Below are 57,671 nucleotides of genomic sequence, written 5' to 3' on the forward strand. Positions count from 1 at the left end.
GGAGCGACACACGAGGTTCGAACTCGTGACCTCAACCTTGGCAAGGTTGCGCTCTACCAACTGAGCTAGTGTCGCATCAACAACGTTTCCGCTGTTTAGGGCTGCGAATTATAAGAGCATTTTTTTGTGATGCAAGTCCTTCCTTCAAAAAAACTTTATTTTTTTACTGAACGACGAAAAAGCAATCAAAAGCGATATAAATTACAACAATTTGGATCGCAACCTTAACAGTTAAATCTTGAAAATAGTACCTCGATAGTACTTAAGTTCTGCGATGGACTCACGAATGTCGTCCAAGGCCAAATGTGTTCCCTGTTTTGTGAACCCATTTAGCACCTCAGGTTGCCAGCGACGTGCTAGTTCTTTAAGAGTACTAACGTCAACATATCGGTAATGGAAGAACTCTTCCAACTCAGGCATATGCTTGTATAAAAAGCGACGATCCTGCCCAATGCTGTTACCACATATTGGCGACGCCCCTTTTGGCACCCATTTTTCTAAAAATTCAATGGTTTGTGCGACTGCGTCTTGTTCTGAGATTTGACTGTTTCGAACGCGCTCCACCAAACCGCTTGCCGTATGCGTATTAGTACACCAGTCGTCCATTTTCGCCAGTTCTTCTTCCGGCTGATGAATCGCTAACACTGGACCTTCAGCCAAAATATTTAGTTCGCTATCCGTGACAATAGAAGCAATTTCGATGATTTTGTGCGTTTCAGGATCAAGCCCTGTCATCTCTAAATCAACCCAAATTAGGTTTTGATCGCTAAAGGACATGGTTACGCCGCCTATTTGTTTATCGATAAAAGAGGTACTATACCTCAAAATACGAGAAACACGATACTCATACACGGAGCCAAGAGTACGGCTCAACCATTTGAGTAAATTCACATAAAGTACAGAATTGTGGCAAAGAAGAAAAAGTTAACCAAAGGTCAGGTGCGACGCGTACGTAGCAACCAACAAAAGCGTTTGAAGAAGCAAGAAGATTCCATCCAGTGGGATGAAAACATGCTAGGCGCCAGCAAGCAAGGTCTCGTGATCACTCGTTTTGGTCAGCACGCGGACATTGAAGACCTTGAAACAGGCGAAATTCAACGCTGTAACCTCCGCCGTGGTATTGAGTCTCTAGTATCTGGCGATCGTGTTTTATGGCGCGAAGGATTGGAGTCTATGGCGGGCATCTCTGGTGTTGTTGAAGCGGTAGAACCTCGCTCTTCAGTGCTCACTCGTCCAGATTATTACGATGGCCTAAAACCCGTTGCAGCCAATATTGATCAAATGGTCATTGTCTCTTCGGTATTACCAGAGCTATCGCTAAATATTATTGACCGCTATCTCGTTGCATCAGAAACACTGAATATTGCGCCATTGTTGGTCTTAAATAAAGTCGACCTTCTAGAAGCCGATGATCGTGCAATGTATGAAGAATGGCTCAAAGAATATGAACGCATTGGCTATAAAGTGCTTCTGGTCAGCAAGAAGTCTGGAGAAGGCATTGCTGAACTAGAAACCCTGCTGCGTGACCGAATTAATATCTTTGTTGGTCAATCAGGCGTAGGGAAATCCAGCTTAGTCAACGCGTTAATGCCGGAACTAGAGAGCGAAGTGGAAGAAGGCGAAGTCTCTGAGAACTCTGGCTTGGGCCAACACACCACGACGGCTGCACGTTTATACCACATTCCAACGGGTGGCGATTTGATCGACTCACCTGGAGTACGTGAATTTGGTCTTTGGCATTTGGAAGCAGAAGAAGTAACAAAAGCATTCGTTGAATTTCGACCATATTTAGGCGGTTGCAAGTTCCGAGATTGTAAACACAATGATGACCCAGGCTGCCTTCTACGCGAAGCTGTCGAGAACGGGGAAATTAACGAAACTCGCTTTGAAAACTATCATCGCATTTTGGAAAGCATGGTTGAAAACAAAGCAAATCGTCAGTATTCACGTAATAAAAAAGCCGATCTGTAATTGAGTTAAGGCTGTAACTGTGTAAAAAGTCTTCACCTAATACTGACAAGCAAATTAAATTTCAGTAACATCACGCGCCCTAAAGCGCGAATCTAACAGAAGTATCGGAATTAAAGATGGACAAGTTTAAAGTTGGACTGCAGTACTGGATCCCACAACACGGCCTCACTCGCCTAATGGGTAAACTGGCTTCAGCAAAAGCTGGCGGTCTAACAACAGCAGTTATTCGTTGGTTTATCAAACAATACAATGTGAATATGGATGAGGCAAAGCACTCAGATCCTAAGCATTTTAAAACGTTCAACGAGTTTTTCGTTCGTGAGCTAAAAGAAGGCGCACGCCCAATTTCTGAAGGCGAAAACGTCATCACTCATCCAGCCGACGCTTGTGTTAGCCAGTTTGGCCCTATTGAAGATGGTCAACTTATCCAAGCAAAAGGTCATCACTTCTCAGCACAAGAATTGCTGGGCGGTGACGCGAATTTAGCTGACGAATTTAAAGATGGTTCTTTTGCGACATTGTACCTATCTCCGCGCGATTACCACCGTGTACACATGCCATGTGACGGCACTCTGCGCCAAATGATTTACGTACCAGGTGACCTGTTCTCAGTAAACCCTCTGACAGCAGAAAACGTACCAAACCTATTTGCACGTAACGAGCGTGTGGTGTGTATCTTCGATACTGAGTTTGGTCCAATGGCACAGGTGCTTGTTGGTGCGACAATTGTTGGTAGCATTGAGCAAGTATGGGCTGGCACGATCACTCCGCCTCGTGGAAACACTGTCTACAAATGGGATTACCCAGCAGAGGGTGACAAGGCCGTGATCTTGAAAAAAGGCGAAGAGATGGGCCGCTTCAAACTGGGTTCTACTGTTATTAACCTGTTTGCCAAAGACGCGATTGAGTTTGACGCAAGCATGGAAAACGGTAAGCCAACCGTTATGGGCACACCTTACGCCTTAAAAAATTAAGTAAAACACCGTTAAGAGCCCTTTATTCAGGGCTCTTTTTATTGATAAAAAGCAAAACTCCGTTCGAAATTTAGCCTCTATTTCTCAAACTCATACCTGCCTCTAAGACCCTCATTCCACAATCAATTATCCTGCGCTTAGAATGAATATTTAGAGGGGCAGCCAATGCCAAAGATGAGTGTAAACACGTTGGCGAAATTGCTGGTGTGCTTTTTAATTCCGCTCGGTGTTTTGATGATGCCGATCGATGCTATTCCTATTGACGATCTCACTTTAATTCAGCATCGCCTGTTAGCTATTTTTCTTCTTGCTGCCCTACTTTGGGTTCTCGAGCCGGTTCCCGTTTTTGCTACGTCCATTCTTATTATCGCTCTTGAACTGATCATGATATCGGATAAAGGTTTGCATCTATTTCGCAATACACCAGCGGGGCATGATTTAGGAGAGTTAATTGCTTACACCGATATTTTCTCGGCCTTCTCTTCACCGATCATTATTCTTTTTATGGGTGGTTTTGCTCTCGCGATTGCGGCTTCCAAATACGAGCTCGACAACAACCTCGCCCGAGTTCTATTAAAACCATTCGGCACCCAACCTAAGTTCATCATGCTGGGCTTGATGTTAATTACCGCCGTTTTTTCAATGTTTATGTCCAATACTGCCACGACCGTGATGATGCTAGCCCTGCTTGGCCCCATCGTCGCTTCAGCACCTAAAGGGGATTTAGGCATTAAAGCACTGGTGTTGTGTATTCCAATTGCCGCGAATACAGGCGGCATTGCGACTCCGATAGGCACGCCACCTAATGCGATAGCGCTTCAATATCTCACTGGAGAAAACGCGATAGACTTCCTATCGTGGATGACAATGGGTCTACCATTTGTGTTGGTACAACTCACTGTAGCTTGGTTCTTGTTGCAAAAGCTGTTTCCGTCTAGCGAACCAGAAATGAAACTAAAGCTAGATGGTACATTCAAAAGGAGCTGGCGTGCGATCGTCGTCTACATCACTTTTGCACTAACCATTTTGCTTTGGATGACAACGAAAGTGCATGGCATGAATACATATGTTGTCGCGATTATCCCACTAGCAGTGTTCACGTTAACGGGCATTATGGGAAAAGAAGAGCTCAAGCTGATTAACTGGGATGTTTTATGGCTAGTTGCCGGTGGTATAGCAATTGGCATTGCCTTAGACAAAACGGGCTTAGCCGAAGCATTAGCGCACGCCATTGATTACAGCCTGCTATCACCATTTGCCGTTGTTTTAGCCCTATCGGTAGTGTGCTGGTTAATGGCGAACTTTATGTCTAATACCGCAACGGCAAACTTATTGATGCCTATTGCTGCCGCTATTGGTACATCCATGCCAAGCCTTATTGCGGTTGGTGGCCTACAAGGTTTACTGGTTGTCGTCGCCTTCTCCGCATCACTTGGCATGATCTTACCGGTTTCCACACCACCAAACTCTTTGGCTTATTCAACAGGCCTCATCGAGAGCAAAGACATGGCGAAAGTAGGCCTGATTCTCGGTTTGATTGGTCTACTTATCGTGTATGGCGCAGTTTTGGTACTGTTTTAATCGAAGAGCTCCATGAAAAAGCGTGTTGTCATGGAGCTGCTCTCCAGCTACTGCCCTCACAGAGCGGCTTTTACATCCCATAAATTTCGTGCATATTAAGACTCCTCTACTCTACAAGGACGTCGACACATCATGGGTTACGAATGGCTTGCTTTATGTGCCGCTTTTCTGTGGGCAGTTTCTAGCCTTATTTCTGTCATTCCTGCACAACACCTAGGCGCTTTTTCTTACAGCCGCTGGCGCATGGGCTGTACGGCCGTGATCTTATCAACAATGGCCTGGATAACTGGCGGCTGGTTAACGGTTTCTTGGGAACATGTAACGCCAATGATGGCCTCAGGACTGATTGGTATTTTTATTGGCGATACCGCTCTATTCGCGTGTTTGAATCGTATGGGGCCAAGACAAGCCGGGTTACTCTTCTCTTGCCACGCCGTGTTCTCTGCCATCTTGGGCTACTTCTTATTTAGCGAAGTCATGACCGCAATAGAACTACTGGGCGCATCATTGGTATTTAGCGGCGTGGTGATGGCGATATTCTTTGGCCGAAGAGGTCAAGTGAATAACGTCTTGGAAGACATTAAAGGTAACATCTGGGTAGGTATTGGACTTGGCTTAACCGCAGCAATGTGCCAAGCATTGGGCGGCATCATCGCCAAGCCAGTAATGCAAACCAGTATTGACCCCGTTGCGGCTTCTGCTATTCGAATGATCAGTGCCTTTTTCGCCCACAGCATGTTGTTAGTTCTAGGGGTCAAAGTCGCTCGCTCGACGCAACACATTACTTGGCGCGTATTTGGTATTACTGCGCTTAATGGTTTCTTGGCGATGGCCGTCGGCATGACGCTAATCTTATACGCACTGCAAGAAGGAAATGTAGGTATGGTTGCCCTTCTATCTTCAACCACGCCAATTATGTTGCTACCACTGCTCTGGATTTACACCAAACGCCGACCAAACCGATTTGCATGGTTGGGCGCAGCCCTAGCTGTGATTGGTGCGGGCATATTGGTTCAGTAACCTTGCAGGCCAGCCCTTACTGCCAGATACAAAAAAGCCCGAGTCGAACTCGGGCTTTTATCATTCTGAATCGTCAGTTAATTACTTAACTAGCACTTCACCAGACATTTCTGCAGGGATTTCTAGACCTGCTAGAGAAAGCATTGTTGGTGCAAGGTCAGACAGTTTACCGCCTTCTTTGAACTCAACCGCTTTGTCACCTACGTAGATTAGAGGTACTGGTAGGTTAGTGTGAGCAGTGTGGATGCCGCCAGTTTCTGGGTCGATCATCATCTCTGCGTTACCGTGGTCCGCAGTGATCAGTAGCTGACCACCCACTTCTTTGATTGCTTCAACCACTTTACCAACGCTTTCGTCTAGTGCTTCGATTGCTTTCTCAGCCGCTTCATAAACGCCAGTGTGACCAACCATATCTGCATTCGGGTAGTTACAGATGATGGTATCGAACTTACCTGATTTGATAGCCGCAACCATCTTCTCTGTTAGTTCTGGAGAGCTCATTTCAGGCTGCATGTCGTACGTTGCAACTTTTGGAGAAGCAACCAATTGACGCTCTTCGCCTTCGAATTCGTTCTCAACACCACCGTTGAAGAAGAAAGTCACGTGTGCGTATTTCTCTGTTTCAGAGATACGTAGCTGAGTTTGACCTTGTTTAGATAGCCACTCACCGTAAGTGTTTTCTAGAGACGCAGGTGGGAATGCGATAGCTAGAGGGATATCAGCCGCGTATTGAGTCAGCATCACAAAGTTAATTGCTGGGAATACTGCACGCTCAAAGCCGTCAAATGCAGGAACGAATGCACGAGTGATTTGACGTGCACGGTCAGCACGGTAGTTCATGAAGATAACCGCATCGCCATCTTGCATGATTGCGTCTTCTTGACCTTCTGCTTTGATAGCTGTTGCTTTAACGAATTCGTCGTTTTCTTCACGAGCGTAAGCCGCTTCTAGACCTGCAACTGCCGTTTCTGCTGTGAACTCAGCTTTAGCTTGAGTTAGAAGATCGTAAGCAACTTGGACGCGATCCCAGTTATTGTCACGGTCCATTGCGTAGTAACGACCTACTAGAGAAGCAACGCGGCCTTTACCTAGTTTCGCAAATAAGTCTTGGAAACGTTGTAGTGAGTTTTCAGCACTACGTGGTGGTGTGTCACGGCCGTCTAGGAAGCAGTGTAGGTAGATTTTCTCTGCGCCACGCGCCGCTGCCATTTCAACTGCTGCGTAAATGTGGTCTTCGTGAGAGTGAACACCGCCTGGAGACATCAGGCCCATGATGTGTACTGCTTTTTCAGCTTTCACAGCAGAGTCGATTGCTTCAACTAGCGCAGGCGTTTGTTCGAACTCACCATCAGCAATTGATTTGGTGATACGAGTCAGGTCTTGGTATACAACGCGGCCTGCACCAATGTTAGTGTGACCAACTTCAGAGTTACCCATTTGACCATCAGGAAGGCCAACATCCATGCCTGAAGCAGAGATTAATGTGTGTGGGTTATTCGCAATCAGAGCATCCATTACTGGTGTTTTCGCATTCGCAATTGCGTTACTTGCTGTGTCTTCACGGTAACCGTAACCGTCAAGGATAACTAGAGCCAATGGCTTCTTAGCTGACATAGTGATGACCTCATCAAATTTAAGTAACTTTTGGCGTAGGGCCTCGCTGCCCTATCTAACCTTGAAACAAAACTAGCGTAATTTTACTACACTTTTTAACCAAAACTGTAGGTTAAGATCAAATAATGTTTGCGATTTATTGTTGCTATCTTACAAGTTAAGCGAACAACGAGTCAGTGCCGACAATCGTGTTCCACAAGCATAGTCATTTCTAATACGCTTTGTACACCCCAGTCTAAGTTCGGTTTTCTTACGCTTCTCATTCTTATTTTTGCACTTGAAACAGCGCTAATTTAAAGCAACATCAAACAAGATGGGTTAATACCTATTGTTCTCTTTTCTCAGTAAAACAGAAGTCACTTAAACCAATAAGTCCAATAGGCAAAAGCAATCAAGCTACCAGAGCAAAATGTACGGATAGTAAGGGCATAAAGGGTTTATAGAGATCTCAATTATTCGTTAGAAAATTTTAACCCTCTCGCCTAAGAGCCGTAACCTCGCTATACTCCTGCTTTATTTTTCCGCCAACAGCGTAAGAGCTCAAGACATGCAAGAGTACATTGAATTTTTCCAACAGAACATGATTCTATCTTTGGTTTGGGTAGGTCTTCTTGTCGCCTTTATCATGAACATCGTGAAATCAGCGACAGCCGCATACAAAGAAATCAACGTAAACCAACTGACTCATCTTATGAACCGTGAAAACGGCGTTGTAGTGGATATCCGTACCAAAGACGAGTTCAAAAAAGGTCATATCACCGACTCACTTCACATTTTACCGTCAGACATCAAAGCGGGTAACTTGGGTAGCCTTGAAAACCACAAATCAGACCCAATCATTGTGGTATGTAAGACAGGACAGACCGCTCAAGAAAGCGCAAACCTACTAGTAAAAGCTGGCTTCGAAAACGTGAGCCTACTAAAAAATGGTTTGATTGCGTGGAACGAAGCGAACCTGCCGTTAGTTCGCGGTAAGAAGTAGGAACGTGGCAAGAACGAAAGTTCGCGTTTAAACGCGCTTTTACCAAGCCTCGCGGACAAAAAACTGAGCAAATTGAAAGCAGTTGGAGCACTAAGTTGTGACGCTTTGCACGTAATACACGCTTCATCTAGTCAAGGTAGATTGGCTCAGTTAGTCTCAGGACATACCAGTTTTCTGAGCTTAGACGTTTCTAGGCTCAACAAATATTGATTTAAGGATTAAAAAATGGCTGAAGCAGCACCTCAAGACGCACAACAAAACTTCGCAATTCAACGCATCTTCCTAAAAGACGTTTCTTTTGAAGCGCCGAACTCTCCAGTAATTTTCCAGAAAGAGTGGAACCCAGACGTTAAACTAGACCTAGACACTCAAAGCCGTGAGCTTGGTGAAGGCGTTTACGAAGTTGTTCTACGCCTAACCGTTACTGTGAAGAACGAAGAAGAGACTGCGTTCCTATGTGAAGTTCAACAAGGTGGTATCTTCACTGCTGAACAAATGGAAGCTGGTCAACTTGCACATTGCCTAGGCGCATTCTGCCCGAACATCCTATTCCCATACGCTCGTGAAACTATCTCAAGCCTAGTCGTTAAAGGTACGTTCCCTCAACTGAACCTAGCGCCAGTAAACTTTGACGCGCTATTCATGAACTACCTACAACAGCAAGCTCAACAAGGCGAAGCTGAAGCGTAATTCACGTTTTATAAGTGACGAATAGCCACAGTGCTGACGTCACCGAATCAAATAAAATGCACAGAGCGTCTACCATCCGATGCAATGTGCATTTTTTATTTCTGACAAAAGTTCCTAGTTCCTAATCGCCAGAAGGCGTAAAATTTGACGATTAGGAACTAGATTCTACTAGTAGCAAGACAATTAGGCGGTAGCATGACACAAGCAAATACAAACAATGCTTACGGTAAAGACATCGCAATGACTGTGATTGGCGCAGGCTCATACGGCACCTCTTTGGCAATCTCACTCGCTCGTAACGGCGCGAACGTTGTCCTTTGGGGACACGAGCCAGAGCACATGGCTCGCCTAGAAGCAGACCGAGCTAACCATGCCTTTTTACCAGGTGTTGATTTCCCTGAAAGCTTGATCATTGAATCGGATTTAGAAAAAGCCGTTCAAGCAAGCCGAGATTTGTTGGTTGTGGTTCCAAGCCATGTCTTTGGCATCGTGCTAAACAGCTGTAAACCATTCTTGCGCGAAGACTCTCGCATCTGTTGGGCAACCAAAGGGCTTGAACCTGAAACGGGGCGCCTACTGAAAGACGTCGCTTATGACATTATCGGTGAAAACTACTCACTAGCAGTATTGTCTGGCCCAACGTTTGCGAAAGAGCTCGCAATGGGTATGCCGACTGCAATCTCTGTTGCGTCTCCAGATTCTGAATTTGTTGCGGATCTACAAGAAAAAATCCACTGTAGCAAAACCTTCCGCGTATATGCCAATAGTGACTTTATTGGTATGCAATTGGGTGGCGCTGTGAAAAACGTTATTGCGATTGGTGCGGGTATGTCTGATGGTATCGGTTTTGGCGCCAATGCCCGTACTGCATTAATTACTCGTGGCTTGGCTGAAATGAGTCGCCTTGGTGCTGCGCTGGGTGCACAGCCAGAAACCTTTATGGGCATGGCGGGTTTAGGCGATCTTGTCCTGACATGTACCGATAACCAATCACGTAACCGACGCTTTGGCTTGGCATTAGGCCAAGGTAAAGACGTTGATACGGCTCAAGAAGAAATTGGTCAAGTGGTTGAAGGTTACCGCAATACAAAAGAAGTATGGCTACTTTCTCAACGTATGGGTGTTGAGATGCCGATAGTTGATCAAATTTATCAAGTATTGTATCAAGGAAAAGATGCGCGCTTAGCAGCGCAAGATTTACTTGCTCGTGACAAAAAAGCCGAAGGAAAGTAGCAATCTACCGCCCTTTGCAGCTCATCTGAGAAAAATTGAAGTTGTCGGGTCACGGAAGAACCACTCTGGATATTGAGAATGAAACACTGCGAAAAACAAAAAGTCTGGAACAAAATTGTCTCAGAAGCCCGTGAAATGTCAGAACAAGAGCCTATGCTGGCAAGCTTCTATCATGCCACCATTATCAAGCATGAAAGTTTGTGTGCCGCTCTGAGTTATATTCTGGCTAACAAATTGAACACCGCTTCCATGCCAGCGATGGCTGTGCGTGAAGTGGTTGAAGAAGCCTTTGCGGCTGATCCAACCATCACTGACGGTGCGGCTTGTGATATTTGTGCCACGGTCAATCGCGACCCTGCTGTTTCAATGTACTCAATGCCATTGCTGTACCTAAAAGGCTATCACGCACTGCAAGGCTACCGAGTAGCAAACTGGCTGTGGAAGCAAGGTCGTCACGCTCTTGCGACTTACCTACAAAATCAGATTTCGGTAGCATGTCAGGTCGATATTCACCCTGCAGCGCGCATTGGTAGTGGTATCATGCTCGACCATGCAACAGGCATCGTGATTGGTGAAACTGCCGTGGTCGAAAACGACGTGTCTATACTGCAAGATGTCACCCTTGGTGGTACTGGTAAAGAATGCGGTGATCGTCACCCGAAAATTCGCGAGGGTGTGATGATCGGAGCTGGTGCAAAGATTCTTGGCAATATCGAAGTCGGTGAAGGCGCGAAAATCGGATCTTGCTCTGTGGTATTGCAAGCCGTGCCTCCTCACACAACGGTGGCTGGCGTGCCTGCAAAAATCGTCGGACGTCCAAAAACGGACAAACCCTCTCTCGATATGGATCAAGGCTTTAACGGCAAGTCGCAAAGCTTTATCCATGGAGATGGTATTTAATCGTCAACAAACCTTTTTGACAACAACGTGGTAGGTAACTCTCAAGTGCGAAAACAAAATCACCCTGTTCTACGCTCGGCTATTTTATTAACTTGTGCTTTATCTGCCACTTATCCCATTACCTCCTCTGCTGTGAGTCAGCAAGAGCTCAAAGGCGTATCCAGTGAGATAAGCCGTCAGCGCAAATCGCTCTCTTCCCAAGAAAAGCAGCTCAATGAGTTACAGAAGTCACTAAAAGATCAAGAGCTTGGTATTTCTAAGCTTGAGCGTGAAATACGACAAACCAAGTCTAACCTCGCACAAGCAGACAAAAACATAGAAAACCTGGAAGAGAAAATTGCCTTGCAAGAAGCACAGCGTCAAGAGCAAGAAGAAGAACTCAAACAGCTGCTGCAAACGTATTACGTAACCGAGCGAGCGAAGGCCAATGGTCACTTGTTAAATCAAGGTGTGGAAGAAGACCGCATGAGCCAATACTTCCAGCATTTAGCTAAAGCACGTGCTGAAGTGATTGATGCGATCACCAAAATAACCCAAGAATTAGCGCACAACAAAAACCAGCTCGAGCTAGAAAAAGAGCAAATCGAGACTCTGCTCAAGCAGCAATCCGAAAAACGTACAGCGCTAGCGAGTACACAATCCAAGCGTAAGCAAACCCTGAATAAAATTCAGAGCAGTATCAAGAATGACAAACGCTACTTAGCCGAGCTGCAACGCAACGAAACCCGTTTAAAAGCAGAGATCGCCAAAGCAGCGAAGCGTAATGCGGTGCCAATGGACGGACTCGGCAAACAGCGCGGTAAGTTGCCCTGGCCACTCAAAGGCAGTGTGTTACACAACTTTGGTACGCGACAAACTGGGCAGGTAAACTGGAAGGGTATGGTGTTGTCTGCCAACTATGGTCAACAAGTGAAAGCCGTTTATCCTGGTACTGTCGTATTTGCTGAGTATCTGCGCGGATACGGTTTAGTGGTACTGCTCGACCACGGAAAAGGTGACATGACCCTCTATGGTTACAACCAAGCGTTAACTAAAAAAGAAGGCGATCGAGTCACCGCCGGCGAAGTGATTGCTCTCGCGGGTGATACGGGTGGTCAAGACAGGCCATCGCTGTACTTTGAAATTCGTCGTAATAGTGAAGCGCAGAATCCGAAATCTTGGTTAAAACGCTGATTATCTGACTCATCGACTTATAATAAAAAAGGAGCCACTCGGCTCCTTTTTTGCATTCATATTTTGGAAAATGCTATGCGTAGTAGGTTTCTACCGCATCAATAAAAGCATGCACATCATCTTTGCTTAACGCGTTGATTCCTGCCGCCGCCTCTCGGCCCCCACCTGTCGGGAACTGACCACACACGGCCACGGCACCTTGTTTATTGTTTAACGGGGCACGAAGTGAAACCGTATAAGTCCCACCTGCATTTTCAGTAAGTACCGCATGCGCAGAGTCAGGGTTTTGGTTTGCCAGCCAGTTGCCATAAACACCACTGATTCGGCGTGATGCCGCCGTGTTTGGTAACTCAAACAACTTTAGCTTACCGCTCTCATGCATGGCAGGCACTGCGAGAGCCGCCTCCATGTCTTGTTGGTAAGCCGATTGCAATTGGTAGTATGGCGAGGCCGTATCTTCAATAGCTTCAAATGGTGACATGTACTTCAGCAAAGCTCGGTACAGCTCCGCAGGATGAAAGTGTAAATCTTCGACTTTCGAGCCGTAGCCGTTGTAGTTAATTAAAGTACCCAGCTCTTTTAGCTGCTCTTTCTGTTGCTGCGACAAGCCCGCGTTATTCGCTAACTCATCGGCTTTAGCAATCATGTTATCGCCATAAGCCGCCGTAATCGCCCAGTCATGAAAACGCCCATCAAGCAACTTATCGACAATCAACGCCGTGCACATGTTGGCATCGAGATCGATGTGCGCATCCAAATTACCATGCTGAGGAATGTCACCCGCTTTGTGATGGTCGGCGTAAAAGACGTGAGCGCCTTGAGCCAAAGCTTGCTCTAGACCTGCCATGTTCTTTTCCATCGAAATGTCTAACACAGTCAGCTCATCACCCACTTGCACGTCTACTTTTTCCACCAGTTTGATGTCGCGCTTTACACCGGTTATTAACTGGGCATCGACAGGATCAGCCAAACGCAATTGTAGAAGAGCAATGATGCCATCAGCATCACCATTAAAAATGTCGTAATTCATGGGGCGATAGTTCCTTTATCGAGAATCTTATCCCTGCAAGGGTTTTTAGCGTATGGGATTATTGTGCGTGGCATATTTGACAAGTCAACTCGAGCCACGACTCGAAAATGAGAGTGACTCTCGAAATATTAAGCAGTTTGACGTTTAACTGTGTAAATTGCTAACCGCATCTTCTAATAACAGTAGCTGCTCTAAGCCCTGCTCAGTTGCTAATGGCTTAACGACATTAAGCATCTGCAACATCCCTTGCTTCACCATTTGCTCGGTAATGTTGGTTTTTGAAGCCATCGCGGATTGATACGCCAACCAACTACACGCAATCAAGTGCAATGTACATACCAATGACTTCAACTGTTGTTGATCGACATTCAACAGCTTCATCGTTACGAACTCTTGCATAATAGCAATGAGGTTCGCTTGCAGCTTCTCTTGCACATCGATGTACTGTTCGTGTAGCTGTTCATCTCGTGACAAGATTTCTGGTAAGTTTGCGTAGAAAAAGCGGTATTTCCACATCAAGGTAAAAATAGAGTCTAGGTAGCTCTTCAGCATAGTCAGGCTCTCTTGCGAACCTTGAATAGGGGTAAATCTTTCTAAAAGTTCTGCTGAATAAAGCGCAAAGATCTCACGAACGATTTCTTGCTTATTGCGGAAGTGGTAATACAGATTACCAGGGCTAATTTCGATGTGATCGGCAATGTGATTGGTGGTGATGTTGCGCTCACCATGTTGGTTGAACAACTCCAGTGCCGCGTAGACGATTTTGTCGCGCGTTTTCATTGTTATCGTGTTCCCTCTTCATTAACGAATCGAGTATAGCGACTTCACCAACCTAGGTCGATAGAGGCTCCAAATACGGTAACATAACAGACCAGTTAAGATGCCAGTTGAGTTGGCGACAAGGTCTAACCAAGAAGTTTGTCGCCCTACATACCCTTGCAACCACTCAATAACGGCGCTGAATAGCAAAATACCAATCGCCACCGCCCAACGTTGACGCCAACGCCACACACAAAAACAACCTAAAAACGCAAAGCCGCTGTACGCCATAGCGTGCTGCATTTTGTCGAGATACACGATATTGCCCCAGTCTTGCAGTTCACCTGAACTCAGAGATAAAAAAGCGATCAATATGGCGTAGCTAAAGATGGCGAAACGTGCAGCCGTCAGGTTCATTGGACGTCCTTATGCAATTGGAAATGGAAAGGCCGTCACTTGATCAATGTGGTCACAGCCTAGCGCCAGCATGATCAAACGATCGATACCCAACGCGACCCCTGCACAATCTGGCAACCCTGCTTCCAGTGCAGAGATCAGATGATAATCGATCGGCTGTGGTTTTAAACCCATTTCGATACGCTTTGCGTTATCTTGTTCAAAGCGCGCTAATTGCTCTTTCGGGTTATCCAGTTCATGAAATCCGTTCGCCAGCTCTATCCCCTTAAAGTACACTTCAAAACGATCCGCGACGCGATGATCTTGAGGATTGATTTTCGCAAGCGCCGCCTGTGATGCAGGGAAGTCGTACACAAAAGCCGGCACGTCCTGACCAATTTTGTTTTCTACTCCCACGCTAAATAGTAGTTGCAGCAGCGTATCGCGATCTTCTTCAGGCTCAGCAATGTCACTCAAACCCAGCTTGCTTGCCGCCGCTTTCAGCTCAGTCATCGAGCCTTCCAGTGGACACACACCCAACACATCAATGAAGGCTTGCTGATACGTCATGCGCTGCGCTGCGCCACACTTCAATACCAGCTGCAACAGGTCATCCATTTCATCCATCAATTTATGATGGTCAAAGCCAACGCGATACCACTCCAACATCGTGAATTCAGGGTTGTGGTAGCGACCATTCTCTTCATTACGAAATGCTTTGTTGATTTGATAAATACAACCGCTGCCCGCAGCCAAAAGGCGCTTCATATGGAACTCTGGGCTGGTCATAAAAAACAGCTTACTGCCATCGGCATAGCCTGGGCCAACAAACTCGGTTTGGAAAGTATGCAAATGAATGTCAGTCACGGTTGCGTGACTCATGGCTGGCGTATCGACTTCCATCACCTGTCGGTCAGCGAAGAATTGTCGAATCGACGCGATTAACGTCGCACGTTGACGAAGTTGGTCAATGGAAGCAGTAGGTTGCCAGTTGGTTTGCATAACAAGTCTCTCAAACTTTAATTCAGCGAGGAAGCCTCATTCTACATGCTTTTTACTCTTCAAGAAGAGAGGAATATCCCTTCTTCTTTTTACTAATGTGCTCGCCAATTTGAGGCAAGCATTACTCGTGCCGCAGAACAAAAAACACTCAGTTAAAATCCTATTATCCATGCGGTTAATGTCGCGCAACACAGGTTTAACATCCCTAATGTTAATGCTTGAGGGCCAAAACCTCGATGCCGTGATAGCAGTCACATAACCTATAAATTCTATGCCCTTAAGTGCATTACCGAAGCAAAAACCCAATTACATCAATTTTTCTGCCATGTGGCTCATCTACACTAACCCTACTACTTTTGGGGAGTTCTTTTTAAAGAGCGCCTCGTAATGACAATAACAAGCGGATTTCCGCAATCACACACTGGAGGATAACTGTGCAAATTATCACCACAGATATCGCAGTCATCGGCGCAGGCGGCGCTGGTCTTCGTACTGCTATTGCAGCGGCTGAAGCAAACCCAGACTTAGAAGTCGCTCTGATTTCTAAAGTTTATCCAATGCGCTCCCACACGGTCGCTGCAGAGGGTGGCTCAGCAGCAGTTATCAAGGATGAAGATAGCTTAGACAACCACTTCAACGACACTATTGGCGGTGGTGACTGGCTATGTGAACAGGATGTTGTTGAATACTTTGTAGAGAACGCGACTCGCGAAATGATCCAAATGGAGCAATGGGGTTGCCCATGGAGTCGTAAAGAGAACGGTGAAGTCAACGTACGCCGCTTTGGTGGTATGAAGGTTGAACGTACTTGGTTCGCTGCAGACAAAACTGGCTTCCACATGCTTCATACGCTATTCCAGACATCAATGAAGTACAGCAACATCAAACGTTTTGATGAGTACTTTGTGGTGGATCTGCTTGTTGATGAAGGCGAAGTTCAAGGTCTGATTGCTATTCACATGTCTGAAGGCGAGCTTGTTACTATCAAAGCAAAATCTGTTGTTCTAGCAACAGGTGGCGCGGGCCGTGTTTACCACTGTAACACCAACGGCGGTATCGTAACGGGCGATGGTATGGCAATGGCTTACCGTCACGGCGTTCCTCTACGTGATATGGAATTCGTTCAATACCACCCAACAGGTCTTCCTGGTACAGGTATCCTGATGACGGAAGGTTGTCGTGGTGAAGGCGGTATCATCGTTAACAAGAATGGCTACCGTTACCTACAAGATTACGGCATGGGCCCTGAAACTCCAGTTGGCCAACCGAAGAACAAATACATGGAACTGGGTCCTCGTGACAAAGTTTCTCAAGCTTTCTGGCACGAACAACAGAAAGGCAACACCATCAAACACCCACTGGGTGACGTGGTGCACCTAGACCTTCGCCACCTTGGTGAAGAGTACCTACAAGAACGTCTACCGTTCATCTGTGAGCTAGCAAAAGCTTATGTAAACGTGGACCCTGCAAAAGAGCCAATTCCAATTCGTCCAACCGTTCACTACACCATGGGTGGTATTGAAACGGACGGCGGTTGTGAAACTCGCATTAAAGGCCTATTCGCGGTGGGTGAATGTGCGTCTGTTGGTCTTCATGGTGCAAACCGTCTAGGTTCTAACTCACTGGCTGAGTTCGTGGTATTTGGCCGCGTAGCAGGTGAAAACGCCGTGAAACGTGCGGCAGAATTCAAAGGCTGGAACGACGCGGCAATTGACGCGCAAGTAAAAGCGGTTGAAGAACGCATCGCTAACCTAATGAACCAAGAAGGCGACGAAAACTGGGCAGAAATCCGCACGGAAATGGGTCACACCATGGAAGCGGGTTGTGGTATCTACCGCCAAGAAGATTTGATGCAAGCGACTATCGACAAGATCACTGAGTTGAAAGAACGCTACAAACGCATCAGCATCAAAGACAAAGGTAAAGTGTTCAACACTGACCTTCTGTACGCCATTGAAGTAGGCTACGGCCTAGAAGTCGCAGAAGCGATGGTTCACTCTGCGATTCTACGTAAAGAATCTCGCGGTGCGCACCAACGTCTAGACGACGGTTGTACAGAACGTGATGACGTGAACTTCCTAAAACACTCACTTGCTTTCTACAAGCCAGAGTCAGCACCAAGTATCGATTACAGCAATGTGACCATCACTAAGTCACAACCAAAAGCTCGTCTATACGGTGAAGCAGCAGAAAAAGCCGCGGCTGAAGAGAAGAACGCAGAGGAGCAAGCATAATGTCAGCAAATCGCATTCAAAAAGTAGACATCCTGCGTTACGACCCAGAAAAAGATGCAGAACCATACAAGCAAACATTCGAAGTACCATTCGATGAAACCATGTCTGTACTTGACGCACTTGGTTACATCAAAGACCACCTAGACAAAGATCTGTCTTACCGTTGGTCTTGCCGTATGGCGATCTGTGGTTCTTGCGGCATCATGGTGAACAACGTACCGAAACTTGCTTGTAAGAGCTTCCTACGTGACTACCCAGACGGTGTGACTATCGAGCCTCTAGCGAACTTCCCAATCGAGAAAGACTTGATTGTTGATATGACGCCATTCATCGAGCGCCTAGAAGCAATCAAACCATACATCATTGGTAACGATCGTAAACCAGAAGACGGTACGAACTTGCAAACGCCAGAACAGATGGCGAAATACAAACAGTTTGCTGGCTGTATCAACTGTGGTCTGTGCTATGCAGCATGTCCTCAGTTTGGTCTTAACCCAGAGTTCATCGGTCCTGCTGCACTAACGCTAGCCCACCGCTACAACCTAGACAGTCGTGACAACGGTAAAGATGAGCGCATGAAGCTTATCAACGGTGAAAACGGTGCTTGGGGTTGTACGTTTGTTGGTTACTGTTCTGAAGTTTGTCCGAAGAACGTTGACCCAGCAGCGGCAGTAAACCAAGGCAAAGTGGAGTCTTCTATGGACTTCGTGATTGCTATGTTGAAACCTGATGGTTCACCAAAGAAAGTGGAGGCATAAGGATGAGCAATCGTAAACCTTACGTTCGTGAAGTAAAACGCACTTGGTGGAAGAACCATCCTTTCTACCGCTTCTACATGCTACGTGAAGCTACGGTGCTTCCGTTAATTCTATTCACTCTGTTCCTAACTTTCGGTTTAGGTTGCTTGGTGAAAGGTCCTGAAGCATGGCAAGGTTGGTTAGCGTTCATGGCGAACCCAATCGTAGTCGCAATCAACATCGTTGCACTACTCGGTAGCCTATTCCACGCTCAAACTTTCTTCAGCATGATGCCACAAGTAATGCCAATTCGTTTGAAAGGCAAACCAGTGGACAAGAAGATCATCGTATTGACTCAGTGGGCCGCGGTTGCGTTCATCTCACTGATCGTTCTCATCGTGGTGTAAGGAGCTGAGCAATGAAACCGAATTATAGTGTAAACACATCACCAAAACGTTCTGATGAGCCAATCTGGTGGGGTCTGTTTGGCGCAGGTGGTACTTGGTTCGCGATGATCACGCCAATCACTGTTCTTGTGCTAGGTATCTTAGTCCCACTAGGCGTGATTGATGCAGAAGCGATGAGCTACGAGCGTGTCTCTGCATTCGCAACCAGCATCATCGGTGCGCTATTCATCATTGGCACGCTAGCATTGCCAATGTGGCATGCAATGCACCGTGTACACCACGGCATGCACGACCTTAAGTTCCACACTGGTGTGATTGGTAAAATTGCATGCTATGCATTTGCAGGCCTCATCACTGCACTAGCAGTTATCTTTATCTTCATGATTTAAGAGACTGACCAAAAAAAGAAAAAGCTGGCTAAATGCCAGCTTTTTATTGCTTTGGGTTACCTATGATCTTTTTGCTTTTTAAGCTTTTGACCACCCATGATCTTATTGCTGTGCGACCTTCTTTGTCTGGTCCATAAGACCCAGAGCACCAAAGCCAGTAATCACATCTAGGTTTGTTTTCAAGCCCGTTTCGTCACTTCCACCAATGTAATTTTGTGGCATCTGAACTTGGAAGTTTTGCAAATTGTTGTACAGCGAGTTCGCTACGTCTCGATTCAATTCTGCCAAGTAAACTTCACGGTTTGCTCCTAACGCCGCATACTTACCTTTTAGGACTTCAGATTCTGCGCGACCTTTCGCTAATATCGCTTTCGCTTCAAACTCAGCAGAAAGTGCGTTCGCTTTTTGAATCGCTAAGTTAGCCTCTGCGATAGCTAGCTCTTTCTCCTTCTCGACCTCAGCAAGTCGTTTGGTTTTTTCCACTTCAACGATTTCACGCTCTGCAATCTGACGCGCCACTTCCACTTCTTTTTGTTGAGCAATAATTGCGAGTTCTTTACCACGCTGGGCGTCTTGCACCTCACGTGTTCGTTGAATCTCTTTGCGTAACTGCTCGGTCTCTGCCTGTGCTTTCGACGTTTCTTGTTCCTGAATCGCGCGAATACGATCCGCCACTAAACGCTTTTTATCTGCCAATAGCTGATCTAATTGCTTTTCGGGCTGTGGGTCACCAATGGTCACCTGCGTCACTTGAATACCGTATTGTTGTAACGGATTGTCTTGACGAATCGGTTGCCCGGTTTTGTCTACGACAGGCACGGTTTTCCAAACCAGTTGATTGGTGCGCTGTAATTGGTTCGGATTGGCTTGATTCGCCCCAACAGGCGCAAGATCCAACTCTTCCACTTCAACCTGACGTCGCTCTGTTAGATAAATCCCCTCTCGTAACTGATCGCCAAGTTTCGATTTGAATTGGTTCAAACCACCTTGGAAAAACTCTTCACCCGTGTATTGGGTTGCGGTAATCACCGTTACGTTACGTGCGTTCTTTACAAGCAGCGCATCGATCAAGTTACTGTTGTTGCGGAACTCTTTGTGCATCTTCTTCACCGCTTCAGGGTCATTACTGAGCTTAAAGCGGAATGTTACGGGGATCTGACCAATATAGGTGTCGGCAAATCGAACCTGAATCGCATCAAGACGTTGATAAAAATCTTCGCCCTTGCTGTTACCGAATGACACGGTGATCACTTGGTCATACTTGGTGATTTTGGACAGAAATGGCATACGAAAATGAATGCCAGGTTCAGTAAACACATCCAACTCACCAGTAATATTATTCTGATGCACGTAGCTGTAACCCGCATCGGTCATCAGCACCGAGCTATTAATCGTTAAGCCTATTGCCAACAGCGGTACGCCAAATATGGCTGCTTTTAATCCTTTATGTAGTAACTGACGTCTTTCTTCCACCTTTAAACCCCTCCCTAAACCTCTGCTTTCCATTTTGTTCTCCTTTTTGGATTGTTACTGAGTTAAATCGATAAAAATCAGATTGCTATGCAACTCAGCGACAAGTACTAATGTATCAAAATGTTACATTAAGGAATAATCGACAGATTCATGGAATAAATAAGATTTTTACGAATAATACAAAATCATCAAAAATTTGCGGAGGATATCGATGTTTTACGCAGAGGGATTAAAAGAGAAGAATCACAGGCAATAAAAAAGGCCGCCGAAGCGACCTTTCTAACAATCATATAAAGTGCTTACTTCACACGACCTACGTATTCAGCAGTACGAGTATCTACGCGAATCACTTCACCAATTGAGATGAACAGAGGAACACGAACAACAGCGCCAGTTGATAGCGTCGCTGGTTTACCGCCAGTACCTTGAGTATCACCTTTCAGGCCTGGGTCTGTGTCTACAACTTCTAGCTCAACGAAGTTTGGTGGAGTAACAGTAATTGGGTTACCGTTCCAAAGAGTGATCATACAAGTGTTGTTTTCTACCAACCACTTAGCGTTTTCACCTACCGCTTTTGCATCCGCTGCGATCTGTTCAAACGTTTCACTGTTCATAAAGTGGTAGAATTCGCCGTCTGAATATAGATAATCTAGGTCGATATCCATTACGTCTGCCACTTCACAAGTGTCACCAGACTTGAATGTTTTCTCTAGCACTTTACCAGAAAGAAGTTTACGAATTTTAACACGGTTGAACGCTTGGCCTTTACCTGGTTTAACGTATTCGTTTTCCAGAATTACACAAGGCTCGTTATCAAGCATTAACTTAAGACCGCCTTTAAATTCATTGGTGCTAACTGTAGCCATTTTTTCCTCTTACATTCTTAGAGCTAAATTCAATGCCGCACATAATAACCCGAAAAGTCGAATCTGTTGAGCAAAACTGGCTCAAACAGTTGGCGAATGGGATCTCTGATCCTGCAAAATTGCTCGAAATACTGGAAATTGATCCTTCACCGTGGCAAGACGGGTTTGCCGCGCGCAAGCTGTTTGCACAGCGTGTACCGCAAAGTTTTGTCGATAGGATGGAGAAAGGCAACCCTAAAGACCCTCTTTTACGTCAGGTTTTACCACTGAGCGACGAATTTGAGGTGCATCCGGGTTACTCCAATGATCCATTGGAAGAGCAAGACAATGAAGTCCCTGGCCTGCTACACAAGTATCGCAACCGCGCCCTGATGATTGTCAAAGGTGGCTGCGCGGTAAATTGCCGTTACTGTTTTCGTCGTCACTTCCCTTATCAAGAGAACAAAAGCGGGAAACAAGCCTGGACCAAGTGCTTAGAGTACATGGCACAACAACCAGAGTTGAACGAAGTCATCTTCTCAGGTGGTGATCCATTAATGGCAAAAGACGATGAGATTCATTGGCTTTTAGAGCACATTGCTCATATTCCTCACATCAAACGTCTGCGTATTCATAGCCGTTTACCTGTGGTGATTCCAGCTCGAGTCACTGATGAACTATGCCAACTGCTGCAAGCATCAAGGTTACAAATCATCCTCGTCACTCACATCAACCATGCCAACGAAATCAATGACGAATTTGCTGAACAGATGTTCAAGCTCAAAAGAGCGGGCGTTACGCTTCTAAACCAAGGCGTTCTGCTGAAAGGCGTGAATGATTCGGTAGAAGCTCAAGTGGCGTTAAGTGAGGCCTTATTTGACGCGGGTATCTTGCCTTATTACCTCCACGTTCTTGATAAGGTGCAAGGCGCAGCGCACTACTTTATTTCGGACGAAGAAGCGAAAGCTATTATGCGCGGACTCATCACGCGTGTATCGGGTTATCTGGTACCAAAACTCACACGAGAAATTGGTGGTAGGCCAAGTAAAACGCCGTTGGATTTGCATTTAGAATAAGCTCTGACACTCAATTAAATTTGTCGTCTAGATTGATTATTTTTGTTCGCTTTGCACGGTAAGTCTATGCATACTCCGCACTTTTGGAGGTCAAGATGCATACAGCATTCGAACAAATTTTCGATCTTGGCCCATTCAGTTGGCCTGCCCTACTATGCTGCGCCATTAATGGGCTCATGATCGGTATAGAGCGCCAAACTCGTGGTAAACCGGTTGGCATTCGCACAGCAATATTAATTATTTCAGGCACCTACCTGTTTATGTCGATGGCAGTGTCGTTATCGCCAAATACACTTGATCAAGCACGAGTGCTTGGTCAGATCATTACTGGCGTCGGCTTCTTAGGCGCTGGCGTTATGATGACACTTGATGGAAAAATCCATGGCGTAACATCCGCGGCTGTAATATGGGTACTAGCAGGTTTAGGTTTGATGATAGGTTTGGGTTATTTAACGCAGTCGGTGGTTATTACTCTCCTGACATTAACCGTGTTGTTAGGTGTGGATAAAGCAGAAAACCACATCAAAGCATTACGCCGCGGTGTTCATCAAAGAATTCAACAACGCAAAACTTCATCACGATTAATTAAATAGTTAACGCTCCGAGAAACTCACTTCATCTCATCAGTAATTAAAGAGCCCTCGACGAACATCGAGGGCTTTCTGTATATAAAGATTCTGACTTTCTCAGGGATTACTTAGCAAAGTTGATGAGTGGGAAACACTTGAAGAAACCGTTATCCGCACAGTTCAAAAGACCAATTTGCACGCCATCGATTTGATCGGTCATGTTGAAGAAACCAAACTGGAAATTAGACTTCTTAGAGATACTCGCTAAGCCCACATCCGCCATGGTGTAGCCTTCAGAATAGTTCACCGCGCTCCAGTTCAAGCCTTTTACGTTGTTCGTAATGTTAACAGCACCCAAGTTAACACCCGTCGTCTGACCTTGGTTCCAGTTAACTAAGCCTAAAGACGCGCCTTTCATTTCTTGATTTACTTTTGCTGCGCCAAAAAACAGACCGAAGTTCACACCTGTCGTACGATCCGTTTCTGACATACCAAGCAGTGAAAAGTCGACACCTTTAACCTCATTTACCTGTCCATGCAACACAGCTAAACGAACACCACCAACTGAAGAATTCGAAGGTGCGTTTGTGTTATCGATAGTAGAGAACATCACAGGTGTACTGTCGGCAAAAGCAACAGGTGATGCGATAGCGGCTGCAACCGCCAATGACGTCATAAGCTTTTTCATTTTCATCTCCATGATGGGAAGCAACAATTTACAACATAGTGTAATGTTCAGATTTTGCTCTGTCCCCGTTCAAAAAGTGTTAGCAATAGGTCAGATTTAACCATCTGACTCAAAAGAAAAAATATTTCTCTTCGATTTTTTGCTTCTGAAATGACGCTTTTTACGCTCAAAAATCTCATGATAAGCCACACCAGAACGTCATGTTTCTCGGGTGACACGCATAAAAAAGTCGAGGCATCTGCCTCGACTTTTAAAGGTTTGGTCGGTTATCTTTCCGCTATAAGGGGTCCCTTAGAGCGATGAGATAAGCTGGCTTACATCATGCCGCCCATACCGCCCATGCCACCCATGCCGCCCATGTCAGGCATCGCTGGCGCGTCTTTTTGCGGTAGGTCAGTAACCATCGCTTCAGTTGTGATCATCAGACCTGCAACCGATGCTGCGAATTGTAGTGCAGAACGAGTAACTTTAGTTGGATCTAGGATACCCATTTCTAGCATGTCGCCGTATTCGCCTGTTGCCGCGTTGTAGCCGTAGCTACCTTCACCCGCTTTCACGTTGTTCGCAACAACTGAGTCTTCCTCACCTGCGTTCTTCGTGATTTGACGGATTGGCGCTTCCATTGCACGTAGTGCAACGCGGATACCAACGTTTTGTTCTTCGTTGTCACCCGTTAGGTGAGCAATCTTAGATGCCGCGCGGATAAGTGCAACACCACCACCAGCAACAACACCTTCTTCAACCGCTGCGCGAGTTGCGGCTAGCGCATCTTCTACACGGTCTTTCTTCTCTTTCATTTCAACTTCAGTCGCTGCACCGACTTTGATTACTGCAACACCGCCAGCCAGTTTAGCTACGCGCTCTTGTAGTTTCTCTTTGTCGTAGTCTGAAGTTGCGTCTTCGATTTGTTGACGAATCTGAGCAACACGGCCTGAGATCATCTCTTCTTCACCGATACCATCGATGATAGTCGTGTTTTCCTTCGTGATAGAAACACGCTTCGCTTGACCTAGATCTTCTAGTGCAACTTTTTCTAGCTCTAGACCGATCTCTTCAGAAATCACAGTACCGCCAGTTAGGATAGCGATGTCTTGTAGCATTGCTTTACGGCGGTCACCGAAGCCAGGTGCTTTCACAGCTGCAACTTTTACGATGCCACGCATGTTGTTCACAACCAATGTTGCTAGCGCTTCGCCTTCTACATCTTCTGCAATGATAAGCAGTGGACGAGATGCTTTCGCGACAGCTTCTAGCGTTGGAAGAAGCTCACGAATGTTTGAGATCTTCTTGTCTACTAGAAGAATGAATGGGTTTTCTAGATCAACACTGCCTGATTCTTGGTTGTTGATGAAGTAAGGAGACAGGTAACCGCGGTCGAACTGCATACCTTCTACTACGTCTAACTCGTCTTGTAGCGCCTGACCTTCTTCAACCGTGATAACGCCATCACGACCCACACGCTCCATTGCTTCTGCAATGATATTACCTACGCTTGCGTCTGAGTTTGCAGAGATAGTACCAACCTGCGCGATCGCTTTTGTGTCGTTACATTCAACAGAAAGCTCTTTTAGTTGCTCAACTGCCGCAGCAACAGCTTTGTCGATACCACGCTTAAGATCCATTGGGTTCATGCCCGCTGCGACTGCTTTTAGACCTTCGTTAACGATAGATTGTGCTAGTACCGTTGCTGTTGTTGTACCGTCACCCGCTGCGTCGTTTGCTTTAGACGCAACTTCTTTAACCATTTGTGCGCCCATGTTCTGGAATTTATCTTCCAGCTCGATTTCACGCGCTACTGATACACCATCTTTAGTGATAGTCGGTGCACCAAAAGATTTGTCTAGAACGACATTACGTCCTTTAGGACCCAGTGTTACTTTTACTGCATCAGCCAGAACGTTTACACCTTCCAGCATTTTAACTCGTGCGTCATTACCAAATTTAACGTCTTTAGCAGCCATCTTTGATTTCCTTTCTAAAATTCTTTGTGTGTAATTTCGTAATTGAATCTGAGCAAAAAATTACTCAATGATTGCTATTATTCAACGATCGCCATGATGTCGTTTTCAGACATGACAAGCACTTCTTTACCGTCGATTTTTTCAGTTTTTGTACCGTAACCTTCAGCGAAGATAACGGTATCACCGACTTTAACGTCTAGTGGCAGTACGGTGCCGTTTTCTAGGATGCGGCCTTTACCCACAGCTAGAACAACACCGCGAGTCGATTTTTCTGCAGCAGAACCAGTCAGAACGATGCCACCAGCAGACTTAGATTCAACTTCTTTACGTTCAACGATAACTCGGTCATGTAATGGACGAATGTTCATCGGTCGTCTCTCCTGAAAATTTCCATGTTTATTTGATAATTGTCCTTAGGGACTGTAGCCCCAGACACGTGATCCCTATATAAGGGGTCGAAGCAGCGATCCCAAGGGGGTGGCACAAAATTTTTGTGACTTAGTTAAAATAACGAACAACTAGGCAACGGTTTGCGTTAGAAATGCTCACTCGCTCGGCATCTCGCTTTCTTGTATCCTTGCAGTTTGCTCACCAGATAGTTGTCACACATGCAGGAAAATAACAAGCTGGAACCCCAAGCGACCGATAAGCATGGTTTGTTGACCGCACCCATTCCTGAAACGCTGCGGAAAATGACCGTACCCATGACCATGGGCATGATCGCAATTTTGATGTTTAACTTGGTGGACACGTTTTTTATCTCGTTGCTTGGCACTCAAGCGCTAGCGGCTATCAGCTATACCTTCCCTGTAACCTTTGCGGTTAACTGCATTACGATGGGGATTGGGATGGGACTATCGACCAATATTGGTCGCTTGCTTGGGCAAGGTCATGCACCACAAGCTGCACGGTTCACCACCCACGGTTTGTTATTAGCCGTGTTACTTGTGGCTATCGCGTCTTCTATTGGCTTTACCACCATTGCGCCATTGTTTCGTTTTCTTGGTGCGTCTGATGATCTCATCCCTCTTATTGAGCAGTATATGCAGGTCTGGTATCTCACCATTCCTCTGCTAGTGATCCCAATGGCGGGCAACAGTGCTATCCGAGCTACTGGCGACACAAAAACACCAGCAAAAGTCATGATGTTGGCTGGTTTGATTAATGGCATGCTCGATCCATTGTTGATTTTCGGTTATGGCCCTTTTCCGGAACTTGGCATTCAAGGCGCAGCCATAGCAAGTGCCTTTAGCTGGTTAGGTGCTTTGTGTGGCTCATTCTATGTGCTAATTAAACGGGAAAAATTGCTTGCTCAACCCCAATGGGCTTTGCTGAAACAAGACTGGCAACAGACACTAAAAATTGGTACCCCTGCAGCGCTATCAAACGCGATGAATCCGTTGTCCGGTGCCATTCTGATGATGCTGTTATCCAACCACGGTACAGCGGCGGTTGCTGCTTACGGGGCAGCGCAGCGTATTGAGTCCATATTGATTTTAGTATTGATGTCGCTGACCTCTGCCCTCACACCGTTTATGGCACAAAATTTAGGAGCCAAACAACCGCAACGAGCCTTTTCCGGTTTATTTATTAGCATGCGTTTTGCAGTGGTATTCCAAGGGTTTATCTTCTTGATGATGGTACCGCTGAGCATTCCTCTGGCTGCGCTGTTTTCTCAGGAAGATGCGGTGAAAAACCTGCTTTGGCATTATTTACTGGTGGTGCCATTTAGTTATGGCTTCCAAGGCATCGTAATGATGTTAGTCAGTGGTTTGAATGCGATGCACAAGCCATTGCGTGCATTCCAGTGGAGCTTTATGCGGCTGTTCATTTTTACCTTGCCTTCGGCGTGGGTCGGGAGCCAAATCTACAGCATTGAAGGCTTGTTTATCGGTATCGCGGTTGGGAATACGTTGGGTGGGCTACTGGGCTACTTGTTTGCGCTGCGCGAGCGCAAATTAACGCTCATAGAGCAGAGCAGCGTGTCTTAACACTCGTCTATCACTAGTTTCTTTTTGTTGATTCTCAAATACAAAAAACCGCGGAAAGCCGCGGTTTTGTTTATCTATTTCAAGCTTACTTAGAACAGTTCTTCAGCAACTTTGTATAGATCGTTGCGTACTGGACGCTTCATGTTTTCGATTGCGTCGATGATATCGTGGTGAACAAGTTGCTCTTTCACGATACCTACACAACGACCACCATGACCTTCAATCAATAGGTGAACAGCGTAGTTACCCATACGAGATGCTAGTACGCGGTCAAATGCAGTTGGACGACCACCACGTTGGATGTGACCAAGTACTGTTGCACGAGTTTCACGACCTGTCGCGGCTTCGATGTCACGTGCTAGTTCATTAGCATCCATCATTAGCTCAGTAAGCGCGATGATCGCGTGTTTCTTACCTTTAGCGATACCATCTTGGATGTTGCTGATCAGCTTGTCTTTGTCTAGACCAGTTTCCGGAGTGATGATGTATTCACAACCGCCCGCAATTGCAGACATCAGAGTCAAATCACCACAGTGACGGCCCATGATTTCTACAATTGAAATGCGTTGGTGAGATGAAGAAGTATCACGTAGACGGTCGATTGCATCGATAACGGTGTTTAGTGCACTTAGGTAGCCCACAGTGTAATCCGTACCTGCGATATCGTTGTCGATTGTGCCCGGAAGACCGATACATGGGTAACCCATTTCAGTCAGTTTCTTCGCACCCATGTACGAACCATCACCACCGATTACCACTAGTGCATCGATACCATGTTTTTTCAGGTTCTCAATCGCTTTTTCACGAACTTCCACTTGTTTAAATTCAGGGAAACGTGCAGAACCTAGGAACGTACCACCTTTGTTGATCACATCTGAAACGCTAGAACGATCTAGCTTCTCGATGCGGCCTTCGTATAGGCCTAGGTAGCCGTCGTACACACCGAATACTTCCAATCCTTCGGATAGTGCTGTACGTACTACGCCGCGTATCGCAGCGTTCATACCAGGTGCGTCACCGCCACTTGTTAAAACACCGATCTTCTTAATCATGCTCACCCTCGATCTTTGGCAATCAATTATTTAATTTTCTTTTAGGCCCCTTGTTACCAAGCAACCTGCATAATCCAGAACTGTGCGTTATGTTACATTTCCTCTACAGGATTACCAATGAAAACGCACTTTTTTATGTAACTTTTCTACTTATGTAAGAGTATTACAGTTTCTCTATGAAACTTTGTTGATTCATATCAGGATCACGAATCTTAATAAGTATTGATGGAAAGATAGTCAATAAGTACCTGTTTGTCGTCGGGCACTGATGGATTTTTCAAGCCTACCAATCTTGCGCTTTCTGCTCTTTCTCTGGTCCGAAAACGACAGACAATGGATCTTGATGGATCAATACATCCGCATCAGGAAACAGAGCCAATAAATTATCTTCCACTTTATCAGCAATGTAATGCGCCTCAATTAATCGTAAGTTATCGTCTAGCTCTAAATGCAACTGTATAAAGCGCGTCGGTCCTGACATTCGCGTGCGTAACTGATGCACGCCCAATACCCCTTTTACGCTCAAACAAGCTTGGTTAATTTGCTCAAGCTCTTCATCGGGCAACTTTCTATCAAGTAAGGTTTGAATCGCTTCGCTGACCATTTTGAAAGCGCTATAAAGAATGAAGACACCAATACCAATCGCAAACACAGCATCCGCTTGAGTCACTCCCAAATAACTGAGCCCCAGAGCCACCATGATCGCAGCATTCATATACAAGTCAGTCTGATAATGCAGAGAATCCGCCGCTATTGCTTGGCTCCCCGTCACGCGAACCACATGTTTTTGGAACATCACCAAGCCAAGTGTGACCACAATCGCAAACAGCGATACATACACACCTAACTCCGGTGCGTGTAAAGCATGCGGGCGGAAAAATCGGTCAATCCCGTTAAGAATCAAAAATACTGCCGAGCCCGAAATAAACATTGCTTGGGCTAGGGCCGCTAAGGACTCAGCTTTACCATGTCCAAACGTATGTTCGCGGTCTGCCGGTTGTAAGGCGTAACGAACCACCACAAGATTCACAACCGAAGCCGCGATATCTAACATGGAGTCAATCAATGACGCCAATAAGCTCACTGAGCCGGTTACCCACCACGTGATGACTTTTACTATCAGAAGAAGCGTCGCCACAATGGTTGCAGTCCAAGCGGCGGTCGTAACTAAACGTGCGTATTGCTGTTTCATAATCAAAGAGTTAACTAAAACCATACGTTGAGTATATTGAATGACCATGAAATAACCAGATCAAAAAGAGGCAACCAATGGCTGCCTCTTTGTATAACATCAATTCATGACTTAATTATTGCGCGACTTTTCCATGCGCTTGTGCATTCTGTCGCCACACTCTTGCATACGTTCATTTTGTAGCTCAACAAATTTCGCTTTCTGCTCAGGTGTTAATACGCTAAGCATTTGGTGCTTTCTTTCTAGCATTTGCACGCGACGTTCCGTTTGGCGCTCAACCATCTCTTTTGCTAATTCGCTAGCTTGAGCTTCATCAAAGTTATCCGCCAGCAAAAGCGATTGTACTTTTGCGTGATGCGCTTTACGCTCAGCCATACGTGCTTCTTTGCCATCAGCGAATTTTGCTTTCATTTCTGCTTTGTTTGCTTCACGCATTTCTTTTAGCTGATCTTTTTGTGCATCAGTCAGGTCTAGTTGACGCATGACACCTCGGTCCATACCCATGCCGCATTCGTCACGAGGACCTTTATGATGGTTTTTACCACCGTAAGCGAATGCGCTTGCGGCGCCAAGAGTAAGAGGTAGAACAACAGCAGCTAACACAAGTTTTTTTGCAGACTTCATAATACGATTCCTTACACAGGTGAGTGGTTCTTCTGAGCTGTTCTCACAGCGCTTGAGTATAGAATACGACCCGCTAGGTAAAGCGACGTATAGGGAGCGTAAAGAATCGTAAAGAGTGATTTTTCTCCTCTTCGTTGCGCATCATTCCAATGTAATATTAGGCTATCGGTAACTTACTATAGGTGCCCCCATGGCAAACATTCTTTTAATCGATGACGATATCGAGCTAACCAGCTTATTAAAAGAAGTACTCAGTTTCGAAGGGTTTGACGTCAGCGAAGCAAATGACGGTGAAGCCGGCTTAGCCGCGATCAATGATAAGATTGATTTGATTTTGTTGGATGTCATGATGCCAAAACTCAATGGCATGGAAACGCTGAAACGCTTACGTGAAAATTGGGAAACTCCCGTCTTGATGCTGACCGCTAAAGGGGAAGAAATTGATCGCGTGATCGGCTTGGAACTGGGCGCGGATGATTATTTACCAAAACCTTTTAGTGACCGAGAGCTGTTAGCGCGTATCCGCGCGATTTTACGCCGCACTAGCAGCACACAAAAAAATACCAAAAACAGCGATTGCATTGAGTATCAAGAAATCCGCCTCTATCCCGGTAAGCAAGAAGCGTACTGTGAGCAACAGCTACTCGATCTCACGGCAACCGAGTTTGCGCTACTCACCCACTTCGTACAAAACCCAGGACAAGTGCTGACCAAAGAGACACTGAGCTTAGATGTGCTTGGTAAACGACTCGCTGCTTTTGATCGCGCTATCGATATGCATGTCTCGAACTTACGTAAAAAATTACCAGATCAAAGCAATGGCAAGCCGCGAATTAAAACCCTGCGTGGTCGTGGCTACATGCTGCTTGAGGAGGATTAATGCGCCTATCACGCATCAAACTGCCAAACATCAATAGCCTGTATGGACGCATCTTTGCCATTTTTTGGTTCACCATGTTATTAGTATTGATAGCCGTGCTATCACTGCCACATTTGGACCCACGCAAAGCTCGCGATATTCCAGAAGAACACTACAAACGTATGGTAGAAACGCGTGACTCAATCCAACAAAAATACAGCCAGCAAACTGATTTAGGCCGCATACTTTTTCGTATCGAGGGCAACCGCCACGGCAAGCACGACCCTCGCCCGAGGGTGTTTTTTTCTGACTACAGCGGTAATGTTCTTACGACAGAAAAACGCAGCAATTTTCAATTGCGTGCAATGCAAAACTTTGTCACTAGTATCGAAGATTACAATAATCCAAAGCAGAAGCTGTATGGTCGATACATGATTGCGGGCCCAATTCCTATCACTTTGGCAGGTTCCGATATCTTGATGTACGTGGGTTTCAAGTGGAATGAGCCACCACCTCTACTCCTGCGTCTGTTTGATCACCCATTCCAGCTCTTGCTTGCGGTCATGCTGGTTAGTACACCATTGCTGTTATGGCTTGCTTGGGCATTGAGTCAACCAGCGCGTCGTCTTGAAGCCGCTGCTCAGCGTGTAGCGAAAGGTGAATTTGTCACAGACCCAAATTTAGAAAAAGGTACGGCGGAATTTCGTCAAGCAGGTAGCAGCTTCAACCAGATGGTCGAAGCGGTTAATCAAATGATTTCAGGACAACAACGTTTGCTATCCGATATCTCTCACGAGCTGCGCTCACCTTTAACTCGTCTACGCATGGCAAGCGCATTAGCGACGCGTAAACAAGGAGAAAGCCCAGAATTGACTCGTATCGATACCGAAGCGCAGCGCTTGGAACAGATGATCAGCGAACTATTAGAGCTTTCTCGCATGCAGGCGAACAGTCATATGACTCGCGAAACACAGCCATTAGAAAGTTTATGGGAAGAGATCATTAAAGATGCGCAGTTTGAAGCAGAGCAAATGGGCAAACAGCTACACTATTCAGAATTACCTAAGCGCAATATTTCCGGTAACCCTAAACTGCTGATGAGTGCGGTGGAAAATATCGTTCGTAACGCCATTTACTACGGAAAAGATGAGGTACAAATCGACATCAAAGCCGATGACGATACGCTTCGTATCACGGTTGACGATAATGGAGAAGGTGTACCAGAAGAGGAACTGGCCGCGATTTTTCGCCCGTTCTATCGCGTTTCCACGGCACGCGATCGCCACTCTGGCGGCACAGGTCTCGGCCTAACCATTACCGAAAGTGCCATTCGCCAGCACAGTGGCACGATCGCAGCCAGCCGAAGTCCTTTAGGCGGATTGCGCATGAGTATCACCTTACCGATCAATTGTTAGTCTCAATTTGATGAACTAACAATAATTCGCACCATATTTCTAGAGTGAGTGATTCACAGCCCCACCCTCACTTTAGAAATTGGTGAGGGCTTCTTAGAATACCCTTACAAAGATCAAAGTTGATAATAATTATCGTTAGCATTAAAGTAAATTTTCCAATTAAGGAGGATTTACTATGTCACATACATTTCCCGCTCTGCCTTACCCGTACGATTCACTAGAGCCGTACATCGACGCGAAAACCATGGAAGTGCATTACAGCAAACACCACAAGACGTACTTTGATAAGTTTGTAAATGCCGTTGAAGGGAGCGAGCTCGAAACTCAGTCATTAGACGAGATCTTTGACAATATCTCTAAGCTCAGTCCAGCAGTACGTAATAATGGTGGCGGCTATTACAACCACATCATTTATTGGAATTGCATGTCACCAAACGGTGGCGGAGAGCCTCAAGGCGCGCTTGCTCAAGCAATTAACGATAAATTTGGTAGCTTTGCGCAATTTAAAGAGGCGTTTGCCCAAGCTGCCATCAATACCTTTGGGTCTGGCTTTGCATGGCTGATCGTAAAAGATGGTGAGATTCACATTACGTCCACCAGTAATCAAGACAACCCTCTGATGGATGTAGTGGATGTGCGCGGTGAACCAATCCTCGCATTAGACGTGTGGGAGCACGCGTATTACATCAGCTACCAAAACCGTCGCCCAGAATATATTGATGCGTGGTGGAACGTCGTCAACTGGCGAGCAGTTGAAGAAAACTATGCTCACGCTCTCTTATAAAGAGCATCGCTACTTACGGTATTAACATCCGCGCTAATGCCTGCTTTCATACCCAGGTCAATCTTGCTGAATCTCGCATATCTCGGTGACTTGGGTATATACTGCCCCTCTCTTTGACCAACTCTATTTCAATACCATGTTTGATATCGCTTTATACGAACCAGAAATCGCGCCGAACACCGGCAACATCATTCGACTATGCGCCAACTGCGGTGCAAACCTTCACTTAATTGAACCTCTGGGTTTCGATCTTGAAGAGAAAAAAGTCCGCCGCGCTGGTTTGGATTACCATGATTTAGCTCGCGTAACACGCCATAAAGACTATCAAGCGTTCTTAGAATATTTAGAGAAAGAGAAGCAAGGTAACTACCGATTGTTTGCCTGCACCACCAAAACCACAGGTCACCACGTTGATGCACAATACCAAGCGGGTGATGTTTTGATGTTTGGTCCAGAAACTCGTGGCTTGCCTGCTGAAATCATCGATAGCTTGCCAATGGAGCAGCGTATTCGCATTCCAATGATGCCAGATGCGCGCAGCCTAAACCTTTCGAATGCCGTTGCGATCATTGCTTTTGAAGCATGGCGTCAAATGGGCTTTGAAGGCGCATTGTAAGCGGCACGAATTCCAAATACAAAAAAGGGCGCTTGGTGCGCCCTTTTGTTTTCTTTACTGACTAACTCAATCAGTTGAGCTTGTTGCGATCATCATCGTCTTTACGCTCGTATTCCCCTTCGAAGGTATTGCCATTATCTGACTGGGAATCAAATGGGTCACGACGGAATGGGTCTTGCTCAAATGGCCCCTGGTTAGAGAAACCACCTTGGAAGCCACCGCCATGCATGGTTTTCACCACCATTTTGCTCATCAAGTATTTAGCTATCGCGGCGCGTGGCGCAGGAAGCAACACCAACATACCAAGGGCATCGGTCATAAAGCCTGGGGTTAACAGTAGCACGCCAGCCACCGCAAGCATTACGCCTTCAAAAATTTGCTGGGCTGGAATTTCACCTTGTTCAAGACGCCCCTGTACTGACATCAGTGTTTGGATACCTTGGCTACGAACCAACGATGCACCGACAAATGCCGTGATTAAGACTAGTGCAATGGTCGGCCATAAACCTAAAAAGCCGCCCACCTGAATAAATAAGCCGATTTCAATGATCGGAACAAAAATAAACGCTAATAATAAGATAGGAAACACACGCCCTCCTTTGTTTAATTCAGTGTAATGGTAAAAGCAGACTAAGCTCAAACGAATCGTTGTAAAAAAGCGTGTTCATACTGGTCTCCTTCTCTTTTAGGCAAAGTAGCAGGAGCACGTTTCATTCAATTGCATACCGATTTTTTCGTGCTTTTAAAGTGCTAATTTCGAACTCTAAAAACTCATGTTTGTCGAGGAAAATCGAGTACCTATAAAGGGTTATTAATAACCCGTTCATACTTTGCAAATTATTGACTCATGAAAAACGAAAAAGGTGATCTAGTTACTATTTTTATGCGCTAGGTGCAGTATCATGTGCCACATAAGTCAGGACGGATTTTCCAGCCAAAAATTCTGATGAATGGATTCTAGATTGCAGAAATGGCTAATAAATAACTTTATTATCAGAATTATCATCTAAGGATCCTGCTATGGCTACCCTATCTGATGCTCCAAAAACAGCAAACCCAGCCACTCGTATTGAAGAAGATCTATTAGGTCAACGTCATGTCCCTGCAGATGCGTACTACGGTATTCATACGCTACGTGCGATCGAGAACTTCAACATCTCTAATATGACCATCTCTGACGTACCAGAATTTGTACGCGGCATGGTAATGACCAAAAAAGCAGCAGCGTTAGCAAACAAAGAACTTGGCGCTATTCCAAAAGACGTTGCAAACTACATCATCGAAGCGTGTGATTTGATCCTAGAAACTGGCAAGTGTATGGATCAGTTCCCATCAGACGTATTCCAAGGCGGTGCAGGCACTTCAGTTAACATGAACACGAACGAAGTGATCGCAAACGTTGCGCTTGAGTTGATGGGTAAAGAGAAAGGCCAATACGAATTTGTTAACCCAAATGACCATGTAAACAAGAGCCAATCAACCAACTGTGCGTACCCAACAGGTTTCCGTATTGCGGTATACAACAGCGTACACAAGCTAATGGAAGCAATTGAGTACCTAAAAGGCGCATTCGAACTTAAAGCCGTTGAGTTTAAAGATGTACTGAAAATGGGCCGTACTCAGCTTCAAGACGCAGTACCAATGACAGTCGGTCAAGAGTTCCATGCATGGGCGGTAACACTAAACGAAGAGATTCGTGCTCTAGATTACACATCTAAACTCCTCCTAGAAATCAACCTAGGCGCAACCGCAATCGGTACTGGTCTAAATACACCAACTGGCTACCAAGCGCTTGCAGTAAAACACCTAGCGGAAGTAACAGGCCTTGACGTTGTTGCAGCAGAAGACCTTATCGAAGCAACGTCTGACTGTGGTGCATACGTAATGACTCACGGCGCGCTAAAACGCCTAGCAGTGAAACTATCGAAGATCTGTAACGACCTTCGTCTACTTTCTTCTGGTCCTCGTGCGGGTCTAAATGAATTGAACCTACCTGAAATGCAAGCAGGCTCTTCAATCATGCCAGCTAAAGTAAACCCAGTTATCCCAGAAGTAGTAAACCAAGTTTGCTTCAAAGTTCTCGGTAACGACAACACGGTTTCTTTCGCAGCAGAAGGCGGTCAGCTACAGCTAAACGTTATGGAACCTGTGATCGCACAAAGTGTGTTTGAGTCTATCTCTCTACTACACAACGCGTGTGTGAACCTACGTGATAAATGTATCGACGGCATCACTGTGAACAAAGAAGTTTGCGAAAACTACGTTTACAACTCTATCGGTATCGTCACTTACCTAAACCCATACATCGGCCACCACGAAGGTGACATCGTAGGTAAGATTTGTGCAGAAACTGGTAAGAGTGTTCGTGAAGTCGTGCTAGAGCGCGGTCTGCTTACAGCAGAGGAGCTTGATGAAATCTTGTCAGTAGAAAACTTCATGCATCCTACTTACAAAGCAAAACGTTACGAGTAATAACGAATCCGAAGGGGGCCACTCAGGCCCCTTTTTTAGGCTCTCATACGGTTAACCACATTTTTTATATGCTTTTATTGCCGCTAAGCCACTAGGTTCTCATTCTCTGAGCATTTACTCCTGTTCCTGAGTGTTCAAAAAATCAGAATCAAATAAAAAACTAAAGAGGTATCAATATGGTCATGGTCGAACTCTTCGTGGTTCTGCTCTTCATCTATTTGGGGGCAAGAATCGGTGGTATCGGCATTGGTTTTGCCGGTGGTGCTGGGGTCATTGCGTTGTCTTTGATCTTGGGCGTACCAACAAGCCAAGCTTACATTCCCGTTGACGTAATTTTGATCATCATGTCTGTAATCACCGCTATCGCAGCAATGCAGGTAGCGGGTGGTTTAGACTGGATGGTGCAAGTTGCTGAAAACTTTTTGCGCAAGCATCCTGAGCGCATCACCTTTTATGCGCCTATCGTAACTTACCTAATGACATTAATGGCGGGTACTGGCCACACGGCATTCTCTACTTTGCCAGTGATTGCAGAAGTAGCGAAAGGCCAAGGCGTGCGCCCTTCTCGTCCACTGTCTATCGCGGTCGTAGCATCGCAAATCGCTATCACCGCATCACCAATCTCAGCGGCTGTTGTAGCGTTCGCGGCAATGCTGCACCCATTTGGCGTTGACTACCTAACACTACTAGCAATCTGTATCCCAACGACGTTCATCGCGTGCATGATCGGTGCGTTCGTGGCGAACTTCATGGGCTGTGAGCTAAAAGACGATGCTGAATACCAAGAGCGTCTAGAAAAAGGCTTAATCAAGCTAAATACAGAAGCAAAACGCGAAATCCTACCAACAGCGAAGAAAGCAACCTTCATCTTCCTAGGCGCAATCGCATTTGTCGTGTGTTACGCAGCAGCAATTTCTGGCTCTGTGGGTCTTATCGAGAACCCTGCTCTAGGCCGTAACGAAGCTATCATGACGGTAATGCTAGCAGCTGCGGCAGCTATCGTAATGAGCTGTAAAATCGATGCTGGCAAAATCCCAGCCGCAGCAACATTCCGCTCTGGTATGACAGCGTGTGTGTGTGTTCTTGGTGTGGCATGGCTAGGTTCTACGTTCGTTAACGCGCACGTTGACGGCATCAAAGAAGTGGCTGGTGCGCTACTGGCAGACTACCCATGGATGCTAGCACTTGTTCTATTCTTCGCTTCAATGCTGCTTTACTCGCAAGGTGCAACTACTGTTGCGCTGATGCCAGCAGCACTAGCAATCGGTGTGGCACCACTTACCGCAGTTGCATCTTTCGCAGCAGTAAGTGCGCTATTCGTGCTGCCAACTTACCCAACGCTTCTAGCAGCGGTTGAGATGGACGACACGGGTTCAACTCGTATCGGTAAGTACGTATTCAACCACCCATTCTTTGTACCTGGTGTGGTAACCATCGCTTCTGCGGTAGCACTTGGCTTCGCATTCGGTGGTCTACTGATCTAGTAGAAACAGAGTCTTACTCGGGGAGCTTCGGCTCCCTTTTTTATTGCCTGTTGTCTTGATTTATGCTCAATAAATCTTCATTTTCATGAAACTTATTGACTCGCCTCCGGGTCTGATTGAGTTACACTAACGGCAATTATCTAAGATGAATTGACTCTTTTATGCGCGCATTACTTTCCGTTTTACTCTTAGGGCTCATTACCTTTTCCACTCCGTCTTTAGCTTTATTTGGCAAAGACCAGTTTAACAGTAGCCAGAACAACAGTTTTGGTAGCAGCAGCGACAGCTTTGTTCCGGTTGATCAGGCGTTTCCATTTAACTTCTACCAGCAAGATGACAAATTGATGCTCGATTGGCAGGTACGTGACGGGTACTACCTATATCAAGAGCGCTTGTCTGTAGCTGGTGAGAAAGTATCGCTAGGCGAACTGCAAATGGAAGACGGCACACCGCATAAAGATGAATTCTTTGGTGACGTGCATATCTATACGCAACCTCTCTTCGTTAACGTACCAATGCATGATTGGCAAGACGGTGCGCGCGTGGTGGTGCAATACCAAGGTTGTGCGAAAGCAGGCTTCTGTTACCCGCCAGAAACTCGCGTGATTCCTATCAGCGCGTTTACTTCGTCGAACTCAGATTCAACAACGGCGACAACTGCATCAAAAGCAGAACAGGCACCAACAGTAACGCCACCAGCGGCGCAATCATCTACGTCTGGTGACACATCATCGGCGCCAGTAACACAGCAAGATAGCCTTGCAGCCAACCTTGCTGATAACTGGTGGACACCACTTCTGTTCTTGGCGCTTGGTGTGGGCTTGGCGTTTACACCTTGTGTGCTGCCGATGTACCCAATTCTGACCAGCATAGTGCTTGGCAGTGGCAAACTAAGCCAACGCCGCGCGCTAGGCTTGTCATTCGTCTACGTGCAAGGCATGGCACTGACTTACACCCTACTCGGCCTTGTGGTGGCATCTGCAGGTATGCAGTTCCAAGCGGCAATGCAGCACCCTTATGTGCTGATTGGCTTGAGCGTACTGTTCATCGCACTCGCTTTGTCTATGTTTGGTCTGTACTCATTACAGCTACCAAGCAGCGTTCAAACATGGTTGAATAACTTAAGTAATAAGCAACAGGGTGGCAGCAGTGCAGGCGTATTCGCCATGGGGGCGATTTCTGGACTGGTTTGTTCTCCTTGTACCACGGCACCTCTGTCTGGTGCGCTACTTTACGTGGCACAAAGCGGCGATTTGCTGACGGGTGGTATCGCGTTATACGCGCTGGCGATGGGCATGGGTATTCCGCTGATTCTTGTTGCAGTCTTCGGCAACAAACTGCTACCAAAAGCAGGTGGTTGGATGGACCGTGTGAAAACACTCTTCGGCTTTATTCTGCTTGCCGCACCTATCTTCTTACTAGAACGCATCATGCCAGAAATGTGGTCAACGATTCTGTGGTCATCACTGGGTATTGCTGCTTTTGGTTGGCTATACCACATCAAAAACAGTCTAGAGTTTGGTGGCTGGAAACAAAGTGCCGTGGGCATAATCGCCGTCTTAGGTTTACTAGCCTCAGCACAACCTATCTTAAATTACTGGTTTGGCAACAGCACAACACAAACTCAGCAGGCCACTGTTAGCTTTACTCACATTGCTAACGTGGCGGAGCTTGAAGAACAACTGGCACTTGCGAAAGCGGCAGGTAAACCCGTCATGCTCGATTTCTACGCCGATTGGTGTGTAGCATGTAAAGAGTTTGAAAAGTACACCTTCCATGACCCAAGCGTCGAAGCCAAACTGCAAGACTTCGTTCTTCTGCAAGCGGACGTGACCAAAAACCAAGTGCAAGACATCGAACTACTGAAGCACATGAGTGTGCTTGGTTTACCAACAATTGAGTTTTGGGATGCCAGTGGTGAACACGTTTCAAACGCTCGTTTGACGGGCTTTATGCAAGCCGAGCCTTTCTTAGAGCATATCAAGCAGTTCTGATAACCAGATATTCAAACGCCAGTGATGTCCACTGGCGTTTTTTATTGCTCAGATTTGAATAAGAACATTGCGTTTATATGCAATTTTCCTAATAAAAGTCGATTTGGTTCAGACTTTTAGCGAATAAATATTGTCCACTCTCTCAAAGCTGGACAATAATAAATTTAACGAAATAGTCAAAAGTGTTTAACGTCATGGATTCGACCTACACCATCATTATTGCAGATGATCACCCACTCTTCCGGAATGCCTTGTTTCAATCTATCCACATGGCTATTAGTGGTGCAAATTTGCTGGAAGCGGACTCACTCGACGCACTACTGGCTTTGTTGGAGCGAGAGGAAGAGCCAGATTTAGTGCTATTGGATCTCAAAATGCCAGGAGCAAATGGTATGTCTGGCTTGATTCATTTGCGAGCAGAGCATCCAGATTTACCTATCGTCGTCGTTTCAGCGAGTGAAGAGCCGGCGATCGTGACGCAGGTGAAAAGCCATGGTGCATTTGGTTTTATTCCCAAGTCCAGCGACATGCGCGAATTAGTGAACGCGCTCAATCAAGTGCTGAATGGCGACCCATACTTCCCTGAAGGGTTGATCACCAATAACGCGGCATGTAATGACTTAGCGGAAAAGATTGCTGCGCTAACACCGCAGCAATATAAAGTGTTGGGAATGTTGTCCGATGGCTTGCTGAACAAGCAAATCGCTTACGAATTGAATGTTTCAGAAGCCACCATAAAAGCGCACATGACAGCTATTTTCCGTAAGCTCGGCGTAAAGAACCGCACGCAAGCCGTGATTATGCTGACGGAAATGAGCGACTAGATTGACGTCTTATCGTCAGACTTACTTTTTTCGTTTGGCAATCGGATACCGACTTTAGTGACCTGCTGATCAACAACATCAGCGACGATCCAATGCAAACCTTGCCACTCGAAATGGTCTCCCAATACTGGCGTGCTACCTAATTGCTCTTCGACAAGGTTTCTCAAACTTTTATCCAGCGGTTCATCCCCCAGATTCAAACCATACATCACGGCAATATCGGCAAGCTTCACTTCAATATCGAGGAAGAAGTCACCGAAGAATCGCGCTAGCGACGCTTTCTCTGGGGCTTCACTAAACAGTAAGCTCAGTGCATCTAAATCCTTTTCTTGTGCTAATACACACAAGGTATCATCTTCCTCAAGACGCGTACTGCCGGATGGGTGCAATAGCTCTTTACTGCGAAATACAGCGGCGATACGCGTTCCTTCCGGCATCGAAAGACTACGTAATGGCTCACCAATGCACCATTTATCTGCTTTAAGTCTATAGATAAACAGCTCCCACTCACTGGTCGGGTAAATCTCTACACCCGTACGCGAAATTGGCTCAGGCTTAGAAGGTAGCTCGACCTTTGCAAGAGACATCGCCTTGGTCAACGTGCCCCCTTGTACTATCAAAGACACCATTACTACAAAGAATGCCAAATTGAAGTACAGTTGAGCATCTGGCAACCCTGCCATCATCGGAAATACCGCGAGGATGATAGGTACAGCACCACGCAGTCCTACCCAAGAGACAAACCACTTTTCACGTGGCGTGAAACTCTTGAATGGCAGTAAACCAATCCAAACTGAGATTGGTCGGGCAAACAAAATCATCCCGAAAGCAAGCGCAAGACCTGGCAACGCAATAGAGAGTAAATTGGATGGTGTAACCAACAAACCAAGCACCAAGAACATACCAATTTGAGCTAGCCACGTCATACCATCTAAAACATGAAGAATAGAGTGGCGGCTGCGTGTTGGACGGTTACCTAATAAAAGACCAACAAGGTAAATCGACAAAATACCACTGCCACCCAAAGTGTTAGATAAAGCGAAAATAAGCAAGCCACCACTGACCGTTAAAATAGAATACAGCCCATCTGGTAATTGATTGCGATTGATAACTTTCCATAAGATCCAGCCACCAGCGAAGCCAAGTAACGCGCCAATACCAAACTGCTTAAGAAAACTGAACGCCAAAAAGCCCGCACTTAAATCTGCGCCAGGGTTCGCTAAAATAGCAATCAGAGTTACGGTCAGAAACACCGCCATTGGGTCATTGGTGCCGGATTCAATTTCAAGCGTTGAACCAACACGTTCGTTCAGGCTACGACCTTTGAGTAGAGAGAAGACCGCGGCAGCATCGGTGGAACCAACAATCGCACCAACCAATATGCCTTGCAATAAATCTAAGTCGAATAACCACGTTGCCATCAGCCCGGTCAAAATGGTGGTGATCGCAACGCCAAATGTCGCCAAAGAGACCGAGGGCCATAACGCAACCCTAAAGCTGGCGACCCGCGTTCTCATCCCACCATCAAGCAAAATGATGGCTAATGCGAGGTTACTAACCAAATAAGCGATGGAAAAGTTATCGAATAAAATGCCGCCTAAGCCGTCTTCCCCCGCCAGCATTCCAACGGCTAAAAATACCAAAAGAATTGGGATCCCCAACTTAGAAGACACTGGGCTTAAAAGAACGCTAAGTGCGATTAACAACGCACCTATTAGAAAAAAACTGTTAATGGTGTCTGCGTCCATTCTCACCCTCCCTTAATGAAAAACGATAATAATTGTGATGAGCAAGGCTACTTCGTTAATGAGGTAATGCCCTAATCTGCCTCCCCTTTACACCGTCTCAAAATGCGAGGTTGTACGAGAATGACTCAGTTATATTACTTTATTGTGCGTTAAAACGGTGATTTGATGCGAAAACTTTATGTAAATAAATTACTTGAGAGCTTTCTTATCTACGCCTTCTCTCTTTAAGAGCCACAAGATCACCACCAATATTTACACAGCATCTCCAAGTTCAATGAAGAAAAGATTAATGGCCAGTCTTAATCATGCTTGTTTATCCAATCAACCTTTAGACCTTTGGCTAACTTAACAGTTTATTAACATAACATTTTACCCCTTTGTTCGCTGCAAAAGCCCATAGCATGGGGATTCTTCATTTTTAACACCCCGACTAAAGTTGAAAAGAGTTATTGCCAACACCTTGCTAATGTACATATTGAAACATTTCATTAACAACAATACCAATCGTAAGGAGACGGCAATGGCATTTGAAAGCGAAGAAAGAGCCAAAGCCTATTGGGACAAAAACGTGAAGCTCATGATCGGCCTAATGGTCATCTGGTTCGTCGTGTCTTTCGGCTGCGGCATCTTATTTGTCGACGTACTAAATCAATTTCAACTAGGCGGTTACAAACTCGGTTTCTGGTTTGCTCAACAAGGCTCCATCTATGCCTTCCTAGGAATTATTTTCTATTACGCATGGAAGATGCGCCAAATTGACCGTGAATTCGGCGTGGACGAATAAGGAGTCACTCAGATGGATTTGAAAACTATTACCTACCTGGTCGTTGGCGCCACGTTCATCCTGTACATCGGGATTGCTATTTGGGCTCGCGCCGGCTCAACCAAAGAGTTTTATGTCGCTGGTGGCGGTGTAAACCCGATTGCAAACGGTATGGCAACCGCAGCCGATTGGATGTCCGCAGCGTCGTTTATCTCAATGGCAGGCTTAATTGCCTTCATGGGCTATGGCGGCTCAGTATTTCTAATGGGTTGGACTGGTGGTTACGTTCTGCTTGCGCTGTTGCTAGCACCTTACCTACGCAAATTTGGGAAGTTTACGGTGCCAGAGTTTGTTGGTGAACGCTTTTACTCCAATACCGCACGTATCGTAGCGGTTGTTTGTCTTATCATCGCATCAGTGACTTATGTTATCGGTCAGATGAAAGGCGTAGGTGTTGCGTTTGGTCGCTTCTTAGAAGTGGACTACTCCACTGGCCTATTAATTGGTATGTGTATCGTTTTCATGTACGCGGTTCTTGGCGGCATGAAAGGCATCACTTACACGCAGATTGCTCAATATTGCGTACTCATTCTTGCTTACACTATCCCTGCAATCTTTATCTCTCTGCAACTCACTGGTAACCCAATCCCACAAATTGGTCTGGGGAGTACCATGGCTGGTACCGATGTCTATCTACTCGATCGGCTTGACCAAGTGGTGACCGAACTCGGGTTCAGTGAATACACGACCCAAGTACGTGGCGACACACTTAATATGTTTGTCTACACCATGTCACTGATGATTGGTACTGCCGGTCTACCACACGTAATTATCCGTTTCTTTACCGTGCCGAAGGTTCGCGACGCACGTACATCAGCAGGCTGGGCTCTGATCTTCATCGCAATCCTTTACACTACAGCACCAGCGGTATCAGCGATGGCTCGTCTCAACCTAATGAATACGGTAAATCCAGCTCCGGGTCAGCACCTAGCGTATGACGAGCGTCCTGCGTGGTTCAAAAACTGGGAAACAACTGGACTACTCGGTTTTGACGATAAAAATGGCGATGGCAATATCCAATACACTTCAGATGCGTCCACCAACGAACTGCGCGTTGATAACGACATCATGGTATTGGCTAACCCAGAGATCGCTAAACTACCAAACTGGGTGATTGCACTTGTGGCAGCAGGTGGCCTTGCAGCTGCACTATCTACCGCAGCAGGTTTACTACTCGCCATTTCTTCAGCTATTTCCCATGACTTAATCAAAGGGGTTATCAATCCGAACATATCCGAGAAAAAAGAGCTACTTGCTAGTCGAATATCAATGGCAGTAGCGATAGCAGCCGCAGGCTATCTCGGTTTAAATCCGCCTGGATTTGCCGCAGGTACGGTAGCACTCGCCTTTGGTCTTGCCGCTTCATCCATCTTCCCTGCATTGATGATGGGCATCTTCAGCAAGAGCATCAACAAAGAAGGCGCAATCGCCGGTATGATTGCGGGTATCAGTATTACGCTGTTCTACGTATTCCAACACAAAGGCATTCTTTTCGTTGCTGATTGGAAATATCTAGAAAGTTGGGGAACAAACTGGTTCCTGGGTATTGAGCCAAACGCGTTTGGTGCTATTGGCGCACTATTTAACTTCATCGTCGCATTCGCTGTCTCCAAAGTAACAGCAGAAACGCCACAAGAAGTAAAAGACCTAGTCGAACACGTTCGCGTGCCAGTAGGTGCTGGTAGTGCAGTGGATCACTAAAAACTAATCAAAACCACAAAAGCCCCGTTTGGAACCAGCCGTCCGGGGCTTTTTTATTCTCACTTTTCAGTTACCATATTCGCAGTATGTCGTTGCAAGGAAGCCAAGATGTTCAAAAACAAGCACTTTATTCTCGCTCTACTGATTGCGCCAGTTCTCTCTTTGATCGCTTACTTCGGTACCGATATGGCCCTCAGCGAGAAGCCCCACGCGGCGCAAGAAGGGGAAACTTACAAACTCGCGAGTAAGTCTAATTGTCGTTACACCAGTGGTCTGTGTGATATGGAAAATGGCGATTTTAAAGTGAAATTTCGCTCGGAAAAACTCACTAAAAATAACTTAGAATTGTCACTCAACGCCGCTTACCCACTCGAAGGTGTTAAAGTTTCTATTGTGAGTGACAAAGAGAAAAACGCTCAACCGATTGATATGAAGCCCGCCGATCAAGCAGGCCAAAGCTGGTACATCACCTTACCAAAGCCTGCATCTGCAGAAAGCTGGTTAAGAGTCGTCATTCAATCAGGCGGCACACTGTATTATGGTGAAACGCAAACCGCATTTGTGAAGTACGAAACCTTATTTACTGAATAACGGCGACAAGCTAATTCACCGGTATTCAAACGACAGCGACTTAGTTTCACTCAGCATAAATGAATTCCTACTCAGCCGACGCCTTTGCGTCGGCTTTTGTTTCCGTAAGTCTTTCTTCAACAACCTCTTACTCTAAAAAGGGTTGCCAACCCACAACTTAATTGATAATAATTATCATTACATTTAATGAGAGGTGGTTATGGACAACAAACGGGACATCTTTAACGCATTTTTTAAAGCCCAAGATAGATTCCTTCTCGCCGCACCACATGGCTTTGAGCCAGACGTGATTCATGACTATATTCATTGGGGAATGGTGTTGTCTTCTTGTTATGAACACGATGCCGATGAAGAAAATCTATTGTTGTGTGAGCTGTTTTTACGTCAGGTTTATTTCCATTTACTAGACGCAATTCAAGACTCAACTCGCAGTCGTATCTTCCGTCGTGTCTGTCTCGATTCTATCCATACGCCATTATTTTGCCTCAAACGCTATTACTACCAGTTTGAACAAGGCGACGTGAAATTTCTCGCACTACAACAACAATTACGCCTGATTCAAATCTCACTCGATTAACCAAAAGGATCCCTACCATGAGCACCGAATTCCGCATAGAAACTGACAGTATGGGCGAAGTAACGGTCCCTGCAGATGCTCTCTACCAAGCCCAGACTCAACGCGCCGTCGATAACTTCTCATTCAGTCAACATAAAATGCCATCTGGTTTTATCAAAGCGTTAGCACACATCAAGCAGACTGCGGCACTCACCAACGCACAGCTAGGGCTGCTTGAGGGAGATATTGCCAACGCGATCGCTGACGCAGCTCAAGCAATTATCGAAGGCAATCATATTGAGCAATTCCCAATTGACGTGTTCCAAACGGGATCAGGCACTAGCTCAAATATGAATGCGAATGAAGTGATTGCAACACTGGCCTCCCAGCATCTAGGCGGCACTGTCAGCCCTAATGATCACGTCAACATGGGGCAAAGCAGCAACGATGTGGTACCGACGGCCATTCAAGTTAGCGCAGCATTAGCCATTGAAAAACAGCTCTTCCCGGCACTGTCACACCTCAGCCAAACACTAGAGTCTAAACAGCAAGCATTGAAAGATGTTGTAAAAACCGGTCGCACCCACTTAATGGACGCGATGCCAATTACCTTTGCTCAAGAACTTGGCGGTTGGCAGTTCCAAATCGAGCACGCAAAACAAGCGATTGAACAAGCACTTCCTGCTGTAAAAGCCTTAGCCCAAGGTGGTACGGCGGTTGGAACGGGGATCAATGCCGATCCACGCTTTGCAGACTTATTCGCTAGCAACCTAACCCAGTCAACTCGTATTCAGTTCACGGCCAGTGATAATTTCTTTTTCAATTTAAGCAGTCAAGATGCGATCGTCGCTCTGTCGGGACAGCTCAAAACAGCAGCAGTTGCGATCATGAAGATCGCAAACGATCTTCGTTGGATGAATTCAGGCCCATTGGCTGGTTTAGGTGAGATTGAATTACAAGGCTTGCAACCGGGTTCTTCCATCATGCCTGGCAAAGTAAATCCTGTGATCCCAGAAGCCGCAGCGATGGCATCAGCGCAAGTCATTGGTAATGACACCACCATTACCGTCGCAGGCCAAGCGGGCAACTTCCAGCTTAACGTCATGCTGCCAGTTATTGCTCATAACGTATTGGAGAGCATCGAGTTACTCTCTAACAGCGCAACCGCTTTAGCTGACAAAGCCATTGCGACGTTTGAAGTTCGCCAAGATAACTTGGATGTAGCACTCGCCAAAAACCCAATTTTGGTCACGGCTCTCAACCCGGTCATTGGTTACCTAAAAGCGGCAGAAGTCGCGAAAAAAGCCTACAAACAGGGGCGCGCGATTATTGATGTCGCGGAAGAAGAAACTGATTTGGATAGAGCCACACTAGAGCGATTGCTTAATCCAGCCAAACTGACCCAAGGCGGCGTAGCAGAATAAACGGCAAACTCAGCCTATAAACTAAGATTACAAATATCGAGACCTCCATTCGGAGGTCTCTTTTATAGCGATTTTTCAAACACTCCAATCCTAAGCGACTCGATTGAGCACCGAACGCAGCTTAAGCGGCTTAACTGGCTTAGCAATAAAGCTGAACCCATTTGCTTTGATGCCATCAAGCATATCTTCGGTACGATCTGCACTGATGATGACGCCTTCAAAGCTGTGGCCTAATCTCAGGCGGCATTGCTGTAGCACTTCTAAACCAGTACGACCATCATCAAGTCGGTAATCGGAGAAAATTACATCCGGAACCCAACCATCCTCAAGCGCTTGTAGACTTTCAACTAAATCAATCGCAACTCGTGTATCGCAGCCCCATCGGGAAAGTAAGTTTTCCATGCCGACTAGAATGTCAGGCTCATTATCGACACATAGGATTCTCAGATGACCAAGTTCAGATTGCTTACTCATTGCCACGTGAACTGGATGAGGCTGAACATGATCAGCTTTATCTAGGGTGATGGAAAAAACACTGCCTTTTCCAACCCAAGAGCGCATCGAAATTTCATGCCCAAGTACCTGAGCAATTCCTTTCGAAATCGCCAAACCAAGTCCGAGGCCTTGGTCGGAACGAACTTGAGTTCCGCGATTAAACTCTTCAAAAATCTCTTGCTGCTTCTCTTCTTCAATCCCCACTCCATTATCCCATACATCAATACGCACTCGCCCTTTCACGCGGCGAACACCGAGTGCGACTTTGCCATTCGGGTTATAACGAAACGCATTGGTCAGGAAGTTTTGCACCACACGGCGCAGCAGTTTGGGATCCGACTTAACCATGAGTGAGGACGGAATCATGGTGAACTCTATACCTTGCTGTTTGGCTAACGCACTAAACTCAGCATTCAAATTCGATAACACATCATTTAACGCAAAGCCATGCACGTTGACTTCCAACTTGCCCGATTCCAAACGCGAGATATCCAGCAAATCTCCAATTAAGTCTTCGGCAGCCTCTAAAGCACTTTCAATGTGTGCTGACAGCTTTTTGGCTTCGCTGTCTTTGGCGACTTCCGATAGTGAAGATGCAAATAGACGCGCCGCGTTGAGCGGTTGCATCAAGTCATGGCTTACTGCCGCCAAGAACCGTGATTTGGACTTCGATTCCAAATCCGAGCGCTGCGTCGCTTCCACCAGCTGCTTGTTAAGTTGTTCTAATTCTCGAGTCCGTAGACGTACCCTTTCTTCCAATGTCTCGTTGGCGTCTTTCAGTGCTTGCTCTGCATCACGGAATACGGTGATGTCGGTAAAGCTCATCACAAAGCCACCACCTGGCATTGGGTTACCTTGCACCTCTATCACGCGACCATCGGGACGAACCCGAGAAGAGGTGTGCCGAGTTCCTTGCTCAAGGTGATAAACACGGCGACGAACGTGGTCATCAGGGTCACCAGGGCCACACAACCCCTGCTCTGCATTGTGCCGAATCACATCCGCAATCGGTCGACCTACTTGAATCAGGCCTGGCGGAAATTCAAAGAGTTCTAAATAGCGTTGGTTCCACGCTACCAAGCGTAGTTGCTTATCGACGACCGCAATACCTTGTCCAATATGCTCAATCGCGCCTTGGAGTAAACCCCGACTAAAATCGTACAGTTCAGAGGCTTCATCGACGATAGTCGCCACCTCTTCAAGCTGCATGTTTCTTCCTTGCAGAGCGGAAGTAAGTACTAACTTAGCAGAAGATGCTCCAAATACCCCTGCTAGCACACGCTCCGTATGCCGAATCAGAGAAGATGGCGCTTGTTGATTCGGCATTAACTCTTCTCGTTGCTGGCTCCAGTAGGCTTGAAACGCCGCTTTAACTCGCGTTCGTCCTACAAATCTGGACGCTAGCATTTCCAGTTCTGCAACCGTAACGCGGCTCTGGTACAGACTCATATTTTCGCTTTCAGGCAACGGTGTACCAACGAATGATGCCGATTGTAAGCGCTCACTTAGGCTTGGTCGGGTAGCCATAGAAACCACAACAAAACACACTGCATTAGCGACCACGCTGAGGATCATCCCCCAATCTGAAATCGCGATATCAAAACTAGCCAATACCTCTGGTGGTGTAATCAACCAGATCAGGAAGTTATTACTGGCGTCTCCGGCAAGCATGTCTGTTTGGCTCATTAACGTAATCAACCAGGTAGCAAAACCCACCGCGAGGCCAACATACACACCTTTCTTATTCCCTTGACGCCAATACATACCGCCAACCAGCGCAGGAGCGAATTGCGTGATAGCCGCGAACGAGAGAAAGCCGATAGCAGAAAGTGAATGAATGGTGTCCAACGCTTGATAGAAACACCACGCGCCAATCAACAAAACTAAAATCAAACCACGGCGGATCCGCAGTAATAATTCAGAAAAATGGTGGTGGTTACGCTGCGTCAGTCGCATGCGACGCAATAGCAATGGCATAACCAAGTCATTCGAGACCATGATCGCTAAGGCAATCGTCGATACGATAACCATGCCGCTTGCCGCTGAAGTACCGCCTAGAAACGCAAGCAAGGCGATTTCACTCGCCCCGACCGACATCGGCACACTGATGACATAAGTATCAGGCGAAGCGCCACTCAAGAGGCCTTGCCCTACCCACGCAATAGGTAAAACAAAAATCCCCATTAAGATCAGATAAATGGGGAACAACCAACGAGCCACGTGCAAATCTTGAGCACGTTCATTTTCCACCACCATCGTATGGAATTGTCGCGGAAGGCAAACGATCGCCAGCATGGTCAGTACAGTATGAATCAATATAGTCGGGATATTTGGTGACTGATACGTCTGCGCGGCAACATCAAGTAAGCTCAAACTCTCGGTGTTCATCGCCAACCAAACAATGAAGACACCGACCACTAAAAAAGCCAGCAGTTTGATAATGGATTCGAAGGCAATTGCCATCATCATCCCACGATGGTGTTCCGTGTTATCAATGTGGCGGGTACCGAATAGCATCGTAAAAATCGCCAATGCGACCACAACAAACCACGACACGCTATCGTTTTGATAACCAAAATCAGTAGCCAGCTCTGGTGCAATAATTTCAAGCCCCATAGTGATACCACGCAGCTGTAAAGCGATGTACGGCAAAATTCCCGCAACCGCTATGAGCGTAACAACCACGGCCAAACCTTGGGATTTACCGTAGCGTGCTCCGATAAAGTCAGCAATCGACGTGATGTGTTCCCGTTTAGCAATCAAAATAAGCCGAGCTAAAACGCGCCATCCGATGGTAAACACTAAAATGGGAGCAATATAGATGGGCAAGAAAGACCAAGGATTACTGCTGGCCTGCCCGACCGTGCCGTAGAAGGTCCATGATGTACAGTACACCGCAATGGAAAGGCTATAAATCCAAGGCCGCCAGCGCGCTAGCCACCTTTTCTGAATGTCGCCGTACCACGCGATGATAAATAAAGCTCCCAAATACGCTAAAGAAACGGGAACCACCAGCCATCCTTGCATCCGATATCCTTTCTTGCCTTTCTTGCTACTTTTAAAGCAAGAGAATAAAAAAACCTCTCCATGAGGGAGAGGTTTCATTTAACACTGCTTTGATAAAGGAGACAAAGCTTAGTTTTTAACCTTTGTTACATAAGTCTAATTCTGTGTTTCAAGTGGCTTGTCTGATACATCAACCACCTGATGTGGGTCTTGCGAATCAAGCTTGATGAACAGAGCCAATAACCCCATCGCGGCCATGCCCCAGAACACAAGCGGTCCCCAGTGCTCATAACCCCAGCCACTCAATACGGTCATTAACGCGATAAATGCGCCCAACGGAATCGCGTTATACAACGCTTGCAACGCTACGATCTTATTTTCTTCGGAGTTTTGGATATATTGGATCGCGGCAATGTGTGCGGTAGCGAAAGTCACACCATGCAATAGTTGAACAATCACCAAAGCAATAATTGATGTTGTCGACGCCGTAATACCCCAACGCATCATTACACCAACGGCAGCAGCAATAAACAGCGCGCGTATTGACCAACCTACGAATAAACGCTTACTCAGTGCAAACACTGCCACTTCTGCGGCCACCCCCAAGCTCCATAAGTAGCCAATGACATCTTCCGAGTGACCAGCAGCCTTCCAGTGAATCGCACTAAAGCCGTAGTAAGCCGCATGACTGCCCTGAATTAGTGACACCAACACTAAGAATTTTAGTATCGGCTTGTCGGTCAAAAGAGCGGTCAGCTTTGGACGTTCTGCGCTTTGCCCACCGTGCGTTACAGGCATTGGGTTAGTCGGTCGCATAGCAAACAGCAACGAGATAAACACGCCGAACATCGCAGTGTACAAGATCATATCGGAGCCAAATTCAGCCACCAGGTAGCCCACTGCCGTCGAGCCTGCGATAAAGGCGATCGAACCCCATAGCCGCGTGCGGCCATAATCGAGCATTTTCAGGCGAGCGTAGTAATTTGCCATCGCGTCCGACAACGGAATAATCGGTCCACAACAAAGATTGAACAACACTGTCGCTAGTGCCATTAACCAAAAGCTACCACCCGTAAAAAAGTGAAATCCAACAAAAAGGAGGGCAGCGAAACTCAACCAACGTAAAGCAGGCATAAGATGTTCGACTTTGTGTACTCGTGGGGTGATCACGATATTGGCAACACAACGTGTCGCAAGGCCTAACCCGACCAGCAAACCGATATCTGTCGAAGATACGCCCTGATCCTTAAACCAAAGTGACCAAAATGGCAGATACACGCCATACGCAAAGAAGAATCCGAGAAAGTACTGGGAAATCCAGCCATACGGAGAAGGTTTCAACATTACTAATATCCTAAAACGGGAACACCAACGTTCGAGCCGGGAATTATGGATCGCCATGCGTATTATAAAAAGGGAAGAATAAGAAACTTATCGTTTCCTCGATGGAATACTAACTTTGCGACATTTGGCATCTTCAAGCGAAAACATCGTAATTTAGACCAAAGTCGTCTGGCTTCCGGTAAGAAATTTGTCAGACTTAGAGAGTGTTCCTTCCATCATTATTGGGTGTTCTCATGCCTGACAAATTTAACATGCAATCTCCACCGTTCGATCGCTTAACTGAAGCACAACAAACGCGACTGCGATCGTCTCTGGACGTCGCCTACTATCGAGCTCGAGATGTTATTTTATCCTGCGGACAGAAGAACCCCCACTTACATATTCTGATCAAAGGCGCGGTAGAAGAGCGCTCCAACGATCAACAGGAAGTGTTCGCACATTATGCCAACGACGATATGTTCGATGTACGCTCGTTACTTGAAGACAAGGTACGTCATCACTACATCGCGCTTGAGGACACGCTCTCTTACCTACTGCCGAAAGAAATTTTCCTTGCCCTTTACAACGAAAATGGCCAGTTTGCAGCCTATTTCGATAACAATTTATCGAAACGGCAAGAGCTCATCGAAGCGGCCCATCAACAGCAAAACTTAGCGGAGTTTATTCTCACTAAAGTTGACCGCAGCATTTATCACCCACCGATGATCCTCGAACCAAATACACCAATTAACGAGGTAACACGTTCCTTAAAAGAAAATGGGATTGACGCTGCATTGGTTCAACTCCATGGCGATGATCCACGATTGGAAAAATGGCCATCAGCCCACCCGTACGCAATAGTAACTCGTACTAATATGCTGCATTCTGTGATGATAGATGGTTGCGCGCTCGACACACCAGTGGGTGAGATCGCGAGCTTTCCTGTTTATCACGTTGATGATGGTGACTTTCTATTCAACGCCATGATCACAATGACCAGAAATAGAATGAAACGCCTCATGGTATGTGAAGGCAACCGAGCCGTCGGCATGCTGGATATGACCCAAATTCTCAGCGCGTTTTCAACCCACTCTCACGTGTTAACGCTCAGTATTGCTCGAGCAAGCAGCGTGGAAGAGCTCGCTTTGGCCTCAAACCGCCAACGTCAATTGGTCGAGAGCTTATTGAAAAACGGCATCCGCACTCGCTTCATCATGGAGCTTATCTCAGCCGTAAACGAGCAAATTATCGAGAAAGCGTTCGAGTTAGTGATACCACCAGCCTTGCACGACCATTGTTGCTTGATCGTACTCGGCTCTGAAGGCCGAGGAGAGCAAATTCTCAAAACCGATCAAGACAATGCCCTGATTATTCAAGATGGTCTGGAATGGCCTCATTGCGAACAAGTGATGCAATCCTTCACACACACCCTACAACAGCTCGGTTATCCACTTTGCCCTGGCAAAGTGATGGTTAACAACCCAAAGTGGGTCAAAACACAGCAAGAATGGATAAGCACCCTAAACCACTGGATAGCTAAAGCCGAACCAGAACAAATCATGGACTTAGCCATTTTCAGTGACGCCCATGCTGTTGCTGGGAATTGCGATCTGCTGGCTCCAATTGCGGCGCATCTTCGTGACACAATGAAAGATCGCATGTTGATACTGTCTGACTTTACTCGCCCTGCCTTGCAGTTTTCGGTGCCCCTAACTCTATTTGGCAACGTAAAAAGTGCTAAAGACGGATTGGATATTAAACGCGGCGGTATTTTCCCAATTGTACACGGCATTCGCACCTTGTCTTTGGAATATGCCATTGAAGAGAAGAACACGTTTGAACGCATTGAAGCTCTGAGAAATAAGCGCATCTTAGAACCCGAAACAGCAGATAATCTCAACGAAGCACTGAAATTGTTCTTTAAACTTCGCCTTAATCAGCAACTCAAAAAGCAAGAAGCGTTGAATAACATTGATATTAAACAACTGGATAGAACTGAGCGTGATTTGCTTCGCCACAGCTTACATGTGGTGAAGAAATTTAAGCAATTTTTAGGCTTCCATTATCAAATTCGTGATTAACCCTGATTTTCATAAATCACAGAGGCGTAAGCAATGAACTGGTTACAACGCAAATACTGGTACTACAAATTGAAAGGCTCGCCTTATCAGTCGCTGTTTTGCACGCCAGATAAAACAGAATACGTCTCTCTTGACTGCGAAACCACCAGCCTTGACCCAAATCGTGCCGAGCTGGTGACTATTGCAGCCACCAAGATCATCGACAACCGCATCATCACCAGTCAACCATTTGAAGTCCGCTTACGCGCGCCACAATCGCTCGACTCTGGCTCGGTCAAGATCCATCGAATTCGCCACCAAGACTTAGTCGATGGCATCAGTGAAAAAGAGGCGCTGCTCGAGCTGCTCGACTTTATCGGCAACCGACCACTTGTGGGCTATCACATTCGTTACGATAAAAAGATCTTAGACCTTGCTTGTCTGCGGCAACTTGGCTTCCCACTTCCTAACCCACTCATCGAGGTCAGTCAGATTTATCACGATAAGTTGGAACGACATTTGCCGAATGCCTACTTCGACTTAAGTCTGGATGCCATTTGTAAACACCTCGAACTTCCTATCCAAGACAAACACGACGCCTTGCAAGACGCGATTTCTGCCGCTTTGGTCTTTGTCCGCTTAACGAAAGGCGATTTACCCAACCTAACCGCGCCGTATACATAAAAATCAGTTGACCTAGCTCCCAGAAATACTTTTGTTTCAGCGATTTCCCGGCGCTTCCATCACTCTCATCCTAAAGTCTAATTGTGGAAATACGCGCGGTGACTGACAGTTATAAGCACAACGTCGTCATTACCACGACCAAGTTATTTAGAACCAAAAAACAGCCCTACAAAAATATATTCAAAATCTTATCTAGATTGGTGTAAGGCCGAGAAATAAGGCACAAGGAGAGAAGCCATGAGCGAAGCCCACGTTTATCCGGTAAAAGAAAATATTAAAACTCATACACACGCGGATAATGATACTTACTTAGCCATGTATCAGCAGTCGGTAACCGATCCAGAGGGCTTCTGGAACGAACACGGCAAAATCGTTGATTGGATCAAACCTTTCACCAAAGTAAAAAGCACTTCTTTCGACACTGGCCATGTTGATATTCGCTGGTTTGAAGATGGCACACTGAACGTCTCGGCTAACTGTATTGACCGTCATCTTGCAGAACACGGGGACGACGTCGCCATCATTTGGGAAGGCGATGATCCAGCCGACGACAAAACACTCACTTTCAACGAACTGCACAAAGAAGTGTGTAAATTCTCCAACGCATTGAAAGAGCAAGGCGTACGCAAGGGAGACGTGGTGTGTCTATACATGCCAATGGTGCCAGAAGCCGCTGTGGCTATGCTCGCTTGTACCCGTATTGGTGCGGTTCACACCGTAGTATTTGGCGGTTTCTCACCAGAAGCACTATCCGGCCGTATCATCGACTCTGACGCTAAAGTCGTGATCACCGCAGACGAAGGCGTACGTGGCGGACGCGCTGTTCCACTGAAAAAGAACGTGGATGAAGCACTAACCAACCCAGACGTAAAAACCATCAATAAAGTCGTCGTGCTTAAACGTACAGGTGGTGATGTTGAATGGCATGAACACCGTGATGTTTGGTGGCACGAAGCAACAGCCAACGTTTCTGACGTTTGCCCACCAGAAGAGATGAAAGCCGAAGACCCGCTGTTCATCCTCTACACATCTGGCTCGACAGGTAAACCTAAAGGCGTACTACATACTACAGGCGGTTACCTCGTCTACGCGGCAATGACCTTTAAATATGTCTTCGATTATCAACCAGGTGAAACCTTCTGGTGTACCGCGGATGTGGGCTGGATTACAGGCCATACTTACCTAATTTATGGTCCACTAGCGAACGGGGCCAAAACCATTCTGTTTGAAGGTGTTCCAAACTACCCAAGCACGGCTCGGATGAGTGAAGTGGTTGATAAGCACCAAGTGAACATTCTCTACACTGCGCCAACCGCTATTCGTGCACTAATGGCAAAAGGTAACGAAGCGGTAGCAGGGACATCTCGTTCAAGCTTACGTGTGATGGGTTCAGTAGGTGAGCCTATCAACCCTGAAGCGTGGGAGTGGTACTACAAAACGATTGGTAACGAGAGCTCGCCTATCGTTGATACTTGGTGGCAAACAGAGACCGGCGGTATCTTAATTGCACCACTACCAGGTGCAACAGACTTAAAACCAGGCTCAGCAACTCGACCATTCTTCGGAGTCCAACCTGCACTGGTTGACAACATGGGCAACATCATTGAAGAAACCGCAGCAGAAGGTAACTTGGTGATCCTTGATTCATGGCCAGGTCAGATGCGCACTGTTTATGGCGACCACGAGCGCTTTGAACAGACCTACTTCTCAACCTTCAAGGGAATGTACTTTACTAGTGATGGAGCTCGTCGTGACGAAGACGGTTACTACTGGATCACGGGCCGTGTTGATGACGTACTAAACGTGTCGGGTCACCGCATGGGTACCGCTGAAATAGAATCGGCTCTTGTCGCACATCATAAAATTGCTGAGGCCGCTATTGTGGGCATTCCGCATGATATCAAAGGCCAAGCTATCTACGCTTACATTACCTTGAACGATGGTGAATTCCCGTCAGCAGAGCTACACAAAGAAGTGAAAGATTGGGTGCGTAAAGAAATTGGTCCAATTGCAACACCAGATGTACTGCACTGGACGGATTCCTTACCGAAGACTCGTTCTGGTAAGATCATGCGTCGAATCCTGCGTAAAATTGCAACGGGTGATACTAGCAACCTCGGAGACACATCAACGCTTGCCGATCCGAGCGTTGTAGATAAACTTATCGCAGAGAAAGCAGAATTGGCATAAATTCAACCAACTGTTTTAAAAGCACTTTAAAAACCGCCATCACTCATGGCGGTTTTTTG

General features: G+C 46.3%; 50 protein-coding genes and 1 tRNA gene. 32 read left to right on the forward strand and 19 right to left on the reverse strand.

What is annotated here, in order from left to right; genetic code table 11:
* Positions 1–2 precede the first annotated feature (2 nt).
* Positions 3–75, reverse strand: a tRNA-Gly gene (locus tag R7M92_RS21140).
* 156 nt (positions 76–231) lie between these two features.
* Entirely contained in the window at positions 232–777 is a 546-nt protein-coding gene (gene orn / locus R7M92_RS21145; RefSeq protein ID WP_017635574.1) for an oligoribonuclease, read from the reverse strand.
* A gap of 129 nt (positions 778–906) precedes the next feature.
* Between orn and rsgA the strand changes: the two genes are divergently transcribed.
* The 4 genes from rsgA (at position 907) to R7M92_RS21165 (ending at position 5,546) form a co-directional block, all read left to right on the forward strand.
* Positions 907–1,971: a small ribosomal subunit biogenesis GTPase RsgA gene (rsgA, locus tag R7M92_RS21150; protein ID WP_005386419.1), complete on the forward strand. Its 1,065-nt coding sequence runs from the start codon at positions 907–909 to the stop codon at positions 1,969–1,971.
* 116 nt (positions 1,972–2,087) lie between these two features.
* Complete coding sequence (gene asd, locus R7M92_RS21155; protein ID WP_033907177.1) at positions 2,088–2,945, forward strand: archaetidylserine decarboxylase; 858 nt, start codon at positions 2,088–2,090, stop codon at positions 2,943–2,945.
* A 165-nt stretch (positions 2,946–3,110) separates the two neighbouring features.
* Positions 3,111–4,526: an SLC13 family permease gene (locus tag R7M92_RS21160; RefSeq protein WP_318134239.1), complete on the forward strand. Its 1,416-nt coding sequence runs from the start codon at positions 3,111–3,113 to the stop codon at positions 4,524–4,526.
* Positions 4,527–4,658: 132 nt separating this feature from the next.
* Entirely contained in the window at positions 4,659–5,546 is an 888-nt protein-coding gene (locus R7M92_RS21165) for a DMT family transporter (RefSeq protein ID WP_318134241.1), read from the forward strand.
* 81 nt (positions 5,547–5,627) lie between these two features.
* Here R7M92_RS21165 and gpmM read toward each other — a convergent pair whose 3' ends face one another.
* On the reverse strand, positions 5,628–7,160 hold the full coding sequence (gpmM, locus tag R7M92_RS21170; protein WP_318134243.1) for a 2,3-bisphosphoglycerate-independent phosphoglycerate mutase: 1,533 nt from the start codon (positions 7,158–7,160) through the stop codon (positions 5,628–5,630).
* 547 nt (positions 7,161–7,707) lie between these two features.
* On the opposite strand from gpmM, the gene R7M92_RS21175 reads away from it, so the two are divergent.
* The 5 genes from R7M92_RS21175 (at position 7,708) to R7M92_RS21195 (ending at position 12,138) form a co-directional block, all read left to right on the forward strand.
* The gene (locus R7M92_RS21175; protein WP_005386415.1) at positions 7,708–8,142 is read left to right on the forward strand and encodes a rhodanese-like domain-containing protein; all 435 of its coding nucleotides are present in this window, start codon (positions 7,708–7,710) and stop codon (positions 8,140–8,142) included.
* 225 nt (positions 8,143–8,367) lie between these two features.
* Positions 8,368–8,832, forward strand: coding sequence for a protein-export chaperone SecB (gene secB / locus R7M92_RS21180; protein ID WP_005386410.1), 465 nt, complete (start codon positions 8,368–8,370; stop codon positions 8,830–8,832).
* Between the two features lie 195 nt (positions 8,833–9,027).
* Complete coding sequence (gene gpsA, locus R7M92_RS21185; RefSeq protein WP_005381474.1) at positions 9,028–10,065, forward strand: NAD(P)H-dependent glycerol-3-phosphate dehydrogenase; 1,038 nt, start codon at positions 9,028–9,030, stop codon at positions 10,063–10,065.
* A 78-nt stretch (positions 10,066–10,143) separates the two neighbouring features.
* On the forward strand, positions 10,144–10,965 hold the full coding sequence (cysE, locus tag R7M92_RS21190; RefSeq protein ID WP_005381475.1) for a serine O-acetyltransferase: 822 nt from the start codon (positions 10,144–10,146) through the stop codon (positions 10,963–10,965).
* Between the two features lie 27 nt (positions 10,966–10,992).
* Positions 10,993–12,138, forward strand: a complete 1,146-nt coding sequence (locus tag R7M92_RS21195) for a murein hydrolase activator EnvC family protein (RefSeq protein ID WP_005381476.1) — start codon at positions 10,993–10,995, stop codon at positions 12,136–12,138.
* 73 nt (positions 12,139–12,211) lie between these two features.
* Here R7M92_RS21195 and R7M92_RS21200 read toward each other — a convergent pair whose 3' ends face one another.
* The 4 genes from R7M92_RS21200 to epmA all read right to left on the reverse strand — a co-directional run bounded on the left by R7M92_RS21200 (position 12,212) and on the right by epmA (position 15,325).
* The gene (locus tag R7M92_RS21200) at positions 12,212–13,168 is read right to left on the reverse strand and encodes a DHH family phosphoesterase (protein WP_318134245.1); all 957 of its coding nucleotides are present in this window, start codon (positions 13,166–13,168) and stop codon (positions 12,212–12,214) included.
* 144 nt (positions 13,169–13,312) lie between these two features.
* On the reverse strand, positions 13,313–13,948 hold the full coding sequence (locus tag R7M92_RS21205) for a TetR/AcrR family transcriptional regulator (RefSeq protein ID WP_005381480.1): 636 nt from the start codon (positions 13,946–13,948) through the stop codon (positions 13,313–13,315).
* Between the two features lie 21 nt (positions 13,949–13,969).
* Complete coding sequence (locus tag R7M92_RS21210) at positions 13,970–14,344, reverse strand: VanZ family protein (RefSeq protein WP_206954765.1); 375 nt, start codon at positions 14,342–14,344, stop codon at positions 13,970–13,972.
* A 9-nt stretch (positions 14,345–14,353) separates the two neighbouring features.
* The gene (epmA, locus tag R7M92_RS21215) at positions 14,354–15,325 is read right to left on the reverse strand and encodes an elongation factor P--(R)-beta-lysine ligase (RefSeq protein WP_005381485.1); all 972 of its coding nucleotides are present in this window, start codon (positions 15,323–15,325) and stop codon (positions 14,354–14,356) included.
* A gap of 434 nt (positions 15,326–15,759) precedes the next feature.
* On the opposite strand from epmA, the gene frdA reads away from it, so the two are divergent.
* Genes frdA through frdD form a run of 4 tightly spaced genes read left to right on the forward strand, consistent with a single transcriptional unit; the run spans position 15,760 to position 19,092 of the window.
* Positions 15,760–17,559, forward strand: coding sequence for a fumarate reductase (quinol) flavoprotein subunit (gene frdA / locus R7M92_RS21220; RefSeq protein WP_318134246.1), 1,800 nt, complete (start codon positions 15,760–15,762; stop codon positions 17,557–17,559).
* Complete coding sequence (locus R7M92_RS21225) at positions 17,559–18,317, forward strand: succinate dehydrogenase/fumarate reductase iron-sulfur subunit (protein ID WP_005381489.1); 759 nt, start codon at positions 17,559–17,561, stop codon at positions 18,315–18,317. The genes frdA and R7M92_RS21225 overlap by 1 nt, the downstream gene beginning before the upstream one ends.
* A gap of 2 nt (positions 18,318–18,319) precedes the next feature.
* Positions 18,320–18,703: a fumarate reductase subunit FrdC gene (gene frdC, locus R7M92_RS21230; RefSeq protein ID WP_005381491.1), complete on the forward strand. Its 384-nt coding sequence runs from the start codon at positions 18,320–18,322 to the stop codon at positions 18,701–18,703.
* A gap of 11 nt (positions 18,704–18,714) precedes the next feature.
* A complete protein-coding gene (frdD, locus tag R7M92_RS21235) occupies positions 18,715–19,092 on the forward strand; it encodes a fumarate reductase subunit FrdD (RefSeq protein ID WP_005381493.1) in 378 nt (125 codons plus the stop codon).
* A gap of 102 nt (positions 19,093–19,194) precedes the next feature.
* On the opposite strand, the gene R7M92_RS21240 is transcribed toward frdD, so the two are convergent.
* Together R7M92_RS21240 and efp are read right to left on the reverse strand one after the other, a co-directional pair.
* A complete protein-coding gene (locus R7M92_RS21240; RefSeq protein WP_318134249.1) occupies positions 19,195–20,598 on the reverse strand; it encodes an SPFH domain-containing protein in 1,404 nt (467 codons plus the stop codon).
* A 266-nt stretch (positions 20,599–20,864) separates the two neighbouring features.
* Entirely contained in the window at positions 20,865–21,431 is a 567-nt protein-coding gene (gene efp, locus R7M92_RS21245) for an elongation factor P (protein ID WP_005381500.1), read from the reverse strand.
* Between the two features lie 32 nt (positions 21,432–21,463).
* Between efp and epmB the strand changes: the two genes are divergently transcribed.
* Both epmB and R7M92_RS21255 read left to right on the forward strand, forming a co-directional pair.
* Positions 21,464–22,486, forward strand: coding sequence for an EF-P beta-lysylation protein EpmB (gene epmB / locus R7M92_RS21250; RefSeq protein WP_005381502.1), 1,023 nt, complete (start codon positions 21,464–21,466; stop codon positions 22,484–22,486).
* A 95-nt stretch (positions 22,487–22,581) separates the two neighbouring features.
* Entirely contained in the window at positions 22,582–23,079 is a 498-nt protein-coding gene (locus R7M92_RS21255; RefSeq protein ID WP_005381504.1) for an MgtC/SapB family protein, read from the forward strand.
* Positions 23,080–23,179: 100 nt separating this feature from the next.
* Here R7M92_RS21255 and R7M92_RS21260 read toward each other — a convergent pair whose 3' ends face one another.
* The 3 genes from R7M92_RS21260 to R7M92_RS21270 form a co-directional block, all read right to left on the reverse strand.
* Entirely contained in the window at positions 23,180–23,743 is a 564-nt protein-coding gene (locus R7M92_RS21260) for a VC2662 family protein (RefSeq protein WP_005381507.1), read from the reverse strand.
* A 314-nt stretch (positions 23,744–24,057) separates the two neighbouring features.
* Positions 24,058–25,704 carry a chaperonin GroEL gene (gene groL / locus R7M92_RS21265; RefSeq protein ID WP_005381509.1) on the reverse strand — a complete coding sequence of 549 codons (1,647 nt, stop codon included), beginning with the start codon at positions 25,702–25,704 and terminating at the stop codon, positions 24,058–24,060.
* A 77-nt stretch (positions 25,705–25,781) separates the two neighbouring features.
* The gene (locus tag R7M92_RS21270) at positions 25,782–26,072 is read right to left on the reverse strand and encodes a co-chaperone GroES (RefSeq protein ID WP_005381516.1); all 291 of its coding nucleotides are present in this window, start codon (positions 26,070–26,072) and stop codon (positions 25,782–25,784) included.
* Positions 26,073–26,312: 240 nt separating this feature from the next.
* Between R7M92_RS21270 and R7M92_RS21275 the strand changes: the two genes are divergently transcribed.
* On the forward strand, positions 26,313–27,695 hold the full coding sequence (locus R7M92_RS21275; protein WP_017635565.1) for an MATE family efflux transporter: 1,383 nt from the start codon (positions 26,313–26,315) through the stop codon (positions 27,693–27,695).
* Positions 27,696–27,784: 89 nt separating this feature from the next.
* Here the strand turns inward: R7M92_RS21275 and pfkA are convergent, their stop codons facing one another.
* The 3 genes from pfkA to R7M92_RS21290 form a co-directional block, all read right to left on the reverse strand.
* On the reverse strand, positions 27,785–28,747 hold the full coding sequence (gene pfkA / locus R7M92_RS21280; protein WP_005381521.1) for a 6-phosphofructokinase: 963 nt from the start codon (positions 28,745–28,747) through the stop codon (positions 27,785–27,787).
* Positions 28,748–29,030: 283 nt separating this feature from the next.
* Positions 29,031–29,939: a CDF family cation-efflux transporter FieF gene (fieF, locus tag R7M92_RS21285; RefSeq protein ID WP_318057321.1), complete on the reverse strand. Its 909-nt coding sequence runs from the start codon at positions 29,937–29,939 to the stop codon at positions 29,031–29,033.
* 111 nt (positions 29,940–30,050) lie between these two features.
* Entirely contained in the window at positions 30,051–30,563 is a 513-nt protein-coding gene (locus tag R7M92_RS21290) for a CpxP family protein (protein WP_318134251.1), read from the reverse strand.
* A 190-nt stretch (positions 30,564–30,753) separates the two neighbouring features.
* Between R7M92_RS21290 and R7M92_RS21295 the strand changes: the two genes are divergently transcribed.
* The 4 genes from R7M92_RS21295 to trmL all read left to right on the forward strand — a co-directional run bounded on the left by R7M92_RS21295 (position 30,754) and on the right by trmL (position 34,237).
* The gene (locus R7M92_RS21295; RefSeq protein WP_005382384.1) at positions 30,754–31,443 is read left to right on the forward strand and encodes a response regulator; all 690 of its coding nucleotides are present in this window, start codon (positions 30,754–30,756) and stop codon (positions 31,441–31,443) included.
* The gene (gene cpxA, locus R7M92_RS21300; protein ID WP_005382383.1) at positions 31,443–32,837 is read left to right on the forward strand and encodes an envelope stress sensor histidine kinase CpxA; all 1,395 of its coding nucleotides are present in this window, start codon (positions 31,443–31,445) and stop codon (positions 32,835–32,837) included. The genes R7M92_RS21295 and cpxA overlap by 1 nt, the downstream gene beginning before the upstream one ends.
* Positions 32,838–33,012: 175 nt before the next feature.
* Entirely contained in the window at positions 33,013–33,621 is a 609-nt protein-coding gene (locus tag R7M92_RS21305) for a superoxide dismutase (protein ID WP_005382382.1), read from the forward strand.
* 136 nt (positions 33,622–33,757) lie between these two features.
* Complete coding sequence (gene trmL, locus R7M92_RS21310; RefSeq protein WP_064354386.1) at positions 33,758–34,237, forward strand: tRNA (uridine(34)/cytosine(34)/5-carboxymethylaminomethyluridine(34)-2'-O)-methyltransferase TrmL; 480 nt, start codon at positions 33,758–33,760, stop codon at positions 34,235–34,237.
* 70 nt (positions 34,238–34,307) lie between these two features.
* Here trmL and R7M92_RS21315 read toward each other — a convergent pair whose 3' ends face one another.
* A complete protein-coding gene (locus R7M92_RS21315) occupies positions 34,308–34,826 on the reverse strand; it encodes an FxsA family protein (RefSeq protein ID WP_033907286.1) in 519 nt (172 codons plus the stop codon).
* Between the two features lie 431 nt (positions 34,827–35,257).
* Between R7M92_RS21315 and aspA the strand changes: the two genes are divergently transcribed.
* The 4 genes from aspA (at position 35,258) to R7M92_RS21335 (ending at position 41,011) form a co-directional block, all read left to right on the forward strand.
* Entirely contained in the window at positions 35,258–36,709 is a 1,452-nt protein-coding gene (gene aspA, locus R7M92_RS21320; protein ID WP_005382379.1) for an aspartate ammonia-lyase, read from the forward strand.
* A 176-nt stretch (positions 36,710–36,885) separates the two neighbouring features.
* Positions 36,886–38,193, forward strand: coding sequence for an anaerobic C4-dicarboxylate transporter (locus R7M92_RS21325; protein WP_005382378.1), 1,308 nt, complete (start codon positions 36,886–36,888; stop codon positions 38,191–38,193).
* A gap of 161 nt (positions 38,194–38,354) precedes the next feature.
* Positions 38,355–40,187, forward strand: coding sequence for a protein-disulfide reductase DsbD (locus R7M92_RS21330; protein ID WP_318134253.1), 1,833 nt, complete (start codon positions 38,355–38,357; stop codon positions 40,185–40,187).
* Positions 40,188–40,381: 194 nt separating this feature from the next.
* Positions 40,382–41,011 (forward strand): response regulator, encoded by a 630-nt coding sequence (locus tag R7M92_RS21335; protein WP_005382375.1) that lies wholly within the window; start codon positions 40,382–40,384, stop codon positions 41,009–41,011.
* Here the strand turns inward: R7M92_RS21335 and R7M92_RS21340 are convergent.
* Positions 41,008–42,759 carry a potassium/proton antiporter gene (locus R7M92_RS21340; RefSeq protein ID WP_005382374.1) on the reverse strand — a complete coding sequence of 584 codons (1,752 nt, stop codon included), beginning with the start codon at positions 42,757–42,759 and terminating at the stop codon, positions 41,008–41,010. The genes R7M92_RS21335 and R7M92_RS21340 overlap by 4 nt on opposite strands.
* A gap of 520 nt (positions 42,760–43,279) precedes the next feature.
* Between R7M92_RS21340 and R7M92_RS21345 the strand changes: the two genes are divergently transcribed.
* From R7M92_RS21345 to R7M92_RS21365, 5 genes are all read left to right on the forward strand, one after another.
* The gene (locus tag R7M92_RS21345; protein WP_005382373.1) at positions 43,280–43,543 is read left to right on the forward strand and encodes a DUF4212 domain-containing protein; all 264 of its coding nucleotides are present in this window, start codon (positions 43,280–43,282) and stop codon (positions 43,541–43,543) included.
* 12 nt (positions 43,544–43,555) lie between these two features.
* Positions 43,556–45,283, forward strand: a complete 1,728-nt coding sequence (locus tag R7M92_RS21350) for a sodium:solute symporter family protein (protein WP_005382372.1) — start codon at positions 43,556–43,558, stop codon at positions 45,281–45,283.
* Between the two features lie 108 nt (positions 45,284–45,391).
* On the forward strand, positions 45,392–45,874 hold the full coding sequence (locus tag R7M92_RS21355) for a hypothetical protein (protein WP_005382371.1): 483 nt from the start codon (positions 45,392–45,394) through the stop codon (positions 45,872–45,874).
* Positions 45,875–46,073: 199 nt separating this feature from the next.
* Positions 46,074–46,451 carry a hypothetical protein gene (locus R7M92_RS21360; protein ID WP_005382370.1) on the forward strand — a complete coding sequence of 126 codons (378 nt, stop codon included), beginning with the start codon at positions 46,074–46,076 and terminating at the stop codon, positions 46,449–46,451.
* 17 nt (positions 46,452–46,468) lie between these two features.
* A complete protein-coding gene (locus R7M92_RS21365; RefSeq protein WP_017635560.1) occupies positions 46,469–47,854 on the forward strand; it encodes a class II fumarate hydratase in 1,386 nt (461 codons plus the stop codon).
* Positions 47,855–47,944: 90 nt separating this feature from the next.
* Here the strand turns inward: R7M92_RS21365 and R7M92_RS21370 are convergent, their stop codons facing one another.
* Together R7M92_RS21370 and R7M92_RS21375 are read right to left on the reverse strand one after the other, a co-directional pair.
* Positions 47,945–51,376, reverse strand: coding sequence for a PAS-domain containing protein (locus R7M92_RS21370; protein WP_225474169.1), 3,432 nt, complete (start codon positions 51,374–51,376; stop codon positions 47,945–47,947).
* A 135-nt stretch (positions 51,377–51,511) separates the two neighbouring features.
* Positions 51,512–52,699 carry a 3-phenylpropionate MFS transporter gene (locus R7M92_RS21375; protein ID WP_005382367.1) on the reverse strand — a complete coding sequence of 396 codons (1,188 nt, stop codon included), beginning with the start codon at positions 52,697–52,699 and terminating at the stop codon, positions 51,512–51,514.
* 233 nt (positions 52,700–52,932) lie between these two features.
* Between R7M92_RS21375 and R7M92_RS21380 the strand changes: the two genes are divergently transcribed.
* The 3 genes from R7M92_RS21380 (at position 52,933) to acs (ending at position 57,612) form a co-directional block, all read left to right on the forward strand.
* Entirely contained in the window at positions 52,933–54,759 is a 1,827-nt protein-coding gene (locus tag R7M92_RS21380) for a DUF294 nucleotidyltransferase-like domain-containing protein (protein ID WP_225474168.1), read from the forward strand.
* 33 nt (positions 54,760–54,792) lie between these two features.
* Positions 54,793–55,422, forward strand: coding sequence for a 3'-5' exonuclease (locus R7M92_RS21385; protein WP_025768818.1), 630 nt, complete (start codon positions 54,793–54,795; stop codon positions 55,420–55,422).
* A gap of 237 nt (positions 55,423–55,659) precedes the next feature.
* Positions 55,660–57,612 carry an acetate--CoA ligase gene (gene acs / locus R7M92_RS21390; protein ID WP_005386359.1) on the forward strand — a complete coding sequence of 651 codons (1,953 nt, stop codon included), beginning with the start codon at positions 55,660–55,662 and terminating at the stop codon, positions 57,610–57,612.
* The last annotated feature ends 59 nt before the right edge of the window (positions 57,613–57,671 follow it).

Origin of the sequence: Vibrio sp. Vb2880 (assembly GCF_033337975.1) — a bacterium.
Taxonomy (GTDB): Bacteria; Pseudomonadota; Gammaproteobacteria; order Enterobacterales; family Vibrionaceae; genus Vibrio; species Vibrio alginolyticus.

What these genes read in the sequence shown, in the direction of transcription:
- gpmM (WP_318134243.1), bottom strand. Translation starts at nt 7,160, where the DNA reads ATGTCAGCTAAGAAGCCATTGGCTCTAGTTATCCTTGACGGTTACGGT.
- R7M92_RS21165 (WP_318134241.1), top strand. Translation starts at nt 4,659, where the DNA reads ATGGGTTACGAATGGCTTGCTTTATGTGCCGCTTTTCTGTGGGCAGTT.
- secB (WP_005386410.1), top strand. Translation starts at nt 8,368, where the DNA reads ATGGCTGAAGCAGCACCTCAAGACGCACAACAAAACTTCGCAATTCAA.
- R7M92_RS21205 (WP_005381480.1), bottom strand. Translation starts at nt 13,948, where the DNA reads ATGAAAACGCGCGACAAAATCGTCTACGCGGCACTGGAGTTGTTCAAC.
- R7M92_RS21160 (WP_318134239.1), top strand. Translation starts at nt 3,111, where the DNA reads ATGCCAAAGATGAGTGTAAACACGTTGGCGAAATTGCTGGTGTGCTTT.
- R7M92_RS21305 (WP_005382382.1), top strand. Translation starts at nt 33,013, where the DNA reads ATGTCACATACATTTCCCGCTCTGCCTTACCCGTACGATTCACTAGAG.
- frdD (WP_005381493.1), top strand. Translation starts at nt 18,715, where the DNA reads ATGAAACCGAATTATAGTGTAAACACATCACCAAAACGTTCTGATGAG.
- asd (WP_033907177.1), top strand. Translation starts at nt 2,088, where the DNA reads ATGGACAAGTTTAAAGTTGGACTGCAGTACTGGATCCCACAACACGGC.
- R7M92_RS21325 (WP_005382378.1), top strand. Translation starts at nt 36,886, where the DNA reads ATGGTCATGGTCGAACTCTTCGTGGTTCTGCTCTTCATCTATTTGGGG.
- R7M92_RS21340 (WP_005382374.1), bottom strand. Translation starts at nt 42,759, where the DNA reads ATGGACGCAGACACCATTAACAGTTTTTTTCTAATAGGTGCGTTGTTA.
- cpxA (WP_005382383.1), top strand. Translation starts at nt 31,443, where the DNA reads ATGCGCCTATCACGCATCAAACTGCCAAACATCAATAGCCTGTATGGA.
- R7M92_RS21240 (WP_318134249.1), bottom strand. Translation starts at nt 20,598, where the DNA reads ATGGAAAGCAGAGGTTTAGGGAGGGGTTTAAAGGTGGAAGAAAGACGT.
- R7M92_RS21290 (WP_318134251.1), bottom strand. Translation starts at nt 30,563, where the DNA reads ATGAAGTCTGCAAAAAAACTTGTGTTAGCTGCTGTTGTTCTACCTCTT.
- pfkA (WP_005381521.1), bottom strand. Translation starts at nt 28,747, where the DNA reads ATGATTAAGAAGATCGGTGTTTTAACAAGTGGCGGTGACGCACCTGGT.
- R7M92_RS21360 (WP_005382370.1), top strand. Translation starts at nt 46,074, where the DNA reads ATGGACAACAAACGGGACATCTTTAACGCATTTTTTAAAGCCCAAGAT.
- R7M92_RS21375 (WP_005382367.1), bottom strand. Translation starts at nt 52,699, where the DNA reads ATGTTGAAACCTTCTCCGTATGGCTGGATTTCCCAGTACTTTCTCGGA.
- R7M92_RS21370 (WP_225474169.1), bottom strand. Translation starts at nt 51,376, where the DNA reads ATGCAAGGATGGCTGGTGGTTCCCGTTTCTTTAGCGTATTTGGGAGCT.
- R7M92_RS21385 (WP_025768818.1), top strand. Translation starts at nt 54,793, where the DNA reads ATGAACTGGTTACAACGCAAATACTGGTACTACAAATTGAAAGGCTCG.
- R7M92_RS21345 (WP_005382373.1), top strand. Translation starts at nt 43,280, where the DNA reads ATGGCATTTGAAAGCGAAGAAAGAGCCAAAGCCTATTGGGACAAAAAC.
- R7M92_RS21330 (WP_318134253.1), top strand. Translation starts at nt 38,355, where the DNA reads ATGCGCGCATTACTTTCCGTTTTACTCTTAGGGCTCATTACCTTTTCC.
- R7M92_RS21365 (WP_017635560.1), top strand. Translation starts at nt 46,469, where the DNA reads ATGAGCACCGAATTCCGCATAGAAACTGACAGTATGGGCGAAGTAACG.
- R7M92_RS21270 (WP_005381516.1), bottom strand. Translation starts at nt 26,072, where the DNA reads ATGAACATTCGTCCATTACATGACCGAGTTATCGTTGAACGTAAAGAA.
- R7M92_RS21175 (WP_005386415.1), top strand. Translation starts at nt 7,708, where the DNA reads ATGCAAGAGTACATTGAATTTTTCCAACAGAACATGATTCTATCTTTG.
- R7M92_RS21260 (WP_005381507.1), bottom strand. Translation starts at nt 23,743, where the DNA reads ATGAAAAAGCTTATGACGTCATTGGCGGTTGCAGCCGCTATCGCATCA.
- trmL (WP_064354386.1), top strand. Translation starts at nt 33,758, where the DNA reads ATGTTTGATATCGCTTTATACGAACCAGAAATCGCGCCGAACACCGGC.
- efp (WP_005381500.1), bottom strand. Translation starts at nt 21,431, where the DNA reads ATGGCTACAGTTAGCACCAATGAATTTAAAGGCGGTCTTAAGTTAATG.
- groL (WP_005381509.1), bottom strand. Translation starts at nt 25,704, where the DNA reads ATGGCTGCTAAAGACGTTAAATTTGGTAATGACGCACGAGTTAAAATG.
- epmB (WP_005381502.1), top strand. Translation starts at nt 21,464, where the DNA reads ATGCCGCACATAATAACCCGAAAAGTCGAATCTGTTGAGCAAAACTGG.
- R7M92_RS21335 (WP_005382375.1), top strand. Translation starts at nt 40,382, where the DNA reads ATGGATTCGACCTACACCATCATTATTGCAGATGATCACCCACTCTTC.
- R7M92_RS21200 (WP_318134245.1), bottom strand. Translation starts at nt 13,168, where the DNA reads ATGAATTACGACATTTTTAATGGTGATGCTGATGGCATCATTGCTCTT.
- R7M92_RS21380 (WP_225474168.1), top strand. Translation starts at nt 52,933, where the DNA reads ATGCCTGACAAATTTAACATGCAATCTCCACCGTTCGATCGCTTAACT.
- gpsA (WP_005381474.1), top strand. Translation starts at nt 9,028, where the DNA reads ATGACACAAGCAAATACAAACAATGCTTACGGTAAAGACATCGCAATG.
- R7M92_RS21355 (WP_005382371.1), top strand. Translation starts at nt 45,392, where the DNA reads ATGTTCAAAAACAAGCACTTTATTCTCGCTCTACTGATTGCGCCAGTT.
- aspA (WP_005382379.1), top strand. Translation starts at nt 35,258, where the DNA reads ATGGCTACCCTATCTGATGCTCCAAAAACAGCAAACCCAGCCACTCGT.
- R7M92_RS21210 (WP_206954765.1), bottom strand. Translation starts at nt 14,344, where the DNA reads ATGAACCTGACGGCTGCACGTTTCGCCATCTTTAGCTACGCCATATTG.
- R7M92_RS21275 (WP_017635565.1), top strand. Translation starts at nt 26,313, where the DNA reads ATGCAGGAAAATAACAAGCTGGAACCCCAAGCGACCGATAAGCATGGT.
- R7M92_RS21350 (WP_005382372.1), top strand. Translation starts at nt 43,556, where the DNA reads ATGGATTTGAAAACTATTACCTACCTGGTCGTTGGCGCCACGTTCATC.
- epmA (WP_005381485.1), bottom strand. Translation starts at nt 15,325, where the DNA reads ATGCAAACCAACTGGCAACCTACTGCTTCCATTGACCAACTTCGTCAA.
- frdC (WP_005381491.1), top strand. Translation starts at nt 18,320, where the DNA reads ATGAGCAATCGTAAACCTTACGTTCGTGAAGTAAAACGCACTTGGTGG.
- orn (WP_017635574.1), bottom strand. Translation starts at nt 777, where the DNA reads ATGTCCTTTAGCGATCAAAACCTAATTTGGGTTGATTTAGAGATGACA.
- R7M92_RS21225 (WP_005381489.1), top strand. Translation starts at nt 17,559, where the DNA reads ATGTCAGCAAATCGCATTCAAAAAGTAGACATCCTGCGTTACGACCCA.
- R7M92_RS21295 (WP_005382384.1), top strand. Translation starts at nt 30,754, where the DNA reads ATGGCAAACATTCTTTTAATCGATGACGATATCGAGCTAACCAGCTTA.
- R7M92_RS21255 (WP_005381504.1), top strand. Translation starts at nt 22,582, where the DNA reads ATGCATACAGCATTCGAACAAATTTTCGATCTTGGCCCATTCAGTTGG.
- fieF (WP_318057321.1), bottom strand. Translation starts at nt 29,939, where the DNA reads ATGAAACAGCAATACGCACGTTTAGTTACGACCGCCGCTTGGACTGCA.
- cysE (WP_005381475.1), top strand. Translation starts at nt 10,144, where the DNA reads ATGAAACACTGCGAAAAACAAAAAGTCTGGAACAAAATTGTCTCAGAA.
- acs (WP_005386359.1), top strand. Translation starts at nt 55,660, where the DNA reads ATGAGCGAAGCCCACGTTTATCCGGTAAAAGAAAATATTAAAACTCAT.